This window comes from Bradyrhizobium sp. SZCCHNR1015, from assembly GCF_032489875.1.
GTDB lineage: Bacteria > Pseudomonadota > Alphaproteobacteria > Rhizobiales > Xanthobacteraceae > Bradyrhizobium.
The window spans coordinates 110860-167080 of the sequence record NZ_JAUEYW010000003.1 but is presented as its reverse complement, the minus strand read 5'-3'; the positions used below and the strand labels follow the sequence as shown (position 1 = coordinate 167080).

Here is a 56221-nt window from a genome sequence, read left to right as displayed (position 1 = left end):
CCGTCGAGGCCCTTCTGCGGCACGGTGGTGAAGGACCAGTTGTTGACGGGGCCCGCGACCATCAGGAACAGCATGTAGGGCGTGGTCACGATCCAGTTGTCGTTGCGTCCGCCGGCGTCCAGCAGCGCCACGGACGTCGCCGGATCCTCCGACAGGCGGCCGGCAACCGTTGCGCCGCCGCTGCCGCCGCCCACGACGATGAAATCGACCTCGTCCGTCACGCATCTCTCCCTGACGTTGTTTGCTTGTTGTTTGAATGTCATTCCGGGGCGGCGCCGTGCGCGGATGGCGAAACCATCGTCGCGGAGTCCGCTCCCGAAATGATGATTGACTGGCTAGGACAGGAATCGCAGCAGCTTTTCGATCCGGGCGATGCTGGCGCCGTAAGGTGGATAGAGATCCTTCATCCGGTTGAAGGGCGAGCGGTAGAACACCGGCTTCAGCTTGCTGAAGCTGTTGAAGCCCCATTCGCCGTGATAGTGGCCGATGCCGGAGGCGCCGACGCCGCCCATCGGCTGATTCATCTGCGCAAAATGCAGAAGGCAGTCGTTGATGGTGACCCCGCCGGAGACGGTGCGCGCCAGCACCGCGTCGCGCGCCGCCGCGTCGCTGCCAAACCAGTACAGCGCAAGCGGCCGGTCGTGGGCATTGATGTGGCGGATGACGTCGTCGGATTGCCGATAGGGCATGATCGGCAGCAGCGGGCCGAAGATCTCCTCCTGCATGATCGCCATGTCCGCGCTCGCACCCGTCACGATCGTCGGCGGAAACTTCCGCAGTTTCTTCCAGGCCGGATCCTCCGGGCTGGTCGTGCTCAGCGTCCTGGCGCCGCGCGCGATCGCGTCGCGCAGCAATCCTTCCAGCCGGGCATAGTGCCGCTCGGAGATGATCGACGTGTAGTCGGCATTGGCCGGGTTGGTGCCGAACATCCGCAGCATGTGCCGGTGCAGCTTGCTCGCGAACGCGTCCGCGTGCTGCTCGGGCACGAACACGTAGTCCGGCGCGATGCAGGTCTGGCCGGCGTTGAGCAGCTTGGCATAGGCGATACGCTCGGCGGCCTCGTCGATGTTGGCGGAGGCGTCGACGATGGTCGGTGACTTGCCGCCGAGCTCGAGCGTCACCGGGGTCAGGTTGCGCCCGGCGGCCTCGGCGACGATGCGGCCGACGCGGGTCGAGCCGGTGAAGACCAGATGATCGAACGGCAGCCCGGCAAAGGCCTCCGCGACGCCGTCCTCGATGCCGGTGACGGTGAGCTGGGCCGGATCGAAATTCGCCGCGATGAGCTCCTTGAGCAGCGCGGAGAAGTGCGGCGTCAGCTCGCTCGGCTTGATCATGACCCGGTTGCCGGCGGCGAGCGCGCCGATTGCCGGGGCCAGAGTCAGCTGCAGCGGGTAGTTCCAGGGCGCGATGATGCCGACCACGCCGAGCGGCTGCGGCATCAGGCGGTTGCGCGCCGGCCAGAACTGCAGCGCGGTGGCGATGCGTCGCGGCGCCATCCAGCGCGGCAGCGCCTTGAGCGTGTGCCTGATCTCAGCCTGCAGGAACAGCGTCTCGGCAATCGTCGTCTCGACCGCGCAGCGGTGGCCGAAATCGGCTGAGATCTCCTGCTCCAGGCGGGTCTCATTCTCCGACAGCATGGCCCGCAGCCGCTTCAGGCCGTCCAGCCGTGCTGCGAGGGCGGGCGGAGGCGCATTGCGTGAGGCTTCGACCTGCGTGTGGAACGCGTTGTCGAGCGCCGAGAGGGCGGGGCTCTTCAGGGACTGGTCCATGGACGTCTCCTCGCGTGTAGCGCGGCCGCGTGCAGGGCCGTCATTCTGGTTTGCTTAAAGCTGCCGCGTTGCGGAACCCTTGGCAAGCGCGGCGTCGGTTTCGCACCGCCTGGCGCGCGCGTGGAGCCGATCCGTCGTCGGTCCCTGCCGCCGCCCTTCGAGGAACTTTTTCCTTGTCCCCAGCCGGCGCCGTGCCCCTGGTCCCGGCCGGCAAACAGGCCGCCACATAAGCGTCTGTCATATCGATGTAATTTCTGAAATGAGTCCCGCGACAAGCGGTGTCACAATCCGGCAAAAAAATTCCCGAAAGCCCTTTCCAAACCGGCCTCGCATTGGTACATACCGCCCGCACCCGACGGCCGGCTAGGCCAACGGGCTCAAGCCTTCTCAGGAAGCCTTTGGGATGGATCGGCAGCGCCTCAGGTGTCTGCCAGGACCGCCCGGCACTTCCCTGAAGGTGACGCACAAGTTAACGCGGGGTGGAGCAGCCCGGTAGCTCGTCAGGCTCATAACCTGAAGGTCATAGGTTCAAATCCTATCCCCGCAACCATTGAGACCGACACTCCCGTAGCCGATGAGGCTGCGGGAGTTTTTGGTTTGTGCCTCTGCATCCCTGTTTCATCCCGGTAAGCTGCTGTGCAGCTGAGGAGGACGGTGCCGCCTTCCTCGTGAAGCGCGGCGTCGGACGATCCGAGGATTATCAGGGGGACTGCGCTCCAGACGGGCCACTGGGAGTGGGCAGTCAATTTGCGAAGCTTGCGTTGAACTGAAAGCGTTGAGGGAACGGACGAAATCCACGGTCCGCTTGCCTGCGGCACAGCGTCATTGGCCAGCCGTGGGAGCAAGTTCGCACATTGCGCGAGCGTAGCCGCTCGTCACGATGTCAGACGCAGCAGGTTGCGCACGGCAGGGCGCCATTCGCCGGTCATGGTGTATTCGAGGCCGAGACGTGCGCCGCAGGTGATCGCCAGCATCGTCAGCGGTGCCGAGACCGCCAGCGTCGAGAAGGCCGAGAGGCCCTGTCCGATCGTGCAGCCCATCGACATGATGCCGCCGGTGCCCATCAGCAGTGCGCCGGTCATGTGACGCTTCAGCTCGCGCGCGTCGTCGCAGGCTTCCCAGCGGAAAACGCGCGAAAACATCGCCGCGACGAACGAGCCCAGGATCACGCCGGCGACCGAGCCGATCGCGAAGTCGGCGTGCGTGCCCGAAAGCGTGGCGATGTAGAGCACGGTGTTGCCGAGCGGGGCAACGAAGGTGAGGGATGCCACGCGCGCCGGATCGAAATCGTCATTGCCGAGCCAGCTGGTGGCGAACCAGCCGAACGCCACCGCGAAGCCCACGGCGAGGCCGGATAGCAGCAGGCGCGGCGATCTCACGAGGCGCCCGTCGGCCAGTGCCCAGGCCGCGAGCGCAACTGCTGCGACGGATACGGTCAGCGGCCGCGCATATGAGCCGAGTGCGGACGACAGCAGCGCATCCATGCCCTGGGTCATGGTCTCGGGCAGGCGGATGGAGAGCGGCTCGATCAGCGAGATGCGCAGGAATCCCGTGAGCCCGCGCATCGCGGCTAGGGCCGACACGCCCAGCACCAGGAACACGACGATGGCGCGCAGGTCGCCGCCGCCGATCCGGACCAGCGTGCCGAAGCCGCAGGTGCCGACGAGGGCCATCCCGATTCCGAACAACAAGCCGCCGATGATGGCGCCGCCGAGCGGAATCGAGGATGTCAAATAGATCGAGCGCGACAGGTCGATCAGGCCGAAGCTGGCGAGCAACTGGGTTGCGACCAGCGCCACCGCGGCCGCGAGCGCGAACGATTTGAGCCGGCGGGTATCGGCGCCGAAGAACGCGTCCTCCAGCATCGCGAGCGTACAGAAGCGGCCGGCGCGGCCGGCGACGCCGAGGACGGCGCCCGCGAGCAGCCCACACATGAACGTCAGTGCTGACGGGCCGAGCATTCCTCTCCGACGTCCTCGTTGGTTTCCCGGTATTGTGCTCCAGGAACGGCGGGGACGCCAGACCTCTTGCGCCGCTACAGGGCGCGCCGATGCGAAGCCCGAGACCGCGAGGGCGAACCTGTCAGCGGCGGCGCTTGCGGACCGGCTCGCAATAGACGTCGTAGATCGCCGTCAGGATCTTGCGGACATCTTCGCTCGCAAGGCTGTAGTAGATCGTCTTGCCGTCGCGCCGCGTCGTGACCAGCCGGTCGAGCCTGAGACGGGCGAGCTGCTGCGAGACGGTCGACTGCCGCTCGCCCAGGAACTGCTCGAGCTCGGTGACGGATTTTTCGCCTTCGGCGAGGATACAGAGCAGCAAAAGCCGGGACTCGTGGGACAGCGCCTTCAGCATCTCGCTGGCTTCCCGCGCCTTCTCGATCATCTGCTCGAGCTCGGCAGAGGTTTCGATGTCCTTCAAGTTCGGCAGCGGCATGAATTCGGGATCCCTCGGTTGGCGTCAGGAGCGGGCCGGCGCCCCGCTTGTAGCATTCATTATACGACCCAGCATCCCAAAGAAAAACGCGTCGCCGGGATAGCCGCGGATGCGTCCGATCTCGCGGCCCTGATCGACCACCACGAAGGTCGGGGTGAACGCTCCCGGATCGATACCGGACAGGTCCGTCGGCAGCGGCTTGGCAAGGTTGACCCGTCGCAGCGGCAGCGCGCGCCCCTCGTCAGTCTTGTCGTAGATCGGACCGATTTCCGCGTTGAAGCGGGCGCACCAGCCGCAGCCCGGACGTTCGAACATCACGAGCTCGGAGGCGAAAGCCGGCGACGAGAGGCAAATGCCGGTCACCACCGCTCCTGCGAGCGTTGCGAATCCGCGCGATGCAGTTCTGCCGGTCATGCCGAGATCCTCTCTGGACTTGTCGGCCAATCTATCATTAAATTCGAATATGTACTAGTGCGCGATTTCCGAATCCCGCCCGGCAGGCCGGGCACGCAGCGCTGGCCGACCGGGAGGAAAGATGGATCTCGACGTCACGCTGGGCGCCGCGCTGGCCGCGGGTCTGTTGTCGTTTCTGTCACCGTGCATTCTGCCGCTGGTCCCGCCGTTCCTGTGCTACATGGCCGGCGTCTCGGCGGCCGACGCGATCGGCGAAACCAGCATGGCCCAGCGGCGGCGGACGGTGCTGACGGCGCTGTGCTTCGTCGGCGGTTTTTCGCTGGTGTTCGTCGGTCTCGGCGCCACCGCCTCGGTGTTCGGACGGTTCATCGCCGGCCATCTCAGCCAGCTCGGCATCCTCGCCGGCCTCGTCATCATCATGATGGGGCTGCACTTCCTCGGGGTGCTCCGGATTCCGCTGCTGTACCGGAGCGCGACGATCGACGTCGGACGCAAGCCGGCCGGCCTGCTCGGTGCGTTCGTGATGGGACTGGCCTTCGCCTTCGGCTGGACGCCGTGCGCGGGGCCGGTCCTGGCCGCCGTGCTGATGATGGCCGGCGCGGAGGCGACGGTGGGGAAGGGCGCGCTGCTGCTCGCCGCCTACTCGGTCGGGACCGGCATCCCGTTCCTGATCGCCGCTGCCTTTACGGGGCAGTTCATGACCATGCTCAAGGGCATCAAGCCGCATCTCCCCCTGGTCGAGAAGACGATGGGCGGCTTTCTCGTCCTGACCGGCGCTGCCTTTCTCGCCGGCGTGATCCCACGGATGTCGGAATGGATCTTCGAGCGCTTTCCGTCGCTCGCCACCATCGGCTGATCAGCCGAAGCGGAAGTCCAATAGATTGACGAAGGACTGCAGTTCGATCTCATAGCGATGCACCAGGCCGGCGTCGCTCTCGCGCGCAGCGCGGCCGATCTCGTTGGCACTCGTCGTGGCGCCGTCGATCAGGCGGCGGAATTCGGCCTGGCTCGCCACGTCGGGCGTGGCGAGGCCGTTGCAGCGTTGCAGCCGGTCGCGCAGCGCTGTGCCGGCCTGGACGACCTCGCCAGGCTCGGCCTTGCCCGCTGCGAACCGCGCCGCGGCGTTGCGCAACGCGTCCATGACGGGTGACAGGTCGAACACGCAATCACTGAGCTCGACCACGCCGGCGTCCTGCCTCAGGGCGTGAAGCGACCGGCGCAACGCGGCAATGGCCGCCGCAGCGCGTGCCCCGTCACCTGCGGTCAGCGCTTCGTCCGCCTGCTTCAGGCGATCGTTGCCGGTGGCGATCAGCTCTGCAAAGGATCTGGCCGAATAGGGCGCATGGGAGCGCTCGGCGAGCCGGCTGAGCCTGCCCCAGGCGATCCGGGCGTCGTCGAGCTCGATCTGCGCCAGGCCCACATTGCCGGTGCGGCCATAGCTCGCGGCTGTGCGCAGGCTGGCCATCGCCGAGTGCATGAAGGCAGCAACATCCGCGTTCCCTTCGGCGTGCCCACGGACGCCATGCGTGAGGCATGACAGCACGAGCGACAGCATCATGGCGCGGCGCAGCATCGAATGTCCTTTTCACATTCTGTTATTCGAATATCATGTATCGAAATTCCGTGGACTTGGCAAAGTGGACTTGGTGCCAGTGACTTGGCAAAGCGCGCGAGCAGGCTGATGACGACGAACCGGACGATGACACGGCGCAATCTGGTTGCGCTGCTGCCTGCCGCGGCGGCGGTTGGCCTGGCCTCAGCGCCGGCGCAGGCCGACGCGGTGCTGGGTGACGACGGGCTCTATCACCAGTCCTGGTTTCTCAACAGCTTCCTGGACCTGCGCGAGGATCTCGAAAGCGCGGCATCGGAAGGCAAACGGCTTGCGATCATGTGGGAGCTGCGCGGCTGCCCGTATTGCCGCGAGACGCATCTGGTGAACTTTGCCGATCAAGAGATCGCGGACTACATCCGTGCCAATTTCGAAGTGCTGCAGCTCAACCTGCTCGGCGCGCGCAAGGTGATCGACTTCGACGGCAAGGAGCTCGCCGAGAAGGAGCTCGCCGAGCGCTACGCGATCCGCTTCACGCCGACGTTCCAGTTCTTTCCGCCATCGGCCGAGGGCGTCTCTACGAAGGAGCCGCTCGCGCGCGAGGTGGCGCGCGCGCCGGGCTATCTCAAGCCGCCGCATTTCCTCGCAATGTTCCGCTTCGTGCGCGAGAGGGCCTATGAGCGCGGCACATTCCGCGACTATCTCGCTTCGACCAAGGGTTGAGTGCACTGCGGCATCGAAATACGCTTGACACCAGTCACATTATCAAATCATAATTCTTGAATATGATGGATCGTAAGTCCGTCGTGTCATCGTAAGGCGAGGGGACGCCTCGTCGGTCAGGGTGGAAACATGCGCCGTTTGATTCCGGCCGCCTTGCTGTGCGTGTTGCTGTCGGCAACCGCGCGAGGTGACGAGCCGATCAGGCTCGATGTCGTCGACTATGCCATTCCGAAATCGCTGACGGGCGCGCCCGGCAATGCCGATGCCGGCAAGAAGGTGTTCTTGACGCGGACGCTGGGCAATTGCCTCGCCTGCCATCAGGTGTCGTCGCTGAAGTCGGAAGAGTTTCACGGCGAGTTCGGTCCGTCGCTCGACGGCGTCGCGACCCGCTACAACACGGCGCAACTGCGCCTGATCGTCGCCGATCCCAAGCGCATCTTCACCGACACGGTGATGCCCGCCTTCTACAAGAACGACGGACTCAATCGCGTCAGGCCTGAGTTCGTCGGCAAACCCGTCCTCACCGCCGCGCAGGTCGAGGACGTCGTCGCCTATCTCGAAACATTGAAATAACCGCCTCTGGAGGATGATGCATGGGCGCAATCAACAGACGACAGGCGTTCCTTCTCGGCGGCGGTTTCGTCGCTTTGACGGTGCTGCCGATGGCTGCCAACGCCGAGCCGAGCAACGACGCGGCCGAGATGATCAAGAAGTTCACCGGCGGCAAGGAAGCGGCCAAGGGCAAGATCACGCTCGATCTGCCTGAGATCGCCGAGAACGGCAACACCGTGCCGCTCGCGCTCTCGGTCGAAAGCCCGATGACCGCCGAGAACTACGTCAAGGAAGTGCTGTTCGTGGCCGACGGCAATCCGAACGGCGGCGTCGCCACGCTGATGTTCACGCCGATGTCCGGCAAGGCCGAGGCGTCGATCCGTATCCGTCTGGCGCAGACCCAGAACGTGATCGCGGTCGCGAAGATGAGTGACGGTTCGCTCTTCACAGAGCGCAAGACCGTCAAGGTCACCATCGGCGGCTGCGGCGGCTGAGACAGGGAGAGACGAACATGGCAGACAAGCCGCGCATCAAGCTTCCGAAGGAAGCCAAGAAGGGCGAGATCATCCAGATCAAGACGCTGGTCTCGCATCTGATGGAATCGGGTCAGCGCAAGGATGCGCAGGGCAAGCCGATCCCACGCAAGATCATCAACAAGTTCACCTGCGAGTTCAACGGCAAGCCGGTGTTCTCCTGCGCGCTGGAGCCGGCGATCTCCGCCAACCCGTACATCCAGTTCGACGCAAGGATCGACGAGGAAGGCGCGTTCAAGTTCGCATGGACGGATGACGATGGCTCCGTCGTGACGGCCGAAGAGAAGATCGCGTTGAAGGCCTGATCGGCAGCGTGTGATCGCTAGGAGGAGTGACGGATGTCCATTCGCTACGGTTCTCTCGCCGTCCTGGCGTCGGCCGCGCTGGCCCTGTCGGCAGTCGCGACGTTCGGCCAGGAGGCCGAACGGAAGGGCATTCCGGCGCCTCCCGGCCACGTCTTCAAGACCATCATCTCGGGCTATCAGTTCCGCACCAAGGAAACGCGCGCGCTCCAGGATGACGATCTGGAGAATCCCGGCTTCCTCGCGGTGGAGCGGGCCGCCGACGTCTGGAAGACGGTCGACGGCGGCGAAGGCAAGTCGTGCATGAGCTGCCACGGCGAGGCGGAAAAGACCATGAAGGGCGTCGGCGCGGCCATGCCCAAATGGAGCGAGAAGCTCAACAAGCCGGTCAATCTTGAGCAGCAGATCAACATCTGCCGCACCGAGCACATGAAGGCGCAGCCCTGGCCGTTCAAGTCCAAGGAGCTGACGGACATGACGACCTTCGTCCGCTATCAGTCGCGCGGCATGCCTGTGGCGGTGAAGACCGACGGCCCGATGTCGCCGTGGTTCGAGAAGGGCAAGGAGATCTACTACACGCGGGTCGGCCAGCTCGATCTCGCCTGCGCCTCCTGCCACGAGAAGAACAACGGCAAGTTCATGCGCGCCGATTTTCTGAGCCAAGGCCAGACCAACGGCTTTCCGACCTACCGGCTGCGCGATCAGCGCCTGGTCCCGCTGCACGAACGGTTCGAGGGCTGCATGTTCGACGTTCGTGGCGTGCCCTACAAGCCGCTGTCGGACGAGTTCCTCGCGCTCGAAATCTACGTCGCCTGGCGCGGCATCGGGCTTCCCGTCGAGACACCGTCGGTCCGCAACTAGCCGCGGCCACAAGGAAGACACATCATGATATCGCGTCGCGAATTCGTTCAGGTCGCATTGGCGGCGGCTGCCTTGACGGGTGGCTCCGGTCTTGCGGGTGCGACCCGCGCCTTTGCTCAGCAGAAGCTGACCGAGAAGGAGCTGCTGGCGTTCGATCCGGTCGGCAACGTCACCTTGGTGCATGTCACCGACATCCACGGCCAGCTGATGCCGCTGTATTTCCGCGAGCCGTCGACCAATCTCGGCGTCGGTGACGCCAAGGGCCAGCCGCCGCATGTCACCGGCAAGGATTTCCTCACCCGCTTCGGCATCGCGCCGGGCTCGTCGTCGGCCTATGCGCTGACCTCGGAGGATTTCGAGGCGCTCGCCAAGACGTACGGGCGGATCGGCGGGCTCGACCGCGCCGCCACCGTCATCAAGGCCATCCGCGCCGAGCGCGGCGACAAGGTCGTGCTGCTCGACGGCGGCGATACCTGGCAGGGATCCTGGACGTCGCTGAAGACCCGCGGCCAGGACATGATCGACTGCATGGCGCTGCTGAAGCCGGATGCGATGACCGGGCATTGGGAGTTCACCTACGGCACCGAGCGCGTCAAGCAGGCGGTCGATGGTTTGGGCTTCCCCTTCCTCGGCCTCAACATCCGCGACACCGAATGGAACGAGCCGGCGTTCGAAGCCTCGACGATGATCGAGCGCGGCGGCGTCAAGATCGCGGTGCTCGGCCAGGCCTTCCCGTACACGCCGGTCGCCAATCCCCGCTGGATGATTCCGAACTGGTCGTTCGGCGTGCGCGAGGAGGATGTTCAGACCCAGGTCGACAAGGCGCGCAAGGACGGCGCCGGCCTCGTGGTGCTGCTGTCACACAACGGCTTCGACGTCGACCGCAAGCTGGCCAGCCGCGTCAAGGGTCTCGACGTCATTCTCACGGGTCACACCCATGACGCATTGCCTGAAGCGGTCAAGGTCGGCAAGACGCTGCTGATCGCGTCGGGGTCGTCCGGCAAGTTCGTCTCGCGGCTCGATCTCGACGTCAAGGACGGCGAGGTGAAGGGCTATCGTTACAAGCTGATCCCGCTGTTCTCCGACGTGATCACGCCGGACCCGGCGATGGCGGCGAAGATCGCCGAGGTGCGCAAGCCGTTTGCCGCCGATCTTGCCCGCCCGCTGGGACGGACCGAGACGCTGCTGTATCGCCGCGGCAATTTCAACGGCACGTTCGACGACCTGATCTGCCAGGCGCTGCTGCAGGAACGCGATGCCGAGATCGCGCTGTCGCCGGGCTTCCGCTGGGGTACAAGCGTGATGCCGGGCCAGGACATCACCTTCGAGGACGTCACCAACGCCACCGCGATCACCTATCCCGCCGTCTATCGCATGGGCATGACCGGCACGCGGCTGAAGGAGATCATCGAGGACGTCGCCGACAACCTGTTCAACGTCGATCCCTACTACCAGCAGGGCGGCGACATGGTCCGCATCGGCGGCATGTCCTATGCCATCGACGTCAACAAGCCGCAGGGACAGCGCATCTCCGACATGCGCCTGATCAAGACCGGCGCCGCGATCGATCCGGCGCGCGAGTATCAGGTCGCGGGCTGGGCCAGCGTCAACGAAGGCACGCAGGGGCCGCCGATCTGGGAGGTCGTGTCGAGCTATCTGCAGCGCCAGAAAACCGTTCGTCTCGAGCCCAACCGGGCCGTCAAAGTCTCCGGAGTGTGACGACGATGTCCAAGGACAAATCACTTCCCTCAGCCCCACGCGCCTCGCGTCGTGGTTTCCTGACTGCGGCCGGCGGTCTCGCCGCCACCGCGCTGGCCTCGCAGGCGCGAGCCGGCGCCGGCAATCCCGCCAACCAGCCGCCGAACGTGCCGGAATGGACGCGCACCCTCGGCGAGGGCGTCGCCGTCCGGCCCTACGGCAAGCCGTCGAAGTTCGAGAAGGACGTCGTCCGCCGCGACGTCGAATGGCTGACGGCTTCGCGCGAATCCTCGGTCAGCTTCACGCCGCTGCACGAGCTGGAAGGCATCATCACGCCGAACGGACTGTGCTTCGAACGCCATCACGGCGGCGTGGCCGACGTGGATCCGGCCGATCACCGGCTGATGATCCACGGCCTGGTCGAGCGGCCGCTGCTGCTGTCGCTCGACGAGCTCAAGCGCTATCCGCGCGTCAACCGCATCCACTTCATGGAATGCGCTGCCAACTCCGGCATGGAGTGGCGCGGCGCCCAGCTCAATGGCTGCCAGTTCACGCATGGCATGATCCACTGCGTGCAATATACCGGCGTCTCGCTGCGCACCCTGCTCGAAGAGGCCGGCGTCAAGACCAACGGCAAATGGCTGCTGGTGGAGGGCGCCGACTCCGCGTCGATGGATCGCAGCCTGCCGATCGAGAAGGCGCTCGACGACTGCATCATCGCCTACAAGATGAACGGCGAGGCGCTGTATCCCGAGCAGGGCTATCCGATGCGCCTGGTCGTACCCGGATGGCAGGGCAATCTCTGGGTCAAATGGCTGCGCCGCATCAAGGTCGGCGACCAGCCCTGGCACACCCGCGAGGAGACCTCGAAGTACACGGATCTCTTGCCGAACGGCAAGGCGCGACGCTTCACCTGGGCGATGGATGCGAAGTCGGTGATCACAAGCCCGAGCCCGCAGGCGCCGATCAAGCATGGCAAGGGCTTTACGATCGTGTCGGGCCTGGCGTGGTCGGGCAACGGCAAGGTCAAGCGCGTCGACGTCTCGCTCGATGGCGGCCGCAACTGGTGGCCGGCGCGGATCGACGGCCCGGTGCTCGACAAGGCGCTGACGCGCTTCTACTACGAGTTCGACTGGAACGGCGAGCCGCTGCTCTTGCAGTCGCGGGTCCAGGACGAGACCGGCTACGTCCAGCCGTCCAAGGCCGAACTGCGCAAGGTGCGCGGCTACAATTCCATCTATCACAACAATGGCATCCAGACCTGGCACGTGCAGGCAAACGGTGAGGTCGAGAATGTCGAGGTCGCCTAAGCTCATCATTGCCGCCGCAGCGCTCGCAACCCTTGCGGGCTCGGTGGCATTCGCCGGCGGCCCGGGCGAGAAGACTGAGGCCAAGATTGATGTAAAGGCGCCGCAGCGCTTCAACATCGGCCGAGCTCCGAGCGCCGAGGAGATTCGCGGCTGGGATATCGACGTGCGTCCGGACGGACAGGGGCTGCCCGTCGGCAAGGGCACCGTCGCCCAGGGCGAGAAGCTGTTCATGGACAATTGCGCCAGTTGCCATGGCGAATTCGGCGAGGGCGCCGGCCGCTGGCCGGTGCTTGCCGGCGGTAAGGGATCGCTGACATCAGACAATCCGGTCAAGACGGTCGGCTCCTACTGGCCCTATGCCTCGACGCTGTTCGACTACGTCCGCCACGCGATGCCGTTCGGCAGCCCGCAGTCGCTGAAGGTCGACGAGTACTATGCGCTGGTCGCCTATGTGCTCTATCTGAACGACGTGATCACCGATCAGAACTTCGAGCTGAGCAACAGCAATCTCGCCACGATCAAGATGCCGAACGAGGGCGGGTTCATCATGGATGACCGGGCCACGAGCGAGAAGGCGTTCTGGCAGAAGGATCCCTGCATGAAGAACTGCATCGCGCCGGTCAAGATCACCGGACGCGCGACGGCGGTCGACGTCACGCCGGAAGAAAAGGACGGCAAGCCGCGAGGCGTCGAGTGAGGATTGCCGGATGCAGCCGCCGCGAGATGCTGTTGGCGGCCGCATCCGTCGCCCTGGCCGGAAGCGGGGTTGCATCCATCGCCGCTGCAGCCGAGCCACATAGGCTTGCGTTGCAGATCAGCGACGAGGATCCGGCCAAGATGCGCGCGGTGCTCGACGTCGCCGCGAATGTCTCCCGCCACTATTCGGGCGAGGGCGCGGAGGTCGAGATCGTGATCGTCGCGTTCAATGGCGGCCTCGACATGCTGCTGGCCGACCGCTCGCCGGTGAAGGAGCGGGTGCTCGGCTTCGCCAAGTCGATGCCCAATGTGAGCTTCATCGCCTGCGGCAATACCTTGGAGACGCTCGCGAGCAAGGAGGGACGGCGGCCGCCTCTGCTCGATGGTGTCACGGTCGTCAAGACCGGGGTCGCGACCCTGCTGGAGCTGTCCGAGAAGAACTGGACGATCGTGCGTCCCTGAGGAATTTGCGATGCGGTGGTGGCTCGCTCTTGTCGTCTCGTTCATTGCGTCGATCGCATTCGCGGCCGAGGAGCCGCGCGAACTCACGATCGGCGGGCGTACGGCGCTCGGCACGCTCCGACTGCCGGCGCAGTCTGGACCGGATGTGCCGCTGGTGCTGATGACGCACGGCACGCTCGCGCACAAGGACATGGAGACCATCCAGGGCCTGTCCAAGGCGTTGGCCGAGCGGGGCATCGCCTCGCTCGCGCACAATCTCGTGCTCGGTCTCGATCGCCGCACCGGCATGTACGATTGTGCCAAACCCCATGACTATGTGACGGACGATGCGGTCGTGGAGATCACCGCCTGGCTGAGCGAAGCGCGCAAGACGTCGTCGCACGTCTTCGTCCTCGGACATTCGCGCGGCGCCAATCAGGTCGCGCGCTATCTAGCCGCCAATCCCAAGGCCGCGGTCGACGGTGCGATCCTCCTGGCGCCGGCGACGGCGAGCATCGAGACCGGCTTGAGAGACGCCTATGCGGAGAGCTACGGCCAGCGATTGGCGCCGCTGCTCGACAAGGCCGAGGCTGCGATCGCCGCCGGGCGCGGCGGTGATTGGATGTCGGTGCCGGGCTTCATCTATTGCCGCGATGCCAAGGTGACGGCGCGCGCATTCGCAGCATTCTATCGCGCCGACCGGCGCCAGGATACGGCGGCGCTGATCGCCGATGTGAGCCTGCCGGTTCTGGTGCTTGCGGCAGCGCAAGACAAGACGGTGCCGGACGTGGCAGCGTCGTTCGCGCCGCTGGCCTCACGCGCCGGCAGCCGTGTCCGACTGGAGACGATTGACGACGCAGATCACTTCTTTCGCGATCTCGCCGCCGAGGATGCCGCTGATCGCATCGCAGGATTCATTGCAGCCGCGCGCTAGGAGCCACCATGGAACGTCGATCTTTGATGCAAGCTGGTCTTGCCAGCCTGTTTGGAATCTTCGGTGTCAGCAGCGCACGCGCGGCGACGGAATCTCCGCGCCAGCGCGTCGCCTATCATCTCGCCGATCAGGACCGCGCCCTGTTCGTTCTCGGCAACCTCCAGAACCACGTCGATGGCACCGGAGGACCTGGACGCGCAGACATTCGCCTGGTGATCCACGGTCCGGGCTTGCGGGCCTTTCATGCGATTTCGGCCGACCAGACCATCTCGGCTCTGGCCGAGCGCCTCATGAAGGCCGGCGTCGGCTTCGAGGCCTGTGCGAACACCATGAAGGCGCAGGGCGTGAAGCTCGACGATCTCTTGCCGGGCTTTGCGGTGGCGGAGAAGGGCGGCGTCGTGCGCCTCACCGAGCTGCAGCAGAGTGGATACGCCTACCTGCGCCCGTGACGGGCACATGCGTCCTTGCCGATGCCGCCCGGCAGGTTGAGCGGCCGGCCTGAACGACGGGAGCGCCTGTGCTCACCGCATTGATCGATCTTCTGGGCGAGGAGCTGGTGTCGCTGCTGTGCGGGCTCGCGGCCGGCGGCGCGTTCGGCTTCTTCGCCCAGCGCAGCCGCTTCTGCCTCCGGGCGGCCACGATCGAGTTCGCGCGCGGGCAGGGCGGTCCGCGGCTGGCGGTGTGGCTCCTCACCTTCGCCTCGGCGCTGCTGGGCACCCAGGCGCTGGTGGCAATGGGCCTGCTCGACGTCTCCGAAGCGCGCCAGCTGGCGCAGCAGGGCAGCATTTCCGGCGCGATGATCGGCGGCACGCTGTTCGGCTGCGGCATGATCCTGGCGAGAGGCTGTGCCAGCCGTCTGCTGGTGCTCTCGGCCAACGGCAATCTGCGGGCGCTGCTGTCCGGCCTCATCTTCGCGGTGACGGCGCAGTCCGCCTATCGCGGCCTGCTCGCGCCGGCACGCGAGTGGCTCACCAATCTTTGGCTCGTCGACGGCGGACCGTCGCGCGACATCATGAGCCTGTTCGGCGGCGGTACGCCCGAGAAGCTCGGCTTCGGCATGCTGTGGTTCCTGGCCGGGCTCGCCGCCGTGTCGAAGTTTCAGGTTGGCCCGAAGATCCTGCGCTCGGCGGTGGCCGCGGGCGCGGCGGTCGCCGGGGGCTGGCTCCTCACCTATCAGCTCGGCCAAGCCTCGTTCTCGCCGGTGCCGCTGAAGAGCCTGACATTCAGCGGTCCTTCGGCGGAGCTGCTGATGCAGGTGCTCGCCAGCCCGCAACTGAAGCCGGGCTTCGATCTCGGCATCATTCCGGGTGTGTTCATCGGCTCGTTCGTTGCGGCCGCGCTGGCGCGCGAACTCAATCTCGAAGGCTTCTCGGATGGGCGCGGCATGCGCCGTTACATGATCGGCGCCGTCCTGATGGGATTCGGCGCGATGCTGGCGGGCGGCTGCGCCGTTGGCGCCGGCGTGACCGGGGCATCGGTGTTCGCGCTCACAGCGTGGATCGTGCTCGGTGGCATGTGGTTGGGTGCGGCCGTCACCGATTTTGTCGTCGACCGCTGGCTGTTCGCCACCAAGCCGGCGCAGAGCCCGGTTCAGTCGCCCTCCGCCATGCCTTCTTGAGGCATCCTGCGGACGCGAGCCTGCCTCTGCCGAGCGGCATTGCAAATGCAGCGTCAAAGAGCAGCATTCATGAATCTCCGGTCACAGGCTCGTCGATGCCTGGTGTGTCGGCGCACTTCCAGCCTCTGACGAAAAATACTGTCTGATCAGATCGGATCGAACCTGAAGACACGCGTCTTTGCGTCGTCACGCCGGCGCGCAGATCGCGTAGTCCGCGGTTGGCTACAGGAGATGCGCGCCGAACACGGCATTCGGACCATCACGCCCGAACATCACGTTGGTAGATCCCATTCTGGAGATCCCGCATGTTAACCAATTTGCGAAGGTCGGGTGTTACCGTCGCGCGGGGGACGGCGCAATCATGCGGCGGACCGATACGAATCGCTGGGACGACGAAAGGCACGCGAGATGTCGCAACTCTCCATTCGAGCAAAGATGGCGGCCGTCATTGCGCTGCTGCTGGTGGCGATGTCCATCGTCGGATTGCTGGCCGTCCGCGGCATGCAGACGATCAATACGCATACCGAAATGATCGCCAAGAACTGGCTGCCAAGCGTGCGCGTGCTCGGCGAGTTGCGTTCGGCGATCAACCTCAATCGGGCGCAGCTCCGGGCCTACATGACGGCTGATACGACTGAGGAGAAGGACAATCTCGACCGCAACATGAAGGCAACGCTCGTCGTCATCGCGACGGCGCGCCGCTCCTATGAGGCGATGATCTCGTCGGCCGAGGAGCGCAGCCTGTTCGAGAGCTGGTCGCGGGGCTGGGAGCAATACGTCAAGGCTGCCGATGGTGTGCTCGAGGTGCTGCGCGCAGGGAACGGCAATACGACCAAGCAGGCGAGCGATCTGTTCAACAAGACGGTCCGGAGCGTCGCCAATCAGTCGGACGAATTTCTTCGAAAGCTGATTGACCTCAACAATCGTGGCGCCGACGCCGAAACCAGGATCGCCGCGGATGGCTATGCGGAGGCGTTTGAATTGATGTCGACGGTCATCGTCCTTGCCGTTCTCGCCGGCATCGGCATCGGAAGCTGGTTCGTTCGCGACATTTCCCGGTGCATCGCTTCCATCATCAGGCCGATGCAGGCGCTCGGTGAGGGCAACCTGGCGATGGAGATCCCCTATCGCGGCCAGAAGACCGAAGTAGGCATGATGGCCGACGCCCTGGAGGTCTTCAAGACCGCCCTGATTGCGAAGAAGCAGGCCGACGACATCGCTTCGAAAGAGGCGGAGGTGAAACTGGAACGCAGCCGGCGGCTCGACGAGATCACTGGCCGCTTCGAGGCCGTGGTCGGCGAGATCGTCGACACCGTGTCCACGGCATCGAGCACTCTGGAGGGTCACGCCGGCGGGCTCAGCAACACGGCGAGCCGAGCCCAGAACCTCGCCACGTCCGTCACCGCGGCTTCCGAGGAAGCCTGCACCAATGTGCAGTCGGTGGCATCTGCGACCGAGGAGCTCTCCGCGTCCGTCAACGAGATCAGCAGGCAAGTCCAGGATTCCGCCCGGATGGCCAATGAGGCGGTGGCACAGGCCCGCAAGACCAATGAACAGGTCAGCGAGCTTTCGAAGTCCGCTGCCCGCATCGGCGACGTCGTCGAGCTGATCAATACGATTGCCGGACAGACCAATCTGCTCGCGCTGAATGCAACGATCGAGGCCGCACGCGCCGGCGAGGCCGGCCGCGGATTTGCGGTGGTCGCATCCGAGGTCAAGGCGCTGGCCGAGCAGACGGCGAAGGCCACGGGCGAGATCGGCCAGCAGATCTCCGGCATCCAGTCCGCCACCCAGCAATCGGTCGGTGCCATCCGCGACATCAGCATCACCATCGAGAAATTGCAGGAGATTTCGTCGACGATCGCATCGGCCGTGGAGCAGCAGGGCGCCGCGACGCAGGAGATCTCGCGCAACGTCCAGCACGCGGCGGCGGGAACGCAGCAGGTCTCGGCCAACGTTGCGGATGTGCAGCGCGGCGCCGTCGATACCGGAACCGCCGCGTCCCAGGTGCTGTCCGCCGCGAAATCGCTGGCCGACGACAGTGCCAGACTGAGCATGGAAGTGAAGAAGTTCATCGCCGGCGTGAGAGCCGCCTAGGAGCTCGCAGCGACCGAGAGCCGCAGAGATCCGATCTCGCCGCCATTCGCCGGGCCGCGTCGGGGGTGCTGGACAGGTGCGCAGGCCCCGGCCACCCCTCGCCGGCCATCGCTTCTGCGTTGGCCTGCGAGCCCAATCTCGATGACTTCTCCCTGCGGCCGCGGCAAGCTGCGCGACCGAGTCGCGTGGTGACGATGGGCTTGCGAGGCCCGCGCCGACATGAATAGAGCGCGTGGGGCCGCGGCGGATCAAGCTCCGCCGCGGCTTGCGCGGGGCTGCCGTTCCCGAAGTCGTCAGTGCCGCTGTTTCCTCACGGTCACGCTGCCGCAGAGCCCCGCCTCTTCACCTATCGGCATCGTCACCTATCGGCACCCGCTGAATTATAATTGCATAAATTCGAATATATGCATATAGTGGCGTACGTCGGTCGCGGCGCTGGGCCGCGTCAGCAGGAGGACCCGTCGTGGCAATGATGAACGACGTCATGGTCAAGGATCTGGGCACGTCCCGGGGGATCGACTGGTCGCCTTATCTGGTCGGCGCCGGCATCGGCATCCTCAGCTGGGTGGCCTTTGCCGGGTTCGGCGACCCGCTCGGCGTGACGACGGCGTTCTCGCGCATCGCGGCGCTGTTCGCCGCGCCGGTGATCGGATCCGACGCCGTCGCCGCCAACAGCTATTGGAAGTCGATGCCGCTGAAATGGGACTATGGCGTCTGGTTTCTGGTCGGCATTCCGCTCGGCGCATTCCTGTCGGCGGTCATCTCCGGCACGTGGCGCCTCGAGCTGGTGCCGGAGGTCTGGAGGGAGCGCTTTGGTCCGTCGGTGTTCAAGCGCTTCGTCGCTGCGTTTCTCGGCGGCATCGTCATCATGTATGGCGCGCGTCTGGCCGGCGGCTGCACCAGCGGACACGGCATTTCAGGCGGTCTGCAACTGGCGCTGTCGAGCTGGCTGTTCCTCGCCGTGATGTTCGCGACCGGCCTTTTCGTGTCGCGCCTCATGTTCCGCAAAGCGTAGGAGAAGGGCCATGACGTCGCTGATGAGCATCGCCGGCCCGCTGTTGATGGGCGCCGTGTTCGGCTATCTGCTACAGCAGGGCAAGGTCACGAGCTGCAACGTGATCGAGAATCAGTTCCGGCTGCGCGACTTCACCGTCTTGAAGGTGATGGGCACCGCGATCGTCGTCGGCGGCATCGGCGTGCTGCTGCTGGTCGACACCGGCAACACCAAATACTACGTCAAGGACGCCAACATGCTCGCGGTCGCGCTCGGCGCGGCGCTTTTCGGCATCGGCATGGTGGTCTACGGCTACTGCCCGGGCACCGCGCTCGGCGCCATCGCCAGCGGCAGCGTGCATGCCGCAGTCGGCGCTTTCGGCATGATCGTCGGCGCGATCCTCTACGCGCTGAGCTTCGACTGGGTGAAGGCCCACGTCCTGAATGTTTGGGCGCTCGGCAAGGTGCGGCTGCCCGACATCACCGGCGTGCCGGATGGCGTCTGGTTCGCCGCGCTCGCGATCGGCGCAGGTGCGTTCTTCTTCTGGGTCGAAGCGTCCGAGGCCAAGGCGAAGCGGACGCAGGGCTAGGCTGAGTCGCCCCGAGTGCCCCTACGTCAAACAGTGAGAGGTTCCTCCCATGCTATCAGGACTGTTCAGCAGGTTGACGGGGTCGACCAGCGTGCCGGCGATCGAGCATGATGAGCTGGTGCGGGCGCATCAGCAGCGAAGCTGCGTCATCGTCGACGTGCGCGAGCCGCATGAGTTCAAGGGCGGCCACATCCCGGGCGCCGTCAATCACCCGCTGTCGCGTTTCGACCCGGGCAACCTCGTGCACGACAAGCCGGTGGTTCTGATCTGTCAGGCCGGCGGCCGCTCGGCCACCGCCCTGCGGCGGGCGCTGTCGGCCGGGCGGCAAGATATCCGCCACTATGCCGGCGGCATGAGCGGCTGGCGGGCGCGGGGCGGCCCTGTCGCGTAGGCTCGTACTGTCCGACCAGCCCGACATTCAGCGATGTCATGGCCTGAGATCGAAGATATGCGAAGTTGAACGTCGGCATGTCTGCAATCAACGGGGATTGCGGCAGGTTAATAACAAGTCGGGGGACGGGAGTTTCGCTAGCAACGTCGCGCCGCCCCGTCGCGAGAGTTTGCTGTTAGTCCGCTACAATGGCTGACTCGTTCAGGAATAATTAGTTGCAGCGCTGCAATACTCGGACACCAGTCGACGTTCGAGGATCGCATGTTGAAGTTTGTTGGCTTGAGAACCCGGATCACCCTTTCTCTGGTGATCGGTGCGGCAGCGACGGCCCTCTTCGTGCTGCTGGTCGCCATGTGGATCATCGGCGGCATCATCGACCGCGCCAATGAGCGCGAACTCCACGCCCAATATGACGCCTTCAATTCGCGCCTGCAGCTGGAGTCGACCCGCGCGGAAGCGATGAGCGCGGTGGTCGCCAAGATCCCGGCGGTCCAGGACGCCATGGCGCAGAACGACCGCGACGCCTTGATGCGGCTGTTCGGTGCGGGCATGGCCAGCCTGAAGGCCGATTACGGTGTCGACCAGTTTCAGTTTCATACGCCGCCGGCGATGTCCTTCCTGCGGGTGCACCAGCCGGCCAAGTTCGGCGACGATCTGTCGGGATTCCGCAAGACGGTGGTGGCCGCCAACACCGACCGCAAGCCGATCGTCGGGCTGGAGGGCGGCGTTGCCGGCCTCGGCCTCCGCGGCGTCGTACCGATCGTTTCCGCCGGCAAACATCTGGGCTCGGTCGAGTTCGGCCTGACCTTTGGCCAAAACTTCTTCGACGAGTTCAAGCGCAGCCGCAGTGTCGACGTCGCGTTCCGCCTGGCTGGCGACACCGGCTTCAAGCTGTTCGCGACGACGATCGGGGATACCTCCTTCTTCGCAAGCGGCGACTATCGGGAGGCGTCGGCCGGCGGCTTCCTGTCGCGCCAAGGACAGCTCAAAGGTGTTCCGGTCGTCGCGTTGCTGGGCCCGATCAAGGATTTCTCCGGCAAGCCGATCGGTGCGGTCGAGATCGTCATGGACAACAGCGAGTTCATCCAGGCTCGCAATCGCGCCGGGGCGTTGGCAATCGGGATGACGCTGGCCGGCCTCGTGCTGATCGCGCTCGCCGGGCTGTTGATCGCGCGCAGCATCTCCCGCCCGATCGTCCAGATGACGAGCGCGATGCGCGAGCTCGCCGACGGCAACCTGGACGTTCGCGTCCCGGCCGACTGGCGCAAGGACGAGGTCGGACAGATGGCACGCGCCGTTTCGATTTTCAGGGACAACGCCGTCCGGATGAGGGATCTGCAGGCGGAGCAGGAGAAGGCCCAGGCTCGTGCCGAGGAAGACCGGCGCCGCATGCTGATGGAGGTGGCCGATGGCTTCGAGGCCAGCGTCCGCGGCGTCGTCGACGCAGTGTCGGCTGCGGCCATCGAAATGGAGGCGACCGCCCGTTCGATGTCGGTGACGATCGATCAGTCGAAACAGCAGGCCCTGACGGTATCGCAGGCGTGCGGCTCCGCATCGGACAATGTCAACACCGTTGCCTCGGCGGCCGAAGAGCTGTCATCCTCGATGAACGAGATCAGCAAGACGCTCGAGCGTGCGTCGTCCGTGGTTCGCAAGGCGGCGGACGAAGGGCAGCAATCCAACGACAAGGTGCAGCGGCTCAACCTCGCGGCCGGCAAGATCGGCGAGGTCGTCGCGCTCATCACCCAGATCGCCAGCCAGACCAATCTGCTGGCGCTGAATGCGACGATCGAGGCTGCGCGCGCCGGCGAGTCGGGCAGGGGATTCGCCGTCGTCGCCAGCGAGGTGAAGACGCTGGCGACCCAAACGGCCAAGGCAACGGAAGAGATCGGGGCTCAGATCGCCGCGGTTCAGGCCGAAACCGCCGCTGCCGTCCACAGCATCGGCATGATTTGCGCCACGATCCAGGAGGTCGATGAGATCTCGACCATCATCGCCTCATCGATCGCGCAGCAGGACGCGGCGACCCGCGAGATCGCCGGCAGTGTGAACGTCGTTGCCGGCAAGACCCAGGACGTCACGCGCAACATCGCGGGCGTCACGTCCGGCGTCGTGCAGACCGGCCATGCCGCCAACGAGGTGCTGTCGGCGGCCGGCGAACTCGCGCAGCAGTCGACCCGGCTGCGCAGCGAGGTCAACCAGTTCCTGGCCCATATCAGAGCGGCCTGACCGCTCGTTGGGCGGCTGACGTATCAAGGTTGCCGACACGCCGATCGCTCCGGCGTATCCGCCACGGGCGCGAGCCGGGGCGGGGCCTCCTGTCCCGTGGCTCACGCCTGCTTCGCGGCCGCCTTCTCGAGCCGCTTCGCCATCACGCGCCAATAGGTGCCCGGCATGAGCCGCTGCAGGAGATCCATGAAGCGGGCATCGCTGCCGATCAGGATGCGGGGCTCATTGCGCTCGATGCCCTGGATGATCCGCAACGCGGCGTCGCGTGGGCTGGTCCTGGCGAGCCGCTCGAACCGCTCGATGGCCTGCACGCGGCGCGCATTGTCGGTCATGCCGTGGCCAGCGCGAGCATTGCGCGCAATCGCCGTGGCGATCCCGCCGGGATGCACGACCGACAGCCGCACCAGACTGCCGGCGGCTGTGAGCTCGTGACGCAGGCTCTCGGAAAATCCCCTTACCGCGAACTTTGCCGCGGCGTAGGCCGATTGGCCGGGCGGAGCGATGATGCCGAAGATCGAGGACAGGTTGACGACATGCGCTTCGCGCCGGCGCGAAAGATGCGGCAGGAACGCGCGCGTGCCGTGCACGACGCCCCAGAAATTGATGTTGAACAGCCAGTCCATCTCCGCCTGATCGATCTCGGCGAAGCTGCCGAACAGTGCCACGCCGGCATTGTTGACGACGATGTTGAGGCCGGGATGCGCGCGGGTCGCATCCTCGGCGAACTGCGTGACCGCAGCCACATCGCTGACGTCCAGCCGGTGCGTGGTCACCTTGCGGCCGCTTGCGGTGAGCTCGGCGGCGAGGCTTGCGAGGCCCGCCTCATCGCGATCGGCAAGTGCGAGATCGCAGCCGCGCGCCGCCAGCTCCTGCGCCAGCGCACGGCCAATACCGCTGGCTGCGCCTGTCACGGCGGCAGCTGCGCCTCGAATGATCGTCATTGTCGCTTCACTCCCCTGATGGACCGGTTCCACGTGCCTGGTTGAATTGCAGCTGGGTTTTCTGCCACTTTTTCTGATTGGAACCGAACCATCCGGCGGTTCAGCTTTTAACTCACATTACTTTACGAGCACACATTCGTGGAGGACCTGCATGGGACAGTCGCAACCTTTTCGCGCCACCGCACTGATCGTGGAAGACGATCTGGCGCAGCGCGAGATGATCACGCTGCTGCTCGAAGAGAGCGAGTACGACGTGATCGCGTGTGAGAGCGCGGAGGCCGCCGAACTCGTCCTGAACAAGCCGGGGCATCGCATCGTGCTGCTGATGACCGACGTCAATCTGGCGGGCCGCATGAACGGGGTCGAGCTTGCCCATGTCGCCAAGGCGCGTCACCCCCACATCAATGTGGTCGTCACGTCTGGCCGCCCGTTGTCGCAGCCGCTGCCGGGCGGCACGAAGTTCTGGAGCAAGCCGTGGGCGCCGCTGGACGTGCTGCGCGAGGCCGAGGTGACGCTCGAGCGCACGCCCGATATCGGATGAGGCAAGGTCTCGCGCCGCCAGCGTTGCTCAAAGCGTGATGCGTGGCAAACGCCGACCGGTGGAGACGTAGTAGAATCGGCTAGCGGTCGAGCCAACTGAGAGCCGGGTGGAAGCCGCGCTCCCACCCGGGAAGTGCAACTACTTCTTCTTGGCAGCCTTCTTGGTCTTCTTCGCAGCTTTCTTGGTGGCCTTTGCGGCCTTCTTCGCCTTCTTCGCCATGGAATCCTCGTCAGGAGTTTGATGGATTGCAACGCGACTTCGAGGCTTGCTGGCGCACGCCAGCCATGCATCAGCCTCGGGTGTCGATCCCAGCAGATTCGCGAAGCTCTGCCTCACGCCGTCACCAGCGCCGTTGCGCTTATCCACAGCTCGATGCATTCGCCGGCCAGTTGCGCCGCTGGCGCTCGGGTCCCGACAAGGTTAGCGGATCGTAAAAAGTGTTTTCATTGATTCAAAACCAAGGCGCAATCTTGGTTGCGCCCTTGGGGAACCGTTAACTGCGCCGCGCCCATGTTGCCGCGAACAACAGGGTAGCTCATGAGCGCGGCGTTATTGAACATCGAGGACAGGGCCTGCGGCGTCCTGCTGTCGGGATGCTGAACGTTCCGACGCTGTGGACCGCCTTCGTGGTCAATTTCCTCGCGTTGGGCCTGATCTGGGCCTACGTGATGCGCAGCTATCCCAATCTGGATTCGGCGCGGTACTGGACGGCATCTGCGTTCATGTGCGCGCCGGCGGCGACATTCGCGCTGACGCGATTCTATTTCGGCTCGTTCGTTCCGCTGCTGGCCGGCGGCTCGCTGATGACCTTCGCGATCTGCCTCGCGGCGATGGGCGTGGAGCGCTTCTACGGCTACAGGGCGTCGTGGCGGCTGAGCTTGACCGTCGTCGCGATGACCTGCGCGTCGATCGCATTTTTCCAATACGCATACGACCACGGTCCGCTGAGGATCCTGTGCTACTCGATCGGGCAGGCGGTCCCCATGGCGATCATCGCGCGACTGGTGCTGGATGCGAGGCGCGGGCCCGTCAATCCGGGAGCGCGGCTGGCCGGCCTGCTGTCCGTTCTGATCATCGCGGTGTTTGCTGCGCGGTCGATCGGGGCGTTCATCGGCGCCGATTTCAATTTCAGCCACTCCACCAGCGGCCAGGCCGCCGCGGTGCTGCTGCTGATCTTCCTGTCGATGTCGCTCAATTTCGGCTTCCTGCTGATGGCGGTGGACCGGCTGCGCAACGAGGTCGCCGATCTCGCGCTGCTCGACGATCTCACCGGCGTCGCCAACCGCCGTCACCTGATGCAGCGCCTGAGCGAGGAGTGCGCGCGCGCCGAGCGCTCGCGACGGCCGTTCGCGCTGTTGGTGATCGACCTCGACGGCTTCAAGATCATCAACGACACCCATGGCCATGCCGCCGGCGATGCCTGCCTGCAGCACTTCACGCTGATGGCCCAGACCCGGCTGCGCCCCGGCGACATGCTGGCCCGCACCGGCGGCGACGAATTCTGCATCGTGCTGCCGGCGTCCTCGCTGCGCGAGGGCGCGATGATCGCGCGGCGCATCCTGCAGGTCTGCCGCGACGATGCCGAGGCCTGTGCCGGCGCCGAGGTCCCGATCGAGGTCTCGATCGGCGTCGCCGAATGGACCGAGGATGTCGGCGCATTCCCCGACCGGCTGATGGCGCGGGCGGACCAGGCGCTGTATGTCGCCAAGAAGGACGGCAAGAACCGCTATGCCGTCGTCACTCCTGACCACGAGACGCCGGCGCTCGCCCCGGACCAGATCGAGCCGCTGGTGGCAAACCCGCGCCGCCAGGATGCCGCCGCCGGGTAGCGGGTGCTATCATGGCCGGCCATGAGGCCGGTCCTGTTCTCCCTCCGCGCAGCGCTCGCGCTGCTTTTCAATCTTCTCCCTCCGCCGGCCTCGGCCAAGGAGCTCGCCGCACTGGCCCGATCATCCGGCACGCCGGAGATCCCGGGGCTCAGAATCGTCTGGCTGGCGCCGTGGGGCGATCCGCACCAGGCTCATCCCTGGACCAACATCATCGTCCACCAGACCAAGGGGCCGGCCGGGTCGGCGCGGGCGGGGGCGCTGGCGCAGGCCAAGAACCCGAAACGGCGTGGCGTCACCATCTGGGTGGAAACCGACGGCACGGTGTACTGGGCGGTGCCGGAAACGATGGTGACGCTGCATGGCGACGGCGCCAACCGCAACGACAACCGCTATATCGACAACGGCCCGACCTATCGCAAGGTCGTGCGCGACAATTCCATCGGCGTGGAGTTTGCCGGCAACTATCCCGACGTCACCACGCCGCCCACCGAGGCCCAGATCGCCGCGTGGCGCATCCTCTCGAAGCTGCTCCGGCTGCGCTACAATATCCCGCGGGAGCGGATCTATGCGCACAACTGGATCGACTACAAGGACGCGCGCTATTGCGAGGGCTGTGCGCTCGCCGGGCTCGCCCGCGCCGCGCCCGACTAACTGCACCTAACAAGAAGCCGGCGTCTCCGCCGGCTCCGATCGCATCCAAAGACCACCTTCAAGCAAGCCGTGCGTCTAGTGTGCGGCCTCCAGGGCCGCCGCCTCCTGCTTGGCGATGGCGCCCTTGACGGCGGACTGCACCTTCTCGAACGCGCGCACCTCGATCTGGCGGACGCGCTCGCGCGACACGCCGAACTCGGCCGCCAGGTCCTCGAGCGTCATCGGCTCGTCGGCCAGGCGCCGCGCCTCGAAGATGCGGCGCTCGCGCGCGTTGAGCACGCCGATCGCGCCGTTCAGCGCCTGCCGCCGGTGGTCGTATTCCTCGTGCTCGGCCATGATGGCTTCCTGGTTGGGCGTATTGTCGACCAGCCAGTCCTGCCATTCGCCCGCTTCGCCGTCGTCGCGGATCGGCGCGTTCAGCGAGGCGTCGCCGCCGAGGCGGCGGTTCATGTCGACCACGTCCTGAGCGGTCACGCCGAGGCGCTTCGCGATCAGCTTGACCTGATCCGGATGCAGATCGCCTTCATCCAGCGCGTTGATGCGGCTCTTGGCCTTGCGCAGGTTGAAGAACAGCTTCTTCTGGTTCGCGGTGGTGCCCATCTTCACGAGCGACCACGATCTCAGAATGTACTCTTGTATCGACGCCTTGATCCACCACATGGCGTAGGTGGCGAGGCGAAAGCCCTTCTCGGGCTCGAACCTTTTCACCGCCTGCATCAGGCCGACATTGCCTTCCGAAACGACTTCGGATATCGGCAGGCCGTAGCCGCGATAGCCCATGGCGATCTTGGCCACGAGCCTGAGGTGGCTGGTCACGAGTTTATGCGCTGCGTCGCTGTCGTCATGCTCGCGCCAACGCTTGGCGAGCATGTACTCCTCCTGCGGTTCCAGCATCGGGAACTTGCGGATCTCGGCGAGGTAGCGTGAAAGTCCCGATTCTCCGTTGAGAACCGGCAGAGTAGCTGTGCGGGCCATCGAGCGCCCTCCAGTTGGTTCAGGCCCCCGATAGCGGCGGGCCAGGCAAAGCGGTCGCTTGGTTAAAGCCGGCCGGTTTGCGACGTTCCATGCGTCGACCATTCGACGCAGGCGCAACATACACCATTTTCGCCCCCCGGTGGAAGGATTCCGGGTGTCACGACCCCGTGTGGCTCCATTAAGTTTTTGACATGCTTGCGTTTTTCTGAAGGTCCTGCGTCATAGCGCCGCTCGCAAGGCGCGCCCCAAAAGAGAAAGATCCTCCGGAAGCTCCGATTCCCAGCGCATTATTTCTCCCGTCCGGGGGTGCTCGATCACCAGCAGATAGGCGTGCAGCGCCTGCCGTCCGAGCGCCTCGAGCGCCGCGCGCGCGCCCGGCGCGAGCTGGTTGGCCTTGGTCTTGAAATGCGGGCCATAGACGGCATCGCCCATCAGCGGGTGCCCGAGATGAGCGAGATGCACGCGGATCTGGTGGGTGCGCCCGGTCTCGAGATGGCAGGCGATCAGCGACGCCACCGGCTTGCCGTCGCGGCCGGTAAAACTCTCCTGCACCTCGTAATGGGTGATGGCCTCGCGGCCTTTTGCGCGCACCGCCATCTTGTCGCGGGCATGCGGATGCCGGTCGATCGGCGCATTGATGGTGCCATGCGGCCGGTGCGGCACGCCCCAGGCAAAGGCGAGATAGCCGCGCTCCATCGCGCCGGTGCGGCCGTGATCGGCGAACTGCGCGCTGAGCGAGGCGTGGGCGTGGTCGTTCTTCGCCACCACCATCAGCCCGGTGGTGTCCTTGTCCAGCCGGTGCACGATGCCCGGGCGCTTCACCCCGCCGATCCCGGAAAGACTGGCGCCGCAATGCGCGATCAGCGCGTTGACCAGCGTGCCGGTCTCGTGCCCGGCCGCGGGATGCACGACGAGGCCGGCCGGCTTGTCGATGACGACGATGTCGTCGTCCTCGTAGATGATTTTCAGCGGGATCGCCTCGGCGGCGGGCTCCGCCGGGACGGCCTCCGGCACGTCGATTGTGATCGTGTCGCCGGCTGTGACGTGATAAGCGGGGTCCCGCACCGCTTCCGCGCGGAGCGACACCTGTCCGGCCAGGATCAGCGCCTTCAGCCGCGACCGCGACAGCTCCGGCAGCCTGGCTGCCAGCACGCGATCGAGCCGCGGCGAGCCTTCGTCGCCGGCGACCGTGACCGTCATCAGACCGTGGGATTGTGAAGTCGAGATGTCCATGAACTCTACCGTTGCGCCCGAGCCGTCCTCGCCCGAGCAGGCCCAGCTGATGGCGCGGCTGCGGCGCATGATGATGATCGCGGGCGTGACCACCTCGATCGCGATCGCCGTGCTCCTGGTCGCCATCGGCTACCGCCTTTTCCGCGGCGAGGGAAGCACAGCTTCGGGCCCGGACCTCACCGCCATGCTCCCCAAGGGCGCCCGCATCGTCGCCACCGGCACCGCCGGCGACCGCCTGGCGGTCACCCTGGATGTCGGCGGCACCACCGAGATCCGCACCTTCGACGCCAAGACCCTCAAACCCACCGGCCGCCTCCGCTTCGCGGTGGAGCCGTAGGGGCAGGGCGGTTTCGCCTGATCATTTTGGCCCTTTCTTTTTGGCTTTGGCCCATCTCCCCGCCCGCGGGCAGTCAGCGCCTCCCCCGCCTGCGGGGCGAGACGAGCGGAGCTCGCTCTGAGAGCTCGCATCGCATCTTCGATGCGATGCGGGTGGGGGAACTCTCTCCACTGGCACCGGTGCTCGCGGCGCCCCCACCCCAACCCTCCCCCGCAAGCGGGAGAGGGAGCCCACCGCCATCGCGGCCGGCTGCTTCCATCCCATGCTGGCCGAATGAGCGATCCTCTCGCCACCCGGGCAGTCCGTTCCCCTCCCCCTTGTGGGGAGGGGCTAGGGGAGGGGGCCCACACGGGGAAAGACCCTTGGGGCCCGGACACCCACACTCCTACGAAATTTCCATCCCCCGTCTTGCGGCGCGGCGCGTTCAAGGCTATGCGGTTCACCTCACGCTCCCTTCGTCTAGCGGTTAGGACGCGGCCCTCTCAAGGCTGAAACAGGGGTTCGATTCCCCTAGGGAGCGCCAATAAAATCAACGACTTAGCTCGTTTCGGCAAAAGTCGTCGAATATCCGTCAAATAAACGTCTGCGGACCGCAGCGGACGCTTAAGTGCATGTGTCCCCCAAATCATCGGTTAATCGCGGCGACGCCCCTTTTCGGCGTGGACTGAGATCTCGCCACGGGCGTGAAATCTCGGCCCCGGGGGACGGAGTGCAATTTCTGAAATTTTTGATTTCTATCGTTCGCGAGGGCAAATGCGGCCCAGCCTGCGGAGCTTGCTTGTGTGAAGTTCTACAGTTTGGCCATACCGACGGTTCGGCTGCCCGCAGCGATATCGTGATAGGGCTGCAAGCCGTCCGAGATCGAATCGCATCTATTGGCTTGCTGGGAATCGCTTGCCATGCGTAAGCGTCGCGGCACACCCTCAGGAGTGCGGCGTACGCATAGGCCTTGAAGCATTGCCGACGGGCTTCGCTTGCAGCCGGCGCCTTGTATTGCGTACGTGCGATTTCACAAATCAGATTGACAGCAGTGCTCTAACGTTTAGTTGTCTTTTATAATGTCACACGTGGTGGCGCGTTTTATTCCCTCCGATCTGCTTGCAACGGCATCATGCTGGCTGACGACATATTTCGTGGGCGCCGCTGCGGCAGCGCTGCGAGCCGGCTCTACGGGTCAACCAATCGGCAAAGTTCTGGAAGGTTGGCGGATTAGCGAGACACCGGCAGCTATCGCCTACGATTCCCGCGCTGCTGCGGAAGCTGTGTGGGTTGCAGTTTGTCTGAACCAGCCCGGTTATGAGGAGCTACTGCCTGCCGAATCTGCCAGGCTCGGGCGTCTCGGCCTAAACGCTCTGAAGTCTTTGCGCGTGCTGCTGGCGCCGCCCCAGGTGGAGGGGTTGTCTGCGCGCCTGAGGGAAATTTTGGACGAGCAGATGCTTGCGAGCGATGCGTTTCACCGTATTCGCATCGAGGCCATCATGCCCATCGCCGGCCTCGCGGCGTTCGACGCGCGTGCTCGATTGTCTCGTGCCCGCCAAGGAGCACGCGTACTCAGGCTGAGTGAGGTTGGCATCGACCTTTTGGTGCCTTCACCCGACAACGCGGTGAGTCCGCAGATCATCCCGCGCCGTACGCTCGCAAAGCCTCTCGTGCTGGGTGAGGTGTTACTGTCCACACTCGGCCGCAGCTTCCGTGCGGCCTGTGTCGACGACAACGTCCCGCCCGACACCTTTCCGGTTGAGGGCTCGGTCCGGCTGCGCTTGCGCGGGTCGCCCGCTGCCAGGGCGCTTCTGCTCGCGACTGAGCCGCTACGCTCGCGGGCAGCCCGCCTCACGGGCGGATCCGTGCAGCAGTTCGTCCCGCCTGAGGCGCTGCGGTCCTTGCGTGTCCCGCCCCCACCGCGAGACTGGCGCGATCGCTGGCAGCGCGCCGTCGAACGCAGTCACGTGTACCGACGAGTGCTGGACCGCCAATGGTCGGTGTTCGCCAAGGCGCTGTCGGCCGGATTCGATGCGGTTCATAGGCCTTTTGCGCACGGCCGCCAGCAAGCGGGGGATGTCCTTCAGTGACGCCTCGGCAAGCAGAGGAATTGATCGCTGTTCTCAAGCAGAAGGCACTCGGCTTGGAAGAGCTCCACGAGCGCGCACGCATCTTGGGCAGCGCCTGGACCCGAGACCAGCTCGAGCTGTTCCTGCTCTGTGCACCGGGCGTGACACGCGACGCTGGCTTGTTCCGCTCCAGCGCCTCGAGCCCTGAGGAGGAGCTCCAGCTCTCCATCCTTGAGGCCGTACGGTCGTTCGCGGGTATGCCAGTGTCAGCCACGCAAGTGCGCGCCCGTCTTCCCAATCACTTCGTCACGACGGATGAGCAGGTGCTCGCCATCGCCCGACGCATCGCTGGGCTCGAGGTTTTCGGCCCGAAACTTATTCGCATCGTCCAGTAAGAATTGAGAGCATACGCATGGCGCGCCCCAAGAAGGCCCCCACGGAAAACGTTACGAAGGACACCGCAACGGTCGCCTCAGAGGAGAAGAACGTCCTCAACTCGATCCTCCGCTCCCTCGCGAGCGCCGGTTTCGACCAGACGGTCGACCTCAGGACCACTGAGCCCGGCATGTCCGCCGCGGTCGCTTGGGGGCGCCATGAGGGTGTCGAGACGCCGCGCCTTCTCGCGCTTGTGCTGCCTGCCGGCGCATGGAGCCGCAGCAACGCCGATGAGGTTCAGGCCCTATCCTGGAACTTGCCCACGCCCGACACGGCCCCGGAGCACTACGCCCAATTCGCCGTGGTGAAGGGTGCCGAGGGGAAGCTCGAGGCGATCTTCGATCTCGCGCCGGGAGCGCCGCATCAGATCGACAAGCTCCCCACTCTTCGCGAAATCAACGACTACAAGCGCATCAAGGCCGATCCGAAGTACCGCTGGTCGATGCGAATGTACGACCGTTTGATGAAGGGCTTTAACGCCCTTCACGAGCGCATCTACCAGACGCACAAGGACCGCGTGAACGGCAAGAACGACATCATCGAGGAAGTCGCCAAGCTCCTTTTCCTGGAGACGTTCCGTCTCAACCACGACGGTGCCCTCACCTTCGAGCACGACGGCAAGACGCTGGACCTGAAGGACGTCTTTACGGCCGCGCACGTCAGGAAGAACGGGGCGAGGGCGGTTGCGGAGATCCATGCGGCGTTCGAGCATTTCAAGCTCCACGCCGACTACATCGTGACCGACGACGCGGGCGAGAAACACCCCATCTTTGACAAAAATGTCCATCTGCGGCTGGCGCAGCCCGGCAATTACGAAGCGGTCCTTACCCTGATCCAGGACCTCGGCCCCGTAACCGACAATCGCGATCAGGTGGTGAAGGAGCAGGGGACCTTAGCCGATATCACGGCCGACGTCCTCGGCCGTGCCTTCGACGTCTTCCTGCGCGCGAACTTTGAATCTAAGGGCGGGCTCGGCATCTACCTCACGCCCGCGCCCGTGAAGCAGGCCATGTTGGCGCTCGCCTTCCACGACATCAAGGAGAGCACCGAAGATGCAGCGAATCTCGTCGCGCGCGACGGCAAGGGGCGCCCGGCGTTCCGGTTTTGCGATCCGGCCTGCGGCAGCGGCGGCTTCCTTTCGGTGGCGCTCAGTCACCTGCGGCGTACACTCGACGAGATCGGCGGCAGGGCTACGGCGACCGAAGACGCACGCAACAAGCTCTTCGCCGAGATGTGCCAGCACAGCTTCGTGGGCGCCGATTCGTCGCCCCAGATGGTGATGCTCGCGCGGGTGACCATGTCGTTGCTCGGCGCGCCGAAAGCCCGCATCTTCTACACCCAGAACTCTCTCACCAGCCCGCAGCTCGAGCCGGGTACCTTCGATCTCATCTGCACGAATCCGCCGTTCGGCACGCCCAAGTTCAACAAGGGTCAGGAGGAGGCGAAGAGGGCACACGAGGAAGCGATGGAGAAGATCCTCGCAACCTTCCGCTCCGACCTCACGCCGCGTGATGGGCGCGGGGGCGGCTTCGACTACTCGCCCACGACGACTGGCCTCGCGATGGGCGGCTATCCAAACGGCAAGGGCGTCTGGAAGGAGACATCGGCCAACACCGATCCGGCCGTGCTGTTCATCGATCGTTGCTTGCAGCTACTCAAGCCGGGCGGCAAGTTGCTTATCATCCTGCCCGACGGCGTGCTCTGCAATTCGGGCGAGCGTTATGTGCGCGAGTACATCATGGGCACGAAGGACGAAGCTTCGGGCGAGTTCCACGGCGGCAAGGCAATCGTAAAGGGCGTCATCAGCCTACCTGCGGATGCCTTCAAGCTCTCCGGCACCGGTGCCAAGACCAGCGTACTCTACGTGCAGAAGCGTCATGCCCGGAAGGACGACCCGAAAAAGTTCCAAGATGAGCCGCAGACCGACGTGTTTATGGGGGTGGCCGAGACCCTCGGCTATGTCGTTAAGAACAACGTCGAGGACTATGGCGCTGGTGTTCCCAATGACCTTGCGGCCATCGTCGGTGCGTACGTGCGGGGGGAGTGATGGCGTCATTCGTCCGGCTTTCTCCACATTCGCTCGGCACTCGCATTGACGCTAGCTACTACCGACCTGAATATGTTGCCAATGCTCGCCGCCTCGCGATCTCTCGGGTTGGTAGTGCGAAGCTCGGTTCCCTGGTCACGGATGGCAGACGTACACTGTACTTCGGGACTACCACGCTGGAGGGCAACGAGGCTCCTACTGATTGGATCCCCTTCCTCACTTCGGATGACCTCGGCGATGACGGCTTTTTCGTTGAAACCCGCGCACGCCGACGCGTAGCTCCGTATTTCCTGCGAGACTATCCTAGCGGTCGTCTTCGTTCGGGTGAGTTGCTGGTCAAAGTTAAGGGGCCAAGTCAGATTACGGCATATATCGATACCGCTCCCGAGTACCCCGTGCTCGTGAGCGGTACGATCTGGGGAGCTCTGGTGCGAAAGGACACAATCGACCCTCACTATCTCGTAGCGGCGTTGTCGTGTCCGTACGCCGCGATGGCGCGGACGCGGTTGCGCACCAACTTGAATGTGGAGTTCCTAGGGGCGGACGACCTCCTCGCTCTCGATCTGCCAAAGCCAGCGATATTGGTCCAGCGCTACATTGGCAACAAGGTCCGGCAGGCGGAGCGAATGCGCGAACAAGCAAGAAGTATGCGCCTCCAGCTCGAAGCGTTACTCTCGAGCCCTGAACTTGTAGAGGCGCTCGCTGCCACGGAGAAGCAAGCAAGCCGTGTCAGGTGCGTTGATCTGCATCCGCGGCTCGACGCAAAGTACTACGGGATACGCGCGATGACTGTGCTCCAAGTCGCGGCAACCGATAGTGTCGCGATCGCGACACTCGTAAAGGAGATCAGCAATGGGTTCGAGCATCGCGACTTTGAGTCTGACGGCACGCCCTATATCACAGTAACCGAGGTGTCGAGTGGGCGGCTGACGCTCGCAACTGCACCTCGCCTTGGCTCTGGCGTGGCAATTCCTAACAAGGCGCGTATTGACACTCATTGTGCACTTGTCGTTCGCACGGGCAGCATCGGAGTCGCTGTCCCAGTCTTCGAGGAGGATGCGCACGCGGTCATTAGTAGCCATCTAATCCGCCTTCGGTTCGCCTCTGAACAAGAAGCGGCGACGGTAGCTGCGTTTCTCAATTCGGAAGCTGGACGCGTGCTCCTAAGAAAGATCTCATACGGAGCGGTGCAGCCGCAGATTGGTCAGGACGAGCTTCTTGCGTTGCCCTTGCCGATGGTGCTGCTCGACAAGTCCGACGAGATTCTCAAGGTCCTCAAGATTGAAGACGCTGCTTCCCGGGCTGCGGTGCGGCTAACCTCGGCCGCAATGCTGCTTGTGGAGCATCTGATCGACGGTCGCATCTCCGAAGCCGAGCTCGTCGCTGCGCAAGAATCGCTCGAAGCCGGCGACCGCAGCGCGGATCGGGAGATCTTGAGTTCTCTCCGGCAGAGCGACACGGCCAATGCCGAGCCACTCATCCCAGATCTCGACGCCCTGTACGCGCTCCTCGACGACTCGGAGGAGGACGAAGGATGACCTTCGCCGCTCTCCAGGGGCGCGCGCTCGCGCGCGCGGTCGACGATGTGCGCAGCCTGATTGCTCAGGGCGAGGCGCCGTCGTCGGCCGAGCACTTCCTGGAGGCCGTGCGGGCAACGGACTTGTGGCGTGATCACGGCGGAGTCCTAGTAGCAACGCCCGCCATCGTCTCGCTCGGCGACCGGCTGCCGAGCTCCGCAGAGGCGGTACCAGCTGTGTTTTCGCTCGTGCCTGAGGTCCGGGAGGTCTGGCTTCGTGTGGTTCGCGCGCGCTTCGCCGAGATGGGAGAGCGAAGTGACTTCGCTGCCTTGACAGAAGCAGTGACGAACGCTGGTGCACTATCAAGCGAGCTGGTGAATGTGAAGTCGCCGACACTTGCTCCCACCGCCTACGGCGAGCTGGAACGTGCCGTGCTACCTGCCGCGGCGCACGAGGCGTCTGCCTTTCCCACGCTGCTCCGCGCGCTGGCTGCAACCGCCGCCATGTCCGGCGACGCACAGACCTTAGCTTCGTTGCCCGACATCGCTTTCGACGATCCGTCGACGGCGTGGCGTCCCGGGCGACTGCTGCGGCTACCGGCACGAACGGACTCCGCGTCCGCGATGGCGGTCCTGACTGGCGCGCTTGACGGTCACAGCAGCGATGGCGACGCGATGCGCTGGACGCTTCATCATCCGTGGGCATTTCTTCTTGCGCAGATGACGTTCACCAAGGAGGCGTGGGAGGCCGAGCGCGTCTCGGGCGGCATCGCTTTCGAGCTTGAGCCCGCGCACGTATCGATGTTTCAGAGCCCACCGCGCGTTGAGGTGGTGGTGACCCTGCCCAGAGGCGAGGAGATTCGCTGTGGATCGCTTGGCGAGCTCGTGCAACGCACGCTCGCGCAGTTGGGTGTGATCTTGCTCGCGCATCGCATAACATCCGCCGCGCTCGACGACCGCCTGGCGCTTGTCGTCGAGGCGCTGCAGCTGCGCGACGTCTGGCGCTTCGAGCACGGGGCGGGCGGCCGGCGGCCAGCATACACAATTCACCCCTTGTTCTCCGACGTCTGCTATCGTGCGCTCGGTAGCCGGGCCTTTTATCGGCTTGGCTCGCCGATAACCGCCGCCATACGCCGGGCGGCGGAGGGCTGGGCACACGAACGCATCGCCCGCGCCAGCACCAGATCAACCGGGGGAGAGGCTCTATGACGGCGGCTGCCGCCCCAGTTCTCCATCTCGAGCGGCCGGCTTTCTGGACGGAGAGCAGCGATGCGGAGGTGTGGTTTCGCGCGCTTGATGCGATTGCGCGCGCCGCGCAACGAGCGCCCCAGACCGGTACACCCAGAACGGTCGCAGAGCGTTGCCTTGTCGGCATCATCGCATGGCGCGGAGCCACCGGACTGTTTGGAGCCTTTCAGCGCGGTGGCCTCGTCCGTTTGCCCGGCGTCGGTCTGATCGCGTGTGACGCTGACGGGAGCTGGGACATCACCGATGAGGCCCACGCACTTCTTCGACACTGGAAAGAGGCGCCGCGCCGCGGGCTCGAGTTGCTCGCGGCCATCCTGGTTCGCGAAAGCCCTTGGCTCCGGCTGATGCTCCTTCGCCTCCAGAACCGCGAGTGGGAGCTCACGGGCTGGTCCGAAGTGCGCAGCAGCCGCGGCGGGCTCAAGGTGGGCCGCTCGATCCTGCTTCGCGCTCACTCCGAGCCGGAGCGCTGGTTCGAAGGACTGGAACGACCCGCGGCTGCACGCTGGCTTGCGCGCACCAACTGCAAATCGCTGAACTACGCCCCAGAGGTACTTACGCGCAAGACGGGCAAGGACGATCTCTCGGTCACGCCGCTCACCGCGCCGCTCCACTTGCTCGAGTCGGTGGGGTGGCTCACGCGCACCGGCCAGTTGACGCTCCCAAGCGAGATCAAGTCCGACCTCGCCTGCCAATCGACCCCCATGCAGGTGCTCACCGAGATCACCAGCCGGCACGCCGACGTTCGCGGCTTCGTTGCAGCCGAGCCGGTACTGCGCGAATTGCTCGCCACCTTCGGCATGAGCCCGAGCGGCGACGCTTTCGCGCGCTGGATGGACGCGCTGATCGATCAGGCGGTGCAGCGAGGGGCGATCGAGGTCCTCGACGCCGAACCTGGCCAGGCCCGCCACGGACGTGGCCTGCACGCAGACCCTGCACGAAAGCTCGTGCGCTGGGTCATCCATAGCGAGTTCAACGACGCGTTCCAGAACACATGGGGCGCGCTCGAGACCAAATGGGAGCCGGCGCGATGATCGACAAGGCGAAGCACCAGTGGGCCGCCACCGGCGTCTCGAGCTATCCGCTCACTCACCCTATCGTCGGCCAAGGACGGTTCTTCGACGCGTTTCGTCATTTCATTCATCTTGTCGACGATGAGGCCGAGAAGTTCGCGCACGTGTTCGCGGTCATCGCGCAATGGGGCGTCGGTAAGTCGCGGCTCGGCTACGAGCTGATCGCGCAGATCAACGAAACGTCGCGCGGCTGGTGGGTTCGGGGCGACGACGGCGCGCTCGCGGAGGCGCAGCTGTTCCACAACGACCAGGACCGCGACCAGTATCTCGGGCTATATATTCGTTATAGCCAGGTTGCGAACGACTATAACAACGTGGATAACTGGTTTGCCTACGGCCTGTACAAAGCGCTGCTCCCGCTCGCGCGCGGCGCGTTCGACGGCTCGATCCAGGGACAGATCGCCAAGGAGGCGAGCGATCGCCTGACGGTGGCCGGCTTCGATCAGAAGGCGCTCGCCGCGGCGCTTGAGGTTTCTGCCAATTACTCGGACGAGACGCTTTACGAAGATCCTGCGCTGGCCACGCGGCTGTGCCAAGCCGCTTATACCTATCTGCAGTCGCTCGGCATCAAGTATGTCCTTGTTGTGCTCGACGAACTGGAGACCGCCGCCGAGACCGCAACGTTCGGCCTTGATTCGACCGACATCAAACATCTTGACGGGCGCGCCATCAAGCTGATGGGGAAGGCCATCAAGGAGGAGGACCCGCGCCGTAAGCTTCCGTGGCTTCGATACGTCGCGCTCTGCTCGCCGGCCATCGGTGACGAGTTGAAGGAGATCCAGTCGACCGCGCGCCGATTCGAACTCGCCGAGCTGCAGTCCAATGCCTTCTCCGACGTCAGCGACTTCGTCCAGACGCTGGAAAAAGATGGGCGGCTTGCCGAGTCCTACCCGCAGGGACTGGTCGAAGCGGCCTACGCCATGAGCGCGGGCAATTTCGGCTGGTTCAACGTTGTGATGGCGAGCATCGACGAGCGCCTGCGCGATAAGCGCGCGCGGGGCGAAAAGGATGCACCTACGATAGGAGCTCTTTTTGACGAACTGGTTCGCGTTTCCGGGCGCGTCCAGCAGCACGTGCTCGATCACCAGGCTATTAACATGGTGAAGATGTCCGACAGGACGCAACTCACGACCGCACGAGATCTGCTCTACGGTCAGCTTCCGGTCGCACTCGACTGCTACACGCCTGAAACGCGTGGCGCAGTCCTGGACGCCCGCAACGAGTACGACGAACCCATCGCCGCACTTTTCCGCCGCGTTGAGTGGGACGAACTCGAGGCGGCCGATGCGCTACGTTCCTCAAAGTTCATTCGCGATCGCGGCGTTTGGCGGTTGGGGGGTGTCGATCAGCCGGTCGACCTCCGTCAGCTCCTTTCGAACCTCGGGACCTACGCTATCCATGAGACGAAAGGGGCCCGCCGAGCCGACGGCAAACTCACCTTGATCGTGCCGCTCCGGCAGACTGATTTCGTCCAACTAGTGTCGCTGTTGTACCCGCATGCCGCCGCCGAGGACGCGGCCCGTGCCTTGTGGCGTCGATTTCTCGGTGCCGACGACCTCACGCTGGGCACTGCGACGCACATTGGCCCGAGCATCGAGATGATCGCTCGCCTCGATCTGCGCCATCGCAAGCAAGGACAGACGTCGCTCATCTTCCGTGACCCCGACCAGAATACGGCGCACGAGAAGGCGTTGTCAGTACTGCGCGCGCAGACCGAGCGCGAGCGCGCTTTGCAAGTGCTGGTCGGCGCGATGCGCGTCATCGACCAGCACTGGGCCTATGACGCGGCGCCGTCGGGCATTCGCGATGAGGCGCTGACTGTTATCGCCACTTCGCCGCTCGCGAGGGGCAAACAGCCAGGTGGCCTGGTCACGTTCGACGGCCTGAGGCTGCATCCCAAAGGGCGCGTGCTGTTTGCTTGGGTGAAAAACGTCGAGGAGCTGGAGCGCCTCTGCAATATGTCGAGCGTCCAATTCGGCGAGGAGGGCCGTACGCCTGTCGTCGCCTTCACGGCATCCCGCGCCCTGGTGGATGTCATGACGAACCCGCCGGGAAATACTCTGAAGAACGCAAAAAGCTACCTCGTTCTCTATCAGCTCACCTCGACCGAGGAGCACATTCTCCACCAGGTGGGCGTGCCTACGAAGGCGACCATAGGCTTCAGCCTCGACGGCCACGGTTTCACGACAGCTTTCAGCAACCGGCTTCAGAGCCTCGTCCGACCGTTTTCCGATGAGGTCGGGCGCTTCCGCCAACAGCTCAATGAGCTCGGCCGCATCGCGTGGCCTCTGCGGTCGTCGGGCAAACTGAAGGACGCGGAGCAGGAGCTGCTCGTTCAGGCGTGGCGCATCCTTTCTGTCGACAAGCCCGCACCGGCCACCCTCGCAGACCTTGACGACAAGTCCGGCGTCGACGTCGAAGCGCTGAAGGCGCTTCTCGCCAGACTTGGCGTTACGCCGAAAGCACGGGCTGCTGGCTATTTCGAATACGAACGTGCGGGGCTTTTCTCGCGTCTCGATGACGCAGCGGAGGCGCAGTTTCCAGCGTTCCTCGTCGATACGATCCGGCGCGTGTTGGATGGAGAATGGACGTTCGCTCGTGCCGAGCGAGAGTGGTTTTGGGGATATACGTGGGAGGGCGTCAAACACAAGGATACCTACTTCGAGTGGATGTCCATCGTGTGCGCGCTTGGATTTGCCAAACCCCAGCCGGGGGCGAGGACGGCCGACGTTTACACCGCTATCACTCGCGCTGAGCTGCGTGGCGCCGTCCAGGAGGCGGAGAACTGGCTGAAGACAGACTACGTAAAGCTCGTTGGTGAAATGGAAGACGTCTTTGGCGCTGGCCGGGTGAAGGATCTCTTTTGGCCGGAGGTTGGCGGAGCGCCGCCGGGAGCAAAGACCCTGACGGCACGGGGCAAGCTCACGGACAGCAACACGGCTCTCGACGCGCTCGACACATCAGAAACGAAGCCGGCTACGACCGACAACTTCCGGGCAGCCGCACAGCGGCGCCTTCGCATCCTCAAGAATGTCGATTGGGTCTACCGGCGCGACCGTTTCCAAGCGCTTCAGCAGGACGCGAATGTCAAGACACTGGACTTCGAGTCGGATGAGGTGCCGCTCTGGCAACGCATCCGCCGTGCCTCGCTGTTCGTCACATTCGTGCGCCGAGCCGAGGGACGGATCCGCGCACGAACCGCTTCACTGTCAGAAGAGATGCGCCTCGACGTGAGCTCGCTGCCGGGCTTTCCGATCGCGCTGTTCACGCTTTCCCTCGAGAGGATTGCGCACATCCTTGACGGGGCGCTCGCCCCGATCGTTGCTTCGGGAGCAACGGAGATTGTCCAGGTCAATGAGCCCGGCACGCTGCGACAGAACCTGCGTGACCTGAAGGTGGCCGAGGCAACGGTGCAGCTCGAGAACCTGGCGCGCGAGGTTGGCATCGACTTGTCGACATGGGCCGAGCTGCCGCTGGCGCAGTGCGATGGCCAGATCATCGCCGCATTCCGCGAGCTCAAAGTAGTGTACGAAAAGCTACGCACTGACCTTCTTGAAACTGCTTCGCGCATTTCGACGCTCGGAACCATATTGAAAGACGCGCCGGCAGACTTCCGGTACCCGGAGGGCGCGCTGGCCCTCGACAAGCTCCAAGGCCGTCCAGAGCTGATTGAGAACGCGCTGGAGAGCGCACGAGGGGATGATGTCGATCGCCTCAGGTCGGATTTCGACGGCCCGGCACGTCTGGGGAACTTTCAGCCCCTGATGTCGCGCGCACGAGACCTTCTTGACGAGCCGCGAAAGTCGCTCGCCCTGTTGCTCGGTCAAGTTTTGTCGGTCGAGAATGCGGTGGCCGAGTATCGCAAGACGCTTGTTGAAAGGGCCGAGCTTAAGAATGGCGAGCGCGGCCTGGAGGCGCTGGCACTCGCGAACGGAACGACGCCGCCGAAACCATTGGGCCTGAAGGACGTGGAGCAGGCCGGCGCGTTGAGCGAGGCCCAGAAGATCGTCAGCGCGCGCATCCAGCAGAACGACCTTGCCGGCAGTAAGCAGCTCGGCGACGCGGGCATCAGTTTCGATCGCTGGTGCGCCATTGTGGCAACGCTAGATGCCGAGCGGGACCCTTCGCTTGAGCCGCAAGAGGCGGACGCGCTGGTCAAGCGGGGCCTCGTGCAGCGAACCTACCGACTCGGAGTGAGGCCATGACCGCTCCGGTGCTGCTTCACGGCCCGCTTGCCGCGCACCGACGGGGAAGGATTCTCCAGGAGGCGCTGTCGGCCGAGGAGGCCGCGACGCTCCCCGAGGGACGCGCTGTGGTGCTGGCGTTCGCAGATGGCTTTCAAGACGCCGAAGAGGGCGAGCAGTCCCGCCTCGTCGAGTGGACACGCATGCCGGGTCACCTGCTGCTGCTTGTCCCGCCGTTCGCGGTCGGCGCTTGTACGCGGCCGGTAACATGGAGAGCGGAGCGCATGGAGCGTGCGCCCGCCGGCGGCGAAGGCCTCGCCAAGGTGCTGGCGTCCGAGGTAGCTTATCGGCTCGACGGCAAACTCCAGACGCCTGCCGTGCCCGGCGCGACGTGGAGCGACCTTAGCGTGTGCATCGGAACATATCGCCTTCACCCGGCAGCCGGCTTGTTCGCGGTCACATGCCTTCCGCTCTGGTCGCTGGCCGTCCTCGATGCTCCCGAAGCACTGGCGAGCTGGTTCGCAAGCCTGTCTGCTCTTTCGGGAGAGAGCCAGCCCACAGCGCAGCGCGTCGAGAGCGCGCTGCAGCCGGACCACTACGGACTGCTCGTTTTCCTGCTAAGTAGGTCGTTCGACGATGAAGAACAGGCCATTGCGGCGCTGCGCTCCTCGTCGGTTTTTCGATTCTCGCCCGAGCGGGGCCGTTCGCTCTTGCAGGAGTTGCGAGATCGAGGCCTCGTCGCCGGCGTTCTGCCGACGGCCGAGGCAACCGAGCACGTCATGCAGAGTCCTTATGCGCCATACATCAGCGCGCTTCGCGAGGTGTCGATCCCATGAACAACGCCCGTACACTCGCGCAAACGCTGGCGGTCCAGTCGCAGATCCACATGCCAGGAACCGTCGGCCGGCTGCTCAAGCAGATTCGTGATCTTGAAAGGGTTGCCCCTCTGTTCGTCAAGGCGGGTCTGGTGCGCTCCGTCGAGCGGCCCAACCCGATCAACGCGAGGGTGTCTGGCATCGCGACGCACGCCTCGACCACGAAGACGATCGGCGGTTTCCTGTATGGCGCCGCAGCCTCGCGGTGCGACCTGCTCGTCGAGCACAACGCCATCTCGACTGCGGGCCAAGACAGCGCGTGCGAGATCGACGACATCAACTACGAGAACCAATCGAAGCGCCTGACTTTGGCTGCCATGAGGCAGGCGTATGAGCTTGCCGATCGGGCGGTCAGCGAGGAACGCGCGCGGCTCATTTTCCTGGATACGCCGCTGGTCATGGATCGCGGGATGGTCCCGCCCGCGAATAGCCTCGGCGACGAGGGATATAAGGCGGCCTACGCCGCCACGCTTGGTGCAATCGAGTCTTTCTGGTCGCAGCACCGCGAACGGCTCTTTCCGTGGAGTTCGGGCGGGCCGGTCGTCATCGGCCTCGCCTCGCAGCGCTTCGGCGCGATCGTCCAGTCGGCCCAGCAAGACTTACGGCTCCAGGAGGGGCGTTCCCAAATCCTGCCGACAGAAGCGATCGACCGTGACCAACTCGCGGCGCTCGACGGTGTGCGCGACGCGATCCTCGGCGTCGGCGAGCGCCGCTTTGTTCATGGAATTCTCGGGAGCTTCACCAGGACTGCAGCGTTCCGAATGAACGTGCACACCCCGCGCATGGAGCCCGGCGCCGTCGTCGACCTGGGCATCATCGGGCTGCACTTTCGCGCCGGGCAGGCCACCGAACCCCGTTTGATGCAATTGGTCGGTGACGCGCCCGCGTGGACGACCGCAGCCGTCGATGAGATCGTCGGGCTGACGATGGCCCTCACGGCCGTGGGCGGCGCCGCGTCGGCGCCGTTGCCTGTCCAGTTGGCCGAGCGCGAGCTAAACGCCCTCGGACCGTTCATCGAACACTACGGCCGAAGCGTCGCCGGTGAGCTCAAACGGCGCGAGATCGAGAGCATCTGGTTCTCGGACTTCGACCTTGCGACTTGAGGAGACCGAACGATGACAACACACATCCTTGGCCGGCTCGTCGGCAACACCGGTGACCCGACCAACCTCTCGATGGTGCTCAATTCTTCCTTCGCGGGCAGGCGAGGCGAATTTGTGCGCGTTCGCCATCAGGAACAGGAAGGTGAGGCGCGAACCGACGTGCTCGCGCGCATCGTGAGCATCAGCCGCAGCAACATCCTCTATAACTCTGGTCTCGGCCAGGCGGTCACAGAGCTTGAGCTGTTGCCCGGCGCCCATGTCACCGGCGAGCAGATTCTCGGCAAGCTCGAGGCGATCGGCTATAGAGACCCCGAGAACGGCCAGATCAAGATGCCCCGCCGGGCCTTGGACCCGGGCTCGCCGGTCGAGCCAGTCGACTTCCAGTTCCTGAGCGCCTTTTACGAGTTCCAGGAGCACTCGAGTCTGCATATCGGGAACTTGGTTGGCTACGAGCGCGGCGCCTCGGCGGTCCCCGTGTACTTGGAGGTGAACCGTCTGGTGACGGAGCACCTTGCTGTCCTCGCGATGACCGGCTCGGGCAAGTCATACACGGTCGGCCGAATCATTGAGCGCCTCGTGGCCATCAACAACGGCACTGTTGTTGTCTTCGATCCTCACGGCGAGTATGGACGCGCGTTGCAGGGCGGGCAGATGCACTTCAATGAACGCCCGGACGAACTCGACGACCAGCGCGATCGAGCGGCCCTGCCTGCTATCCGTGATGCGTTCTCGCGCTTGCGGGAGGCGGGGGCCGGCGTTTCGATCTTCAGCCCGCAGAACTCTTCGTTCCGGCAGAAGTACGCGGGTGAAAACCAGGAGCTCGCACTGCAGTTCGACCACTTCGAGATGGACGATCTCAGCGAGATACTGCCGGGGCTTACCGAGCCTCAGCAACGCGTGCTGGACGTGGCGATTCGCTACTGGATTGCCCATGAGACGACAGCGCCGCGTGATATCAACCGTCTGCGCTACTACCTCGGCGATGGCATCGATGACGTTCGGCAGTGGGATGAGCTGAGCCAGGCGGAGGCGACGGCGCTGAACGGTCGTAGCGCCGCGGTTGCTTCGATGAAGTTGTCGCGCGTGCTGCAAGAGGCGCAGAGCTTCTATCATTCAGGGCTTCCCGGAGCGACGGATATCTACGAGATGATCGGCCGGCCTACGGATCGTCGGGGGCGACTCGTCATTGTGGACCTACAAGGCCTCAGCGACACAGCGAAGCAGGTCATCACGGCGCTCATCTCGAGCGAGATCTTGCGTGCCGCTTCGAGCAAGACCGACCGCATCAGACCGTGCTTCATCGTCTACGAGGAGGCACACAATTTCGCGCCGGCAGGCGAACCCGCCGTCAGCCACCGCATCATCAAGAAGATCGCTGGTGAGGGGCGAAAGTTTGGTGTGGGCTTCGCCGTCGTTAGCCAGCGTCCCTCGAAGCTCGACCCCGACGTGACGTCCCAGTGCAATACACTGATTGCGATGCGGCTCCGAAATCCCGACGACCAGCGCTTCATCGCCAAGACCTCCGACATGGTGAGCGCGGCGGACCTCGACCAGCTTCCTGGACTGTCGACGGGCGAGGCGCTCATCTGCGGCAGGTCGATCCCGGCACCGCTCCTCGTTCGGGTCGGAACGAAAGCGCTGGTCCACGGTGGCGAGTCGCCGGAGGTGCTCAATCTCTGGGGGAGGTTCGGTGGCTGAGGTTAACGTCCTTCCCAGCCGGCTCACCGTCGAAGCCGCATCGTCCCATTTGCCGATGTGGACGGATTGGGGAGTTCGCGATGTAGGGCACTTCGTCCACAGCCTGGGCTGCACCTTCTTAACGGCAATTGGACGCGACCACGGGTTCACGGCGGTCTGCGAGGTGCCAGCGCCGCGCGATGGGCCATTTGCGCACGTCGAGGAGGACGTGCGCTCGGACTCTGTCTGGTTCGATAGGACGACGAAGCGCGTCGCGCTAGTGGCCGAGTTCGAGCGATACGCCGGCAAGCAGAAGGATTTGAGTCCGAAGGTCGAGACCCTGCTGCTCGCACAGCATCGATGGGCCTGCGAGAACTCAACCCTGCTGCTTGCCTATTGGAGCGTCGGCTTGGTGACGCTGCCCGATCACGGCACCCTTCGCAGCATCGCGCGCGATGGCTTCAGTGCGACAGGGGGGGTGCGTGTTCCCGGCAACCCGAAGGCTCGGCTCATCTTCTACCAATTTGTGGTTCGCGCCGGGCAGGACGGCCTGCTTCGGCTCGAGAACATCATCCGGCGAGGCGAAGCATGACGACCAAGTTCTTCGTTCCACGTGCTGACCGTCGCCTCGGCGAGCGCTACGAACTCGTCGAGTGCCTGGGCGATGGATCCTACGGATGGGTGTGGCGGGCGCAGCGGATCTCGGATGGCGCCATCGTCGCGGTGAAGATTCCGAAGGCGCAGGGCAAGCGGAACGAAGAGTTGGCCGAAGGATCGCCGCTCGTCGGTCAAGTGTCGCATCCGTACGTGGTCGACGTCTACTGGATGGGGCGGGTTCCGCCCGAGCGCGAGTGGTACGCGATCGAGATGGAATATTTTCCCTCCATCACACTCGCTCAGCTGCTGGACGACGGCGAGGAAGGGTTCGTCGCGAGCTACGGTAAGTTGCTCAGCGTATTTGAGCAGGTTCTCGAGGGCTGCGCCCACCTGCATCGCGTAGGCATGTCGCATGGGGACATCAAGCCGCAAAATATCCTCGTGTCGGCGGAGCAGGTGAAGCTGACCGATTTTGGCTCAAGCGTGCTGCCCCAGGACATGTACGCGCGGACGCGCGAGAACGGTGGAACGATTCTCTACTCGGCGCCGGAGATCGTCGGTGCGACACTATCGACCCAGGATATCTCATCTCGGTTCCTAAGCGACATCTATAGCCTAGGGGTTCTTCTCTATCATCTCGTCACCGCTCGGCTTCCACACGACACGTTGAGCCAAGTCGCTCGTCATGTGCCGTTTCCGCGTGCGCGTGAAGTCAACTCGTCGGTGTCGCAGCCGCTCGACGAGTTCATCGACCGATGCTTGAAGCTCATGCCGGAGGAACGTTGGCCGAATATCGATGCGATGCTCGATGCCTTCCGAGCGGTCCGGCGCGCGCAACTCCACTTCACGCCCACGCGGACATTGGCCGTGTCGCGCGCACCGCACGAGGACTGGTCATCGCAAGCCATGCGTCTTGTCGAAGCGGGAGACTACCGAGACGCCGAGCTCGTGGCGCGCGCCGAGTTCGAGTCGACTAGAGATGTGCAGGCCTTCCTGCTAATGGTCCAAGCCTCTTATCAGGAAGGTCGCTACTTCGACTGCATCCGCGATCTCGAGGCCCGGCCGGACGTTGTCGATGCCCAATCGTCTACGGGAGCCGAGTTGCGGCGTCTCGCGCTCTCGGCCTATCTCGAGGTGCGGCACGTGGACCGTGCACGAATGTTCGTTGCCAAGTGCCTTGCCGAAACGCCCAATGCACCCGACCTGCTATTGAAGCACGCGTCAATTCTTGCGCTCGACGCGAAATATGAGGAAGCTGCCGAGCAGCTAATGGCGCTCCATCGAAGGCTGCCGGGTAGACCCGCGATCCTTCGGCGGCTTGTGGCCATTTACGAGCAGATGCGCGACCTCGGAAAGGCTACAGCATTTCTACGCGCATATCAGAAAGTTGTGCCCGACGATCCATGGGCGACTTCGAAAATAGAACAGTTCCGCGCGATCGGCGTCGTATGACGACGCGCGAGGCGCGAGCCAGCGCTCGTTAAGCGCTCCTTCGAAGGATTTCGGTTTTGAACCTTCATCGATCGTATCGGGGAGAATGTTAGTCAACCAGTACGGCCACGGGTTTGTGGAGCGGCCGCGGTCGGGTCGGCTAAGCCTATACCGCGTCCAGCTAATGTTCTCTTTTGCGACGATCCGACGGGACGACACTCTGACTTTCGCAAACCGGTGCCTTATCCTTGAGAAGGGTCCGGCATTGAGGCCGCCTGCCCAGATAGCGGCCAATCTCTCGACCTTATCAGCAAGCGGATAGGGTATAGGTACAGCATCTCGGCGGCTCGAAGTGGCTGGCGCCGGTCACCGGTTTCCTGAGAGGTCCGAGTCCCGTCGGTTTCTGTGCGGCTCCCGAGTTCAAGCCGATGAGGTGCGTTATCGTGTCGAACACGGAAGCTTCCGCGGCTAGAGAACATCGTTAAGGATTCGATCATATCGATAGTTGCAAATGGGCATGATCAGTTCCCTACATTTCAATCAGTCCGTCTCGAAAGTTGCGAGAAAAGACCAATAATCGCTATGCGAAAGTTGTGCAGAAAACTCCTTCCGATTTCCGTCATGCTGCTCCTCGTCACGTTTGACACGGCAATCTCGGCGGAGAACGCGCCGCTGCCGGCTTCTCAATTGATGAAATTCGAAGCTCGCCCACCGAACCCCGCGTTGGCGTTCGTTTTGGGAACGACATGGACGATCTTCGCAAGTGGACCAATCGATGGCGACGCCGCTACTCGCTTGAGGGCCATGCTCAAGGAGAAGAATGTTCCTCTTCGCTCTACTATTTATCTCGATTCGCCGGGCGGCAACCTCCTTGCTGGCATGGAACTCGGACGAGTGATTCGAGACTACGAACTGCGGGCCGACGTCGGCCAGGTACGACCGGACACCGATCTCGGCCAAGCGGTCGGCCCGGGTGTCTGTTTTAGCGCCTGTACCTTGGCCTACCTCGGCGGCACCTTCCGATTCTTGATGACGGGCTCGCGTTACGGCGTCCACCGCTTCTACTTCGGCAGCCCGACGCCAGATGCGTCAGACCTCGCACAGATGGCTTCGGCCGCGATCATCCAGTACCTACGAGACATGGATGTTGACACACGCCTTTTTACTGCTTCCACCAGGGCTGGCGAGCACGAGATATTCGAGCTGAGCCGCTCCGAGTTGATAGAGCTTAACGTAGTCAACAACGGCGTAACTCGCCCACGTTGGACAATCGAGAGCAACCGGGCCGGTATGTATGTCAGGGGCGAGCGTGATACGACCTTCGGCATCAACAAGTTTATGCTTATCTGCGACGCAAAGAAGATTGTGCTCTACATCATCTTCGATCCGCAGAATCGTGAGAAGGAAGTGCTGAACTTCACGGCCGATTACCTATACATTAATGGCGCCAACACGCGAATCGATCAGGCTCGGATCGAGCGCAAGGTCGTCAATGGCTGGATCAATGCCTTCTACATGCTGTCGCGACAGCAAGTCGAAGCGATCGCGCGGGCTGAAACTGTGGGGGTAGCAATGCTCCCGACGCCGTCCTCGCCGATTTTCCTCGGTTTCGACGCGATGCCCGTCGGTCGGGATGGAAATGAAAAGATCCAGGGCTTTGTCGCTGCCTGCCGATGACGGTCTTTTTGGTCGCCGGCACTTACGGTCGTGCCGGCGGCAGTTACGGTTGTGCTCAAAGGTGTGGATGCCCTTAGCTGTGGCGATGCGCGAGCTTCTAATCGCTGTCCAGCGCAAGGCACAATGCATAGCAGCATGGAGAACCATCTTGCCGGCCATCGTGCGAGCGTCTAGTTTGAGGCCTTGGCTGGTTCACCCGTCGCAGTGAACCACACGCCAGCCGCGCCGCTGGAGATCTGGTAGCGAATGCCATCGGCAGTAGCCTCGCCTTCGGGCTTGTCCTTCAGGCCGACGAACAGCCGCGTCACGAATATGTTGTCCTTGGCAAGAGCAAGAGAAGGCGACAGCATCCGGGCTACGACCATGAACGACGATAGTGCTTTGAACGCCATAGCCGGATCATCTTCAGGTGCGTAGATCACCGTGACGCCGGTCGCGCGCGGATTTCCGTTGTCCGCACTGACGACAACACCGATGCGCTCGTTGATCCCGAACTGACAGGCGGTCCGTACGGCGGCGCTGCAGCCCTTGCTGGACGCACGCAGATCGAAGCCCATCGAGGCGGATCGATCATTGAAGACTCGGCCGAAGTCCGCCGCCACAAGATCGAGCCTCCGCGTGCCATCATCCCTGCTTGAGGCCTGATCGGGGTTCTGGGCAGGATTGTCTGACGCCAATTTCGTGACGGCACCTTCGTGCACCACGGCATCTGTCTTGCGCCGCAACTCCGCCAGCCGCTGTTCTGCGGCCGCGCGCGCTTGGTGAGCAGCTTCAGCCTCTTTGACGACGATGGAAGTTTTCCGCTCTTCCTCGTCGGCCTGCCTCAACAGCTCTTCCGTCGCGCGGCGATCTTGCTCCGCCTGCTCCAGCAGTCGCAACCGCGTGCGCTCCGATTTTTCGGCAGCTCGCCTGGCCGCGGCTTCGTCGCGTTCGCGATCCTCTCGAGCGATAGTCTCCCGCTGCTGGTCTTCGCGGACCTCGCGCGCTTCCTTGGTTCGTGCTGCCTGCTCCCGTTCCCGCTCTCTACGCGCGGTTTCACGCCGATCGGCCTCTGCGGCGATCTCTTGCGCCTCCTGTGCCGCCTTCACTTGGGGTTGCTCCTCCTGGGCTTGTCGCTCTTGGGCGAGCTCGCGCTCCGCTGCCATTTTGGCGGTGCGCGCGTCAGCATTTCTGCGGGCGGGTCCGACCACGTTCTCTCGCAGCTTCGCGACGACTTCTTCGATATGCGCGTCGATTTGCGCCTGTGTCGCGTCGAGCTTCATAACATTGACGACCGGGTAGCGTCTGGTGCAGGCGGCATAAACTTGCCGGAACTCCTCGACGTCGGCGTCGGTCCAGTCTGGCCCCGCCTTGCCCAGGAACGGCCGCCCGCGCAATGGGCTGCGCATCAGCATCAATGGTCCTGGGGAGCAGCCGCCCCGCGCGTCCAGCCACGATTGAACATAGCCAGCTCGAGCGTCATCGACGCGACAGATCAGTACCAGCGCTACACACGCCAACATCAAAGAAGAACGAAAAAGCATCTTTCCACCCAGACAAAGAACGCCTTACGGTTATAACGATTGTTTCTTGATCGCAGTTCCGAGACCGAACACGACGTAAACATCAACAGGTCCGACGAGCGTTTCGACAAGCATCGCATCGCTTGACCGATTGATTAGTCTAGTGTTGCCTATTCAGGCAACATGAAACATGTTGGCACATTCGGCGACCATATCCGCGGCCTCAGGGAAAAGCGGGCAGGTTTCGACAGCGCGTTTTCCCTTCGTCGGGTTGCGACCCGCTGCGGAATTACCCCGGCCTATCTCTCAAGGGTCGAGCGCGACGAGGTGCCTCCGCCGGGTGAAGAGACGCTGGTGAAACTGGCCGACGAGCTGGACGAAGTCCGCGATGTGATGCTGGCGCTTGCCGGCAAAATCTCGAGCGATCTGCGCGCGGTGATATTGGCGCGGCCCCGGCTATTTGCAGAGTTGATCCGCGCACTCAAGTCCGCGCCCGAGCATGCTGTGCTGCGCATCGTGCGGGAAGTGCGTGATGGTGAATGGTGAGAAGGAAAGATTGATGCCGACCCTCGAAAACAACCGCCTGGTGTTCCGATTTCCTCACATCGAGGAAAGCGCGCAATTCTCGATCGAATTTCAGCGCACGCTTCGCATTCCCGATACGAACAAAACTTATAGCTTGCCGCCCGGCCTCGGTGTCTTTCCGTTGCGGCATGTCGAGGATTTTGCGGATCGGCTCGATAACGCGACCATCTCGCGTGGCGGCGTCCTCATGCCAATGTGGCAGGCCGAGGCTATGTGGCTGAACTTCAGCAGTCGCGGGCCATACGACGGGCCAAGTTTCCCTGTTGCGATCAAGGTAGCGGCCGGCAAGATCAATGCTGTGAGCGGCGAAACGTGGAGGCCGGGTCTCAATCGGCATCCGCAGGACTACATGGTCTCGCCACAGCAGCCATGGCTGGATGGGTTTGCCGTCAAGCCTGGTGTAATCCGCCAGTTCGTCGCCATGCCGCTGGGGGATGGCTATACGGTCGAGCACCAGATATCCGGCACGGAGGAGTGGGGCGGTCTGCAGATACAAGTCGCCCCGCTCAAGAACCATGTCTGGCAAAAGATACGCGCGGCATGGAGGGAGAAAGTGCGTACGCCACATTTCGCTGAGGACAGGCTTTGCGATAGTAGCAGCCGCCTTATGGGATTGGGAGCTGGCGGCCTGATGAAACAGGCGATCTATCCAGATCAATTTCAGCTCGACGATTGGGATCTCGAATCGATGGATCGTGTTTTCGTCACACTACTCCACGCAAGAGATTGGAAATCTACCACTGGAGAAAGCGCTCCACATCATCCACCGACAGCGCAGGAGTATTCCAAAGCCGGTTTGCCGTGGTTCGACTATTATGGTTGCGACCAGGCTTCGCTTCCTGGAGGCGAGAAGCTGGCGTCGATCGCGTCGGTGGGCGAACTGTTCAAAATGAAGACCGGGGCTGCGATGCCGAATTGCGAAGACGTCGATACCGGAGTCCCAAAGATCGTGGGGCCGCGGCAGGTTCGTGTCGGCGAGTGGTAGGGTAAGGGTAGGGCCGTTGCGTTCAGGAAACCGAAGCCTGCTCGGGCACGGAGTGATGTCGTTGAGGCTCAGGAGATCATAGGTCGGCGCCTGGCATGGTGGCTTATCGCGCGCTTTGCTGCCCGCCGAACGGGATCAGCTGTCTGCGTGGACAAGAGCCACCAGCCGCTCCCAGCAAGAGCAAGCCTGATTGCCGGGCTCAGATGGTGTTGCCACGCCCGCGGCCGAACAGCAGCGCCTTGTGGTCGCTCTCGGGGAAGGCCGGAGGGACGTATCAAGCTTATCCTACAACGGTCCTTTCGTCCGCACGCTTTAGCAATGAATAACGCCGCTGTTGACGGGCGGGCCAAGCCCGAGGCGGTTGGTGGGGAAGGGGTTAACCCTACCCCCACCTACGCGCCCAAGACCTCTGGTATGCAGTCCGGGGCGGGAGCCGCTGAGCCTAGCATAACGGCCGATCTAGCGAGAACCAAGGCCTCCTCCGGCGGCTTACGGCACCTCGAACAAGCTTGGGAGGGCGTGCGTGCGCAGCCGCAGCAATTCACTCAAGGTGGGAGCCCTGCCGCAGGAACCTTGCCACGAGGTCTCGCGGTGCTTCTCGTTGGGCATCTGTCATAGGGCTCTTGATGAAGATCGGTGCGCTGCATTCGCGGTGGCGTATGCCGCGCACGCGTCTGGATCATGCCGACAATGCTAGCCTTCGGCGCGGCGCAATTCCTCTGCCCGCGGGCATCCACGATACAGGTGATCCCGATGACAACGTCCTCGGCGCTGCCGCGCGGCGCCGAGCTGGCCGATTGCCGGACTTCATGGGCGAGCAAGCTCATCGGGGCGTAACAGCTAGCCGGCGCTCTCGGCCCGCTTCTTCACCGTATTCGGGTGCGGCGTCGATCTTGGCGGTCGTCTCCGATCGCTGGTCTATCGCTCTCAAAGAGGCTTCCGGCGGTTACGCTGCCGCCCTGCGACCTTAGTTATACGACCCGCGGGTTACGCTATGCTCCTGCCCTCGCTCTTGCGCCACTCTGCGGGCGCAGCGTTTATGAGGGCGAAACGGCGCGCATGGATGATATGAGCTTCATTGGCGCCGAGCATGTCGGCTTCGAGCTTATAGGCGCGGGCGGCCTGACCCCTCTCTACAGAGTCCAAAAATTCCGGGTATCGCTTCATCCAATTGTGAACGGTCGCGCGCGCGATGTGCATCGCGCCGGCTGCGGCGGTGAGGGAAAGGCCCTGAGACATCAAGCGATACACCACGTACCCGATTTCCGGCGTGTAATTGGTCGGTCGGCCACGCCGTGCTTTGTTGGTCATCACCGGACCCCTGTCGCGAATAGCCGCGAACGAATGACACGTTACGTTCGGTTACGGCCCTATGGAGAAAACGAACCGAACGTAACGTTCCGTGCCGCGGCGTCAGGCATGATCCACGCGCCATCGTCCGCCGCTTTCCCGGACGAGCTGCTTATCGCGCAATGCCTTCCGCAGGTCCAGCAAATCGGCCCTACGCCGTTCGCCCAATCCCGCCTGCCGTGCCTGCTCGTTCCATTGCTCGAGGGTAAGGCCTTGGTCACCGGCGTCGTAGAGGATGCGGTAGAACGTCTGTTGATTGGGCGTCAGTCGAACAGATTCTGAACCACCCGACCCGGTTTCGATCGCTTCCGGGCTTACGATGTTGACCGTTACAGGGTCGCCATCCTCGTCAACGCCCAGCTCGATGGTCTCCGAGCGGAAGGAGAGCAGAGGGCCCTCGGGCCGATCGTTGGCTTTGGTTACGGTCGCGGTCTTTACCTGCTCGCCGGATATCTCCACCATGACGTCCACGTCACCATAGCTGGCGTTGGAGCCGCGCATGCCCCGCGCTTCGTCCTTGCCGGTGTGACCGACAATCGCGACATGCACCCCCGTGGCATTCTTGATGCGTGCCAGGTTGGCAAAACAGACGCCCTGATCCTTGGCGGAATTTTCGTCGCCACCGCCGGCTGCGATGGCTTTTGCGAAGGTGTCGATCACGATCAGGCCCACCTGGTGCGGCTGGATACGTTCGTTGACGTCCTTGATGATGGCGATCACCTTGCCGACCGTGCGGACGTCCATGAGGTTCATGGTGTCAGGCACGACGGCCACTGGTGGATCGCTCTCGGCCGGCGGCCAGCCGGCCCGAAGCCTGCGCCGGACGAGATCCACCCGCTCGAGCGCGAAGTAGACGACTCCACAGGCCGCTTTGCTGCGATTGCCGCGCCAATCCTTCCCGCCGGCCACCGCAAGGCAGAGGTCCGCCATGAGGGCCGATTTCAACGATCCGGGCTTGCCGACCCAAGCGGTCGTCTCGCCCTTCGCGATGATCCCTTTTAAAATCCAGTTCTTGCGCAACGCGTGGGGGCCGAACTCCGACATCAGTTCGTAGCGAAATCCAGCCCGACTCCGCTCCTGTTGCTGGTCTCGGCGCAATGCAATCAGATCGAGAGCGGCGTTGTCGAGGTCGCTACCATCGAAGTATTTCATGTGTGCTCCTCTGTATTGAGGTGCTCTTCCATGATCTGCTCGGCTCTTAGCGGCCCGCAATGCCGGATGATCTGGTCGTACGTTGATTTGGCCCTCAGAATTTCGACCGCTTGACTTCGAGTGATGAGTCGGCGCCTCACTTTTTTGCACAGCTCGCGAGTCTGCCTCTCGAACGAGCCGAGCGCCGATCGGGTGACGACCCGCGCGAGATAATCGTCCATGGCGACGAAATTGGTCGCGCCATAATCTTTGCCGGTCATCGGGCCACCTCCGATTCGAAGGCGGCGGCGATGACGCTCTGGATTTCATCGCGCCCATATTCGTTATAGAGGTTGTTGTAAAGCGCGGCCTCATGAAGCGTATCAACGCCGTCTTGCTTGGTGATCAGGCCGCTGCGCACCAATCGAGCGACGTAACACGTCGCGTCGACAAACTCGTTGTACTTCGCATTCGCCACGCCCATGACGATCTCGACCTGCAGAGGATTCCATTGCGCCGGATCGCCAAAGATGTAGGGGCGGCCGATCGGGTTGTAGGTCCCGATGAGATATTCCAAAGGGAGCATTTGAATTTCCTGGCCCGCGTCCGATGGCATCGGTGCGGGCTTCTCTTCGGGAGAAGCCCGCCACGGGTGATGCTGTTGGAGGAAGGCTAGGACGAGGCGGCAGGCAGCGAGCGCAGCCATTCCTCTGCATCGGCGCGAAGGACGATAGTCTTCTTCGCGCCGACCTTGCGAAATTTCAGGTGACCGGCTTTCGCCTGGGCGTAAGCCATCGTACGGCCGATACCGGCCCACCGGCAGAACGCGGGGATCGTCATCGCTGCTGGCAGGTCAGAAATCTCAATGTGATGCGCGGCAGGCGGGTCTAGATGCTCCGCCGTCGCAATCAAGAGTGCCTTCGCAGAAGTAGAGTCCATAGCCATCTCCTCGTTCGGGATGGCTCGCTATTGAGCGCAAACGTCCGGCACTGTCGAAAAGACAAGCGGAAGAGAATTCTTAGGCCTTGTCCGTTTGACCGATCAGCCCGGCCCTCTGCAGCGCCTTGTATAGCGTGGCGTCGCTCATTTCCGGCCTCATGGCGACGTGGTACACGGCGCGGACGAAAGCGACAAACGGCCCGCCTGGCTTGTTGTATGTCTTTACAATCCCAGATAGCGGATCGCCGTCCAGGTATTCTTCGTAGATACTATCGAGACTTTGAATCAATGTGGATTGCTTCGATGGACCGTCCATATCCATCTCGAATCCGCCGGCCCTGCCAAACTCCTCCAGAAGTTTCCTCGCGGACGAAGCCCTCCTGGCCACGAGCTGCAGCGAGGATTTCAGAGACTCAAACAGGCTAGATCCGTCGCAGTCACCTTCATCGCCCGATGTGCGACGATCGGGAGCTACAGTCGTGGCCATGAGCCGCAGGATGGGGTCGTTGCCCATATCGTCCAGAATGGAGTTGGCTTTTGTTTCGATCGACCAAAGTCGTTCTATCCGCCGTTCCCAACGCATATCCGATTCAAACTCTTCATCGACCGGCTCCATTGCAAAAGCCAAGGCTAGCGCACGCCCAAGGCGCGTTCGCTCGGTACGTGCGGCTTCTGCAGGGAAGAAGTAACGGCTAGGCACGGCACCGCCATCCTCTTGAACTTGGGCGAGCAGATAACCGACCTGTTCGTAGTCCCATTCGCCAGCTTGCTTTACCAATTCCGCAAGCCAATCCTCCAATGCCAAAGCGGCTCGTCCGGTCATCGCTCACGGCCCGCGATCGTAACCACATTCCCACCCGGCTGCGGCACCAGCGGTACGACTGCCGCGCGGGCGAGGGCTTCCAGGGCCGTGGCGATGTATTTCGCGTAATGCCGCTCGATCATCGTCACCGACGTATTGTGCAGCTTTGCAACCTGCTGGATGGGCAGACCGTTTCGCAGGCCGCGGACGATGCTGGTGTGGCGTAGGCTGTAGGGGATCACCTCTGGCAATCCTGCGCGCTGGCGGATCGCGCGCCACGGGCGCGTCAGTTCCGCGGTCTTCCAAGGACCGCGCTCTGACCTCTTCCAGGCGATGCTGTGGGGCTCCTGCTCGTAGCTCCAGCGCTCGAACAGCGGGG

55 protein-coding genes and 2 tRNA genes (2 of these 57 running past the window's edge) are annotated in these 56221 nt (G+C 63.8%); 39 read left to right on the top strand and 18 right to left on the bottom strand.

Features of this window, described 5'->3' with window-relative positions; translation table 11 throughout:
- Positions 1-221, bottom strand: partial view of a GMC family oxidoreductase gene (locus QX128_RS07280; protein ID WP_316237065.1) — the beginning only. Its footprint begins 1381 nt before the window's first position; only the first 221 of its 1602 coding nucleotides appear in the window; its start codon is at positions 219-221; the stop codon falls past the left edge of the window.
- Between the two features lie 114 nt (positions 222-335).
- On the bottom strand, positions 336-1769 hold the full coding sequence (locus QX128_RS07275; RefSeq protein ID WP_316237064.1) for a coniferyl aldehyde dehydrogenase: 1434 nt from the start codon (positions 1767-1769) through the stop codon (positions 336-338).
- 473 nt (positions 1770-2242) lie between these two features.
- Here QX128_RS07275 and QX128_RS07270 point away from each other — a divergent pair.
- A tRNA-Met gene (locus tag QX128_RS07270) sits at positions 2243-2319 on the top strand.
- Positions 2320-2644: 325 nt separating this feature from the next.
- Here the strand turns inward: QX128_RS07270 and QX128_RS07265 are convergent.
- The 3 genes from QX128_RS07265 to QX128_RS07255 all read right to left on the bottom strand — a co-directional run bounded on the left by QX128_RS07265 (position 2645) and on the right by QX128_RS07255 (position 4616).
- The gene (locus tag QX128_RS07265) at positions 2645-3730 is read right to left on the bottom strand and encodes a YeeE/YedE family protein (protein WP_315805489.1); all 1086 of its coding nucleotides are present in this window, start codon (positions 3728-3730) and stop codon (positions 2645-2647) included.
- A gap of 121 nt (positions 3731-3851) precedes the next feature.
- Positions 3852-4202 (bottom strand): metalloregulator ArsR/SmtB family transcription factor, encoded by a 351-nt coding sequence (locus QX128_RS07260; RefSeq protein WP_315805488.1) that lies wholly within the window; start codon positions 4200-4202, stop codon positions 3852-3854.
- A gap of 24 nt (positions 4203-4226) precedes the next feature.
- Positions 4227-4616: a thioredoxin gene (locus QX128_RS07255; RefSeq protein ID WP_316237063.1), complete on the bottom strand. Its 390-nt coding sequence runs from the start codon at positions 4614-4616 to the stop codon at positions 4227-4229.
- A gap of 121 nt (positions 4617-4737) precedes the next feature.
- Between QX128_RS07255 and QX128_RS07250 the strand changes: the two genes are divergently transcribed.
- The gene (locus QX128_RS07250; protein WP_316237062.1) at positions 4738-5472 is read left to right on the top strand and encodes a cytochrome c biogenesis CcdA family protein; all 735 of its coding nucleotides are present in this window, start codon (positions 4738-4740) and stop codon (positions 5470-5472) included.
- Here the strand turns inward: QX128_RS07250 and QX128_RS07245 are convergent, their stop codons facing one another.
- Positions 5473-6189, bottom strand: coding sequence for a hypothetical protein (locus tag QX128_RS07245; RefSeq protein WP_316237061.1), 717 nt, complete (start codon positions 6187-6189; stop codon positions 5473-5475).
- A gap of 108 nt (positions 6190-6297) precedes the next feature.
- Here QX128_RS07245 and QX128_RS07240 point away from each other — a divergent pair, with 108 nt between their 5' ends.
- The 17 genes from QX128_RS07240 (at position 6298) to QX128_RS07160 (ending at position 22133) form a co-directional block, all read left to right on the top strand.
- Positions 6298-6888: a thioredoxin family protein gene (locus QX128_RS07240; protein WP_315805485.1), complete on the top strand. Its 591-nt coding sequence runs from the start codon at positions 6298-6300 to the stop codon at positions 6886-6888.
- A gap of 129 nt (positions 6889-7017) precedes the next feature.
- The gene (gene soxX, locus QX128_RS07235) at positions 7018-7461 is read left to right on the top strand and encodes a sulfur oxidation c-type cytochrome SoxX (RefSeq protein ID WP_315805484.1); all 444 of its coding nucleotides are present in this window, start codon (positions 7018-7020) and stop codon (positions 7459-7461) included.
- A 20-nt stretch (positions 7462-7481) separates the two neighbouring features.
- The gene (gene soxY, locus QX128_RS07230; RefSeq protein WP_315805483.1) at positions 7482-7934 is read left to right on the top strand and encodes a thiosulfate oxidation carrier protein SoxY; all 453 of its coding nucleotides are present in this window, start codon (positions 7482-7484) and stop codon (positions 7932-7934) included.
- A 17-nt stretch (positions 7935-7951) separates the two neighbouring features.
- Entirely contained in the window at positions 7952-8278 is a 327-nt protein-coding gene (gene soxZ / locus QX128_RS07225; RefSeq protein WP_316237060.1) for a thiosulfate oxidation carrier complex protein SoxZ, read from the top strand.
- Between the two features lie 33 nt (positions 8279-8311).
- A complete protein-coding gene (gene soxA / locus QX128_RS07220) occupies positions 8312-9136 on the top strand; it encodes a sulfur oxidation c-type cytochrome SoxA (RefSeq protein WP_316217968.1) in 825 nt (274 codons plus the stop codon).
- Positions 9137-9160: 24 nt separating this feature from the next.
- Positions 9161-10855: a thiosulfohydrolase SoxB gene (gene soxB, locus QX128_RS07215; protein ID WP_316183586.1), complete on the top strand. Its 1695-nt coding sequence runs from the start codon at positions 9161-9163 to the stop codon at positions 10853-10855.
- A 5-nt stretch (positions 10856-10860) separates the two neighbouring features.
- The gene (gene soxC, locus QX128_RS07210) at positions 10861-12144 is read left to right on the top strand and encodes a sulfite dehydrogenase (protein WP_316217966.1); all 1284 of its coding nucleotides are present in this window, start codon (positions 10861-10863) and stop codon (positions 12142-12144) included.
- Positions 12083-12841, top strand: a complete 759-nt coding sequence (locus QX128_RS07205; protein ID WP_315805479.1) for a cytochrome c — start codon at positions 12083-12085, stop codon at positions 12839-12841. Before soxC ends, QX128_RS07205 begins: the two co-directional genes overlap by 62 nt.
- 26 nt (positions 12842-12867) lie before the next feature.
- On the top strand, positions 12868-13302 hold the full coding sequence (locus QX128_RS07200; protein ID WP_315805522.1) for a hypothetical protein: 435 nt from the start codon (positions 12868-12870) through the stop codon (positions 13300-13302).
- 10 nt (positions 13303-13312) lie between these two features.
- The gene (locus QX128_RS07195; protein ID WP_316217965.1) at positions 13313-14215 is read left to right on the top strand and encodes an alpha/beta hydrolase; all 903 of its coding nucleotides are present in this window, start codon (positions 13313-13315) and stop codon (positions 14213-14215) included.
- Between the two features lie 8 nt (positions 14216-14223).
- Complete coding sequence (locus tag QX128_RS07190) at positions 14224-14664, top strand: DsrE family protein (protein ID WP_409997992.1); 441 nt, start codon at positions 14224-14226, stop codon at positions 14662-14664.
- Between the two features lie 68 nt (positions 14665-14732).
- Positions 14733-15833 (top strand): YeeE/YedE family protein, encoded by a 1101-nt coding sequence (locus tag QX128_RS07185; protein WP_315805477.1) that lies wholly within the window; start codon positions 14733-14735, stop codon positions 15831-15833.
- Positions 15834-16241: 408 nt separating this feature from the next.
- Positions 16242-17930 carry a methyl-accepting chemotaxis protein gene (locus QX128_RS07180; RefSeq protein ID WP_316183583.1) on the top strand — a complete coding sequence of 563 codons (1689 nt, stop codon included), beginning with the start codon at positions 16242-16244 and terminating at the stop codon, positions 17928-17930.
- Between the two features lie 472 nt (positions 17931-18402).
- Positions 18403-18945, top strand: coding sequence for a YeeE/YedE thiosulfate transporter family protein (locus tag QX128_RS07175; RefSeq protein WP_315805520.1), 543 nt, complete (start codon positions 18403-18405; stop codon positions 18943-18945).
- A 10-nt stretch (positions 18946-18955) separates the two neighbouring features.
- The gene (locus tag QX128_RS07170) at positions 18956-19513 is read left to right on the top strand and encodes a YeeE/YedE thiosulfate transporter family protein (protein WP_315805475.1); all 558 of its coding nucleotides are present in this window, start codon (positions 18956-18958) and stop codon (positions 19511-19513) included.
- A gap of 49 nt (positions 19514-19562) precedes the next feature.
- Positions 19563-19904, top strand: coding sequence for a rhodanese-like domain-containing protein (locus tag QX128_RS07165; protein ID WP_315805474.1), 342 nt, complete (start codon positions 19563-19565; stop codon positions 19902-19904).
- Positions 19905-20165: 261 nt separating this feature from the next.
- Positions 20166-22133 carry a methyl-accepting chemotaxis protein gene (locus QX128_RS07160; RefSeq protein ID WP_316237059.1) on the top strand — a complete coding sequence of 656 codons (1968 nt, stop codon included), beginning with the start codon at positions 20166-20168 and terminating at the stop codon, positions 22131-22133.
- A gap of 101 nt (positions 22134-22234) precedes the next feature.
- On the opposite strand, the gene QX128_RS07155 is transcribed toward QX128_RS07160, so the two are convergent.
- The gene (locus QX128_RS07155; protein ID WP_316237058.1) at positions 22235-23074 is read right to left on the bottom strand and encodes an SDR family NAD(P)-dependent oxidoreductase; all 840 of its coding nucleotides are present in this window, start codon (positions 23072-23074) and stop codon (positions 22235-22237) included.
- Positions 23075-23225: 151 nt separating this feature from the next.
- Between QX128_RS07155 and QX128_RS07150 the strand changes: the two genes are divergently transcribed.
- Positions 23226-23615 carry a response regulator gene (locus tag QX128_RS07150; RefSeq protein WP_315805471.1) on the top strand — a complete coding sequence of 130 codons (390 nt, stop codon included), beginning with the start codon at positions 23226-23228 and terminating at the stop codon, positions 23613-23615.
- A gap of 138 nt (positions 23616-23753) precedes the next feature.
- Here QX128_RS07150 and QX128_RS07145 read toward each other — a convergent pair whose 3' ends face one another.
- Entirely contained in the window at positions 23754-23981 is a 228-nt protein-coding gene (locus tag QX128_RS07145; RefSeq protein ID WP_316237057.1) for a hypothetical protein, read from the bottom strand.
- 227 nt (positions 23982-24208) lie between these two features.
- Here QX128_RS07145 and QX128_RS07140 point away from each other — a divergent pair, with 227 nt between their 5' ends.
- Positions 24209-25444 (top strand): GGDEF domain-containing protein, encoded by a 1236-nt coding sequence (locus QX128_RS07140; protein ID WP_316237056.1) that lies wholly within the window; start codon positions 24209-24211, stop codon positions 25442-25444.
- 21 nt (positions 25445-25465) lie between these two features.
- On the top strand, positions 25466-26095 hold the full coding sequence (locus tag QX128_RS07135) for a peptidoglycan recognition family protein (RefSeq protein ID WP_316237055.1): 630 nt from the start codon (positions 25466-25468) through the stop codon (positions 26093-26095).
- A 75-nt stretch (positions 26096-26170) separates the two neighbouring features.
- On the opposite strand, the gene rpoH is transcribed toward QX128_RS07135, so the two are convergent.
- Complete coding sequence (gene rpoH, locus QX128_RS07130) at positions 26171-27070, bottom strand: RNA polymerase sigma factor RpoH (protein WP_316186285.1); 900 nt, start codon at positions 27068-27070, stop codon at positions 26171-26173.
- A gap of 219 nt (positions 27071-27289) precedes the next feature.
- Complete coding sequence (locus QX128_RS07125) at positions 27290-28270, bottom strand: RluA family pseudouridine synthase (protein WP_316237206.1); 981 nt, start codon at positions 28268-28270, stop codon at positions 27290-27292.
- Positions 28271-28301: 31 nt separating this feature from the next.
- On the opposite strand from QX128_RS07125, the gene QX128_RS07120 reads away from it, so the two are divergent.
- The 15 genes from QX128_RS07120 (at position 28302) to QX128_RS07050 (ending at position 48548) form a co-directional block, all read left to right on the top strand.
- Positions 28302-28640 (top strand): hypothetical protein, encoded by a 339-nt coding sequence (locus tag QX128_RS07120; protein ID WP_316183578.1) that lies wholly within the window; start codon positions 28302-28304, stop codon positions 28638-28640.
- A gap of 448 nt (positions 28641-29088) precedes the next feature.
- A tRNA-Glu gene (locus QX128_RS07115) sits at positions 29089-29163 on the top strand.
- Positions 29164-29707: 544 nt separating this feature from the next.
- Positions 29708-30709: a hypothetical protein gene (locus QX128_RS07110; protein ID WP_316237054.1), complete on the top strand. Its 1002-nt coding sequence runs from the start codon at positions 29708-29710 to the stop codon at positions 30707-30709.
- A gap of 20 nt (positions 30710-30729) precedes the next feature.
- Complete coding sequence (locus QX128_RS07105) at positions 30730-31083, top strand: hypothetical protein (RefSeq protein WP_316237053.1); 354 nt, start codon at positions 30730-30732, stop codon at positions 31081-31083.
- Positions 31084-31100: 17 nt separating this feature from the next.
- Positions 31101-33170 carry an N-6 DNA methylase gene (locus QX128_RS07100; RefSeq protein WP_316237052.1) on the top strand — a complete coding sequence of 690 codons (2070 nt, stop codon included), beginning with the start codon at positions 31101-31103 and terminating at the stop codon, positions 33168-33170.
- Positions 33170-34708, top strand: coding sequence for a hypothetical protein (locus QX128_RS07095; RefSeq protein WP_316237051.1), 1539 nt, complete (start codon positions 33170-33172; stop codon positions 34706-34708). The genes QX128_RS07100 and QX128_RS07095 overlap by 1 nt, the downstream gene beginning before the upstream one ends.
- Positions 34705-35895, top strand: a complete 1191-nt coding sequence (locus QX128_RS07090) for a hypothetical protein (RefSeq protein ID WP_316237050.1) — start codon at positions 34705-34707, stop codon at positions 35893-35895. Before QX128_RS07095 ends, QX128_RS07090 begins: the two co-directional genes overlap by 4 nt.
- The gene (locus tag QX128_RS07085; RefSeq protein WP_316237049.1) at positions 35892-36965 is read left to right on the top strand and encodes a hypothetical protein; all 1074 of its coding nucleotides are present in this window, start codon (positions 35892-35894) and stop codon (positions 36963-36965) included. Before QX128_RS07090 ends, QX128_RS07085 begins: the two co-directional genes overlap by 4 nt.
- Positions 36962-41209, top strand: coding sequence for a hypothetical protein (locus QX128_RS07080; RefSeq protein WP_316237048.1), 4248 nt, complete (start codon positions 36962-36964; stop codon positions 41207-41209). The genes QX128_RS07085 and QX128_RS07080 overlap by 4 nt, the downstream gene beginning before the upstream one ends.
- Positions 41206-42024: a hypothetical protein gene (locus QX128_RS07075; protein ID WP_316237047.1), complete on the top strand. Its 819-nt coding sequence runs from the start codon at positions 41206-41208 to the stop codon at positions 42022-42024. Before QX128_RS07080 ends, QX128_RS07075 begins: the two co-directional genes overlap by 4 nt.
- On the top strand, positions 42021-43166 hold the full coding sequence (locus tag QX128_RS07070) for a hypothetical protein (RefSeq protein ID WP_316237046.1): 1146 nt from the start codon (positions 42021-42023) through the stop codon (positions 43164-43166). Before QX128_RS07075 ends, QX128_RS07070 begins: the two co-directional genes overlap by 4 nt.
- Before the next feature lie 12 nt (positions 43167-43178).
- Positions 43179-44864: an ATP-binding protein gene (locus tag QX128_RS07065; protein WP_316237045.1), complete on the top strand. Its 1686-nt coding sequence runs from the start codon at positions 43179-43181 to the stop codon at positions 44862-44864.
- The gene (locus tag QX128_RS07060; protein WP_316237044.1) at positions 44857-45435 is read left to right on the top strand and encodes a hypothetical protein; all 579 of its coding nucleotides are present in this window, start codon (positions 44857-44859) and stop codon (positions 45433-45435) included. The genes QX128_RS07065 and QX128_RS07060 overlap by 8 nt, the downstream gene beginning before the upstream one ends.
- Complete coding sequence (locus QX128_RS07055) at positions 45432-46892, top strand: protein kinase domain-containing protein (protein ID WP_316237043.1); 1461 nt, start codon at positions 45432-45434, stop codon at positions 46890-46892. Before QX128_RS07060 ends, QX128_RS07055 begins: the two co-directional genes overlap by 4 nt.
- Before the next feature lie 600 nt (positions 46893-47492).
- Positions 47493-48548, top strand: a complete 1056-nt coding sequence (locus QX128_RS07050) for a hypothetical protein (RefSeq protein WP_316237042.1) — start codon at positions 47493-47495, stop codon at positions 48546-48548.
- A 170-nt stretch (positions 48549-48718) separates the two neighbouring features.
- Here the strand turns inward: QX128_RS07050 and QX128_RS07045 are convergent, their stop codons facing one another.
- Entirely contained in the window at positions 48719-49942 is a 1224-nt protein-coding gene (locus QX128_RS07045) for a hypothetical protein (RefSeq protein ID WP_316237041.1), read from the bottom strand.
- A gap of 291 nt (positions 49943-50233) precedes the next feature.
- Between QX128_RS07045 and QX128_RS07040 the strand changes: the two genes are divergently transcribed.
- Entirely contained in the window at positions 50234-50596 is a 363-nt protein-coding gene (locus tag QX128_RS07040) for a helix-turn-helix transcriptional regulator (RefSeq protein WP_316237040.1), read from the top strand.
- Positions 50583-51620 (top strand): hypothetical protein, encoded by a 1038-nt coding sequence (locus tag QX128_RS07035; protein ID WP_316237039.1) that lies wholly within the window; start codon positions 50583-50585, stop codon positions 51618-51620. The genes QX128_RS07040 and QX128_RS07035 overlap by 14 nt, the downstream gene beginning before the upstream one ends.
- Positions 51621-52607: 987 nt before the next feature.
- Here QX128_RS07035 and QX128_RS07030 read toward each other — a convergent pair.
- The 7 genes from QX128_RS07030 to QX128_RS07000 form a co-directional block, all read right to left on the bottom strand.
- Entirely contained in the window at positions 52608-52931 is a 324-nt protein-coding gene (locus QX128_RS07030) for a hypothetical protein (RefSeq protein WP_316237038.1), read from the bottom strand.
- Positions 52932-53033: 102 nt separating this feature from the next.
- Positions 53034-54122, bottom strand: coding sequence for an AAA family ATPase (locus QX128_RS07025; protein ID WP_316237037.1), 1089 nt, complete (start codon positions 54120-54122; stop codon positions 53034-53036).
- The gene (locus tag QX128_RS07020) at positions 54119-54382 is read right to left on the bottom strand and encodes a hypothetical protein (protein ID WP_316237036.1); all 264 of its coding nucleotides are present in this window, start codon (positions 54380-54382) and stop codon (positions 54119-54121) included. Before QX128_RS07020 ends, QX128_RS07025 begins: the two co-directional genes overlap by 4 nt.
- Positions 54379-54807, bottom strand: coding sequence for a hypothetical protein (locus QX128_RS07015; protein ID WP_316237035.1), 429 nt, complete (start codon positions 54805-54807; stop codon positions 54379-54381). The genes QX128_RS07020 and QX128_RS07015 overlap by 4 nt, the downstream gene beginning before the upstream one ends.
- On the bottom strand, positions 54774-55040 hold the full coding sequence (locus QX128_RS07010) for a helix-turn-helix transcriptional regulator (RefSeq protein ID WP_009025977.1): 267 nt from the start codon (positions 55038-55040) through the stop codon (positions 54774-54776). Before QX128_RS07010 ends, QX128_RS07015 begins: the two co-directional genes overlap by 34 nt.
- A 79-nt stretch (positions 55041-55119) precedes the next feature.
- Positions 55120-55863 (bottom strand): hypothetical protein, encoded by a 744-nt coding sequence (locus QX128_RS07005; protein WP_316237034.1) that lies wholly within the window; start codon positions 55861-55863, stop codon positions 55120-55122.
- A protein-coding gene (locus QX128_RS07000; RefSeq protein ID WP_316237033.1) for a tyrosine-type recombinase/integrase crosses the window boundary here: on the bottom strand, positions 55860-56221 show its 3' end. 1027 nt of this gene lie beyond the right edge of the window; only the last 362 of its 1389 coding nucleotides appear in the window; its start codon lies beyond the right edge, outside the window; the stop codon is at positions 55860-55862. Before QX128_RS07000 ends, QX128_RS07005 begins: the two co-directional genes overlap by 4 nt.

What these genes read in the sequence shown, in the direction of transcription:
- QX128_RS07275 (WP_316237064.1), bottom strand. Translation starts at nt 1,769, where the DNA reads ATGGACCAGTCCCTGAAGAGCCCCGCCCTCTCGGCGCTCGACAACGCG.
- QX128_RS07265 (WP_315805489.1), bottom strand. Translation starts at nt 3,730, where the DNA reads ATGCTCGGCCCGTCAGCACTGACGTTCATGTGTGGGCTGCTCGCGGGC.
- QX128_RS07260 (WP_315805488.1), bottom strand. Translation starts at nt 4,202, where the DNA reads ATGCCGCTGCCGAACTTGAAGGACATCGAAACCTCTGCCGAGCTCGAG.
- QX128_RS07255 (WP_316237063.1), bottom strand. Translation starts at nt 4,616, where the DNA reads ATGACCGGCAGAACTGCATCGCGCGGATTCGCAACGCTCGCAGGAGCG.
- QX128_RS07250 (WP_316237062.1), top strand. Translation starts at nt 4,738, where the DNA reads ATGGATCTCGACGTCACGCTGGGCGCCGCGCTGGCCGCGGGTCTGTTG.
- QX128_RS07245 (WP_316237061.1), bottom strand. Translation starts at nt 6,189, where the DNA reads ATGCTGCGCCGCGCCATGATGCTGTCGCTCGTGCTGTCATGCCTCACG.
- QX128_RS07240 (WP_315805485.1), top strand. Translation starts at nt 6,298, where the DNA reads ATGACGACGAACCGGACGATGACACGGCGCAATCTGGTTGCGCTGCTG.
- soxX (WP_315805484.1), top strand. Translation starts at nt 7,018, where the DNA reads ATGCGCCGTTTGATTCCGGCCGCCTTGCTGTGCGTGTTGCTGTCGGCA.
- soxY (WP_315805483.1), top strand. Translation starts at nt 7,482, where the DNA reads ATGGGCGCAATCAACAGACGACAGGCGTTCCTTCTCGGCGGCGGTTTC.
- soxZ (WP_316237060.1), top strand. Translation starts at nt 7,952, where the DNA reads ATGGCAGACAAGCCGCGCATCAAGCTTCCGAAGGAAGCCAAGAAGGGC.
- soxA (WP_316217968.1), top strand. Translation starts at nt 8,312, where the DNA reads ATGTCCATTCGCTACGGTTCTCTCGCCGTCCTGGCGTCGGCCGCGCTG.
- soxB (WP_316183586.1), top strand. Translation starts at nt 9,161, where the DNA reads ATGATATCGCGTCGCGAATTCGTTCAGGTCGCATTGGCGGCGGCTGCC.
- soxC (WP_316217966.1), top strand. Translation starts at nt 10,861, where the DNA reads ATGTCCAAGGACAAATCACTTCCCTCAGCCCCACGCGCCTCGCGTCGT.
- QX128_RS07205 (WP_315805479.1), top strand. Translation starts at nt 12,083, where the DNA reads ATGGCATCCAGACCTGGCACGTGCAGGCAAACGGTGAGGTCGAGAATG.
- QX128_RS07200 (WP_315805522.1), top strand. Translation starts at nt 12,868, where the DNA reads ATGCTGTTGGCGGCCGCATCCGTCGCCCTGGCCGGAAGCGGGGTTGCA.
- QX128_RS07195 (WP_316217965.1), top strand. Translation starts at nt 13,313, where the DNA reads ATGCGGTGGTGGCTCGCTCTTGTCGTCTCGTTCATTGCGTCGATCGCA.
- QX128_RS07190 (WP_409997992.1), top strand. Translation starts at nt 14,224, where the DNA reads ATGGAACGTCGATCTTTGATGCAAGCTGGTCTTGCCAGCCTGTTTGGA.
- QX128_RS07180 (WP_316183583.1), top strand. Translation starts at nt 16,242, where the DNA reads ATGTCGCAACTCTCCATTCGAGCAAAGATGGCGGCCGTCATTGCGCTG.
- QX128_RS07175 (WP_315805520.1), top strand. Translation starts at nt 18,403, where the DNA reads ATGAACGACGTCATGGTCAAGGATCTGGGCACGTCCCGGGGGATCGAC.
- QX128_RS07170 (WP_315805475.1), top strand. Translation starts at nt 18,956, where the DNA reads ATGACGTCGCTGATGAGCATCGCCGGCCCGCTGTTGATGGGCGCCGTG.
- QX128_RS07165 (WP_315805474.1), top strand. Translation starts at nt 19,563, where the DNA reads ATGCTATCAGGACTGTTCAGCAGGTTGACGGGGTCGACCAGCGTGCCG.
- QX128_RS07160 (WP_316237059.1), top strand. Translation starts at nt 20,166, where the DNA reads ATGTTGAAGTTTGTTGGCTTGAGAACCCGGATCACCCTTTCTCTGGTG.
- QX128_RS07155 (WP_316237058.1), bottom strand. Translation starts at nt 23,074, where the DNA reads ATGACGATCATTCGAGGCGCAGCTGCCGCCGTGACAGGCGCAGCCAGC.
- QX128_RS07150 (WP_315805471.1), top strand. Translation starts at nt 23,226, where the DNA reads ATGGGACAGTCGCAACCTTTTCGCGCCACCGCACTGATCGTGGAAGAC.
- QX128_RS07140 (WP_316237056.1), top strand. Translation starts at nt 24,209, where the DNA reads ATGCTGAACGTTCCGACGCTGTGGACCGCCTTCGTGGTCAATTTCCTC.
- QX128_RS07135 (WP_316237055.1), top strand. Translation starts at nt 25,466, where the DNA reads ATGAGGCCGGTCCTGTTCTCCCTCCGCGCAGCGCTCGCGCTGCTTTTC.
- rpoH (WP_316186285.1), bottom strand. Translation starts at nt 27,070, where the DNA reads ATGGCCCGCACAGCTACTCTGCCGGTTCTCAACGGAGAATCGGGACTT.
- QX128_RS07125 (WP_316237206.1), bottom strand. Translation starts at nt 28,270, where the DNA reads ATGACGGTCACGGTCGCCGGCGACGAAGGCTCGCCGCGGCTCGATCGC.
- QX128_RS07120 (WP_316183578.1), top strand. Translation starts at nt 28,302, where the DNA reads ATGAACTCTACCGTTGCGCCCGAGCCGTCCTCGCCCGAGCAGGCCCAG.
- QX128_RS07100 (WP_316237052.1), top strand. Translation starts at nt 31,101, where the DNA reads ATGGCGCGCCCCAAGAAGGCCCCCACGGAAAACGTTACGAAGGACACC.
- QX128_RS07095 (WP_316237051.1), top strand. Translation starts at nt 33,170, where the DNA reads ATGGCGTCATTCGTCCGGCTTTCTCCACATTCGCTCGGCACTCGCATT.
- QX128_RS07090 (WP_316237050.1), top strand. Translation starts at nt 34,705, where the DNA reads ATGACCTTCGCCGCTCTCCAGGGGCGCGCGCTCGCGCGCGCGGTCGAC.
- QX128_RS07085 (WP_316237049.1), top strand. Translation starts at nt 35,892, where the DNA reads ATGACGGCGGCTGCCGCCCCAGTTCTCCATCTCGAGCGGCCGGCTTTC.
- QX128_RS07080 (WP_316237048.1), top strand. Translation starts at nt 36,962, where the DNA reads ATGATCGACAAGGCGAAGCACCAGTGGGCCGCCACCGGCGTCTCGAGC.
- QX128_RS07075 (WP_316237047.1), top strand. Translation starts at nt 41,206, where the DNA reads ATGACCGCTCCGGTGCTGCTTCACGGCCCGCTTGCCGCGCACCGACGG.
- QX128_RS07070 (WP_316237046.1), top strand. Translation starts at nt 42,021, where the DNA reads ATGAACAACGCCCGTACACTCGCGCAAACGCTGGCGGTCCAGTCGCAG.
- QX128_RS07065 (WP_316237045.1), top strand. Translation starts at nt 43,179, where the DNA reads ATGACAACACACATCCTTGGCCGGCTCGTCGGCAACACCGGTGACCCG.
- QX128_RS07055 (WP_316237043.1), top strand. Translation starts at nt 45,432, where the DNA reads ATGACGACCAAGTTCTTCGTTCCACGTGCTGACCGTCGCCTCGGCGAG.
- QX128_RS07050 (WP_316237042.1), top strand. Translation starts at nt 47,493, where the DNA reads ATGCTGCTCCTCGTCACGTTTGACACGGCAATCTCGGCGGAGAACGCG.
- QX128_RS07045 (WP_316237041.1), bottom strand. Translation starts at nt 49,942, where the DNA reads ATGCTGATGCGCAGCCCATTGCGCGGGCGGCCGTTCCTGGGCAAGGCG.
- QX128_RS07040 (WP_316237040.1), top strand. Translation starts at nt 50,234, where the DNA reads ATGAAACATGTTGGCACATTCGGCGACCATATCCGCGGCCTCAGGGAA.
- QX128_RS07035 (WP_316237039.1), top strand. Translation starts at nt 50,583, where the DNA reads ATGGTGAATGGTGAGAAGGAAAGATTGATGCCGACCCTCGAAAACAAC.
- QX128_RS07030 (WP_316237038.1), bottom strand. Translation starts at nt 52,931, where the DNA reads ATGACCAACAAAGCACGGCGTGGCCGACCGACCAATTACACGCCGGAA.
- QX128_RS07025 (WP_316237037.1), bottom strand. Translation starts at nt 54,122, where the DNA reads ATGAAATACTTCGATGGTAGCGACCTCGACAACGCCGCTCTCGATCTG.
- QX128_RS07020 (WP_316237036.1), bottom strand. Translation starts at nt 54,382, where the DNA reads ATGACCGGCAAAGATTATGGCGCGACCAATTTCGTCGCCATGGACGAT.
- QX128_RS07015 (WP_316237035.1), bottom strand. Translation starts at nt 54,807, where the DNA reads ATGGCTGCGCTCGCTGCCTGCCGCCTCGTCCTAGCCTTCCTCCAACAG.
- QX128_RS07010 (WP_009025977.1), bottom strand. Translation starts at nt 55,040, where the DNA reads ATGGACTCTACTTCTGCGAAGGCACTCTTGATTGCGACGGCGGAGCAT.
- QX128_RS07005 (WP_316237034.1), bottom strand. Translation starts at nt 55,863, where the DNA reads ATGACCGGACGAGCCGCTTTGGCATTGGAGGATTGGCTTGCGGAATTG.